41 protein-coding genes are annotated in these 45,835 nt (G+C 46.6%); 36 read left to right on the forward strand and 5 right to left on the reverse strand.

What is annotated here, in order from left to right; genetic code table 11:
* The 8 genes from METPAY_RS15055 to METPAY_RS00605 form a co-directional block, all read left to right on the forward strand.
* A partial coding sequence (locus tag METPAY_RS15055) for a hypothetical protein (protein WP_048148212.1) occupies positions 1 to 311 on the forward strand: 311 nt, incomplete at its 5' end.
* Positions 312 to 446: 135 nt separating this feature from the next.
* Positions 447 to 797 carry a hypothetical protein gene (locus METPAY_RS00575; RefSeq protein WP_157198960.1) on the forward strand — a complete coding sequence of 117 codons (351 nt, stop codon included), beginning with the start codon at positions 447 to 449 and terminating at the stop codon, positions 795 to 797.
* Positions 794 to 1,891, forward strand: a complete 1,098-nt coding sequence (locus METPAY_RS00580; protein WP_048148215.1) for a baseplate J/gp47 family protein — start codon at positions 794 to 796, stop codon at positions 1,889 to 1,891. Before METPAY_RS00575 ends, METPAY_RS00580 begins: the two co-directional genes overlap by 4 nt.
* Positions 1,888 to 2,532 (forward strand): phage tail protein, encoded by a 645-nt coding sequence (locus METPAY_RS00585; RefSeq protein ID WP_157198961.1) that lies wholly within the window; start codon positions 1,888 to 1,890, stop codon positions 2,530 to 2,532. Before METPAY_RS00580 ends, METPAY_RS00585 begins: the two co-directional genes overlap by 4 nt.
* A 108-nt stretch (positions 2,533 to 2,640) precedes the next feature.
* Positions 2,641 to 3,012, forward strand: coding sequence for a hypothetical protein (locus tag METPAY_RS00590; protein ID WP_048148218.1), 372 nt, complete (start codon positions 2,641 to 2,643; stop codon positions 3,010 to 3,012).
* 1 nt (position 3,013) lies between these two features.
* Complete coding sequence (locus tag METPAY_RS00595; RefSeq protein WP_048148220.1) at positions 3,014 to 3,928, forward strand: hypothetical protein; 915 nt, start codon at positions 3,014 to 3,016, stop codon at positions 3,926 to 3,928.
* Between the two features lie 46 nt (positions 3,929 to 3,974).
* On the forward strand, positions 3,975 to 4,292 hold the full coding sequence (locus METPAY_RS00600) for a hypothetical protein (protein WP_048148221.1): 318 nt from the start codon (positions 3,975 to 3,977) through the stop codon (positions 4,290 to 4,292).
* Between the two features lie 8 nt (positions 4,293 to 4,300).
* On the forward strand, positions 4,301 to 4,501 hold the full coding sequence (locus METPAY_RS00605) for a hypothetical protein (RefSeq protein WP_048148223.1): 201 nt from the start codon (positions 4,301 to 4,303) through the stop codon (positions 4,499 to 4,501).
* Positions 4,502 to 4,698: 197 nt separating this feature from the next.
* Here METPAY_RS00605 and METPAY_RS00610 read toward each other — a convergent pair whose 3' ends face one another.
* A complete protein-coding gene (locus METPAY_RS00610) occupies positions 4,699 to 5,682 on the reverse strand; it encodes a potassium channel family protein (protein ID WP_048148224.1) in 984 nt (327 codons plus the stop codon).
* 51 nt (positions 5,683 to 5,733) lie between these two features.
* Between METPAY_RS00610 and METPAY_RS00615 the strand changes: the two genes are divergently transcribed.
* From METPAY_RS00615 to ablB, 4 genes are all read left to right on the forward strand, one after another.
* Positions 5,734 to 6,021: a hypothetical protein gene (locus METPAY_RS00615; protein ID WP_048148227.1), complete on the forward strand. Its 288-nt coding sequence runs from the start codon at positions 5,734 to 5,736 to the stop codon at positions 6,019 to 6,021.
* Positions 6,022 to 6,131: 110 nt separating this feature from the next.
* Positions 6,132 to 8,555 carry a peptidoglycan-binding domain-containing protein gene (locus tag METPAY_RS13965; RefSeq protein ID WP_052418600.1) on the forward strand — a complete coding sequence of 808 codons (2,424 nt, stop codon included), beginning with the start codon at positions 6,132 to 6,134 and terminating at the stop codon, positions 8,553 to 8,555.
* Positions 8,556 to 8,936: 381 nt separating this feature from the next.
* Complete coding sequence (gene kamA, locus METPAY_RS00625; RefSeq protein ID WP_048148228.1) at positions 8,937 to 10,250, forward strand: lysine 2,3-aminomutase; 1,314 nt, start codon at positions 8,937 to 8,939, stop codon at positions 10,248 to 10,250.
* Positions 10,240 to 11,088: a putative beta-lysine N-acetyltransferase gene (ablB, locus tag METPAY_RS00630; protein ID WP_048148230.1), complete on the forward strand. Its 849-nt coding sequence runs from the start codon at positions 10,240 to 10,242 to the stop codon at positions 11,086 to 11,088. The genes kamA and ablB overlap by 11 nt, the downstream gene beginning before the upstream one ends.
* 2 nt (positions 11,089 to 11,090) lie before the next feature.
* Here ablB and METPAY_RS13970 read toward each other — a convergent pair whose 3' ends face one another.
* A complete protein-coding gene (locus METPAY_RS13970; RefSeq protein ID WP_052418601.1) occupies positions 11,091 to 12,008 on the reverse strand; it encodes a cupin domain-containing protein in 918 nt (305 codons plus the stop codon).
* A 239-nt stretch (positions 12,009 to 12,247) separates the two neighbouring features.
* Between METPAY_RS13970 and METPAY_RS00640 the strand changes: the two genes are divergently transcribed.
* The 9 genes from METPAY_RS00640 (at position 12,248) to METPAY_RS13975 (ending at position 22,435) form a co-directional block, all read left to right on the forward strand.
* On the forward strand, positions 12,248 to 13,402 hold the full coding sequence (locus METPAY_RS00640; protein ID WP_157198962.1) for a hypothetical protein: 1,155 nt from the start codon (positions 12,248 to 12,250) through the stop codon (positions 13,400 to 13,402).
* A gap of 138 nt (positions 13,403 to 13,540) precedes the next feature.
* Positions 13,541 to 14,725 carry a hypothetical protein gene (locus tag METPAY_RS00645; RefSeq protein ID WP_157198963.1) on the forward strand — a complete coding sequence of 395 codons (1,185 nt, stop codon included), beginning with the start codon at positions 13,541 to 13,543 and terminating at the stop codon, positions 14,723 to 14,725.
* Positions 14,726 to 15,774: 1,049 nt separating this feature from the next.
* Positions 15,775 to 16,194 carry a hypothetical protein gene (locus METPAY_RS00650; protein WP_157198964.1) on the forward strand — a complete coding sequence of 140 codons (420 nt, stop codon included), beginning with the start codon at positions 15,775 to 15,777 and terminating at the stop codon, positions 16,192 to 16,194.
* A gap of 53 nt (positions 16,195 to 16,247) precedes the next feature.
* The gene (locus METPAY_RS00655) at positions 16,248 to 17,387 is read left to right on the forward strand and encodes a hypothetical protein (protein WP_048148237.1); all 1,140 of its coding nucleotides are present in this window, start codon (positions 16,248 to 16,250) and stop codon (positions 17,385 to 17,387) included.
* A gap of 328 nt (positions 17,388 to 17,715) precedes the next feature.
* Complete coding sequence (locus tag METPAY_RS00660) at positions 17,716 to 18,639, forward strand: ABC transporter ATP-binding protein (protein ID WP_048148272.1); 924 nt, start codon at positions 17,716 to 17,718, stop codon at positions 18,637 to 18,639.
* A 3-nt stretch (positions 18,640 to 18,642) separates the two neighbouring features.
* Positions 18,643 to 19,647, forward strand: coding sequence for an ABC transporter permease (locus tag METPAY_RS00665; protein ID WP_048148238.1), 1,005 nt, complete (start codon positions 18,643 to 18,645; stop codon positions 19,645 to 19,647).
* Between the two features lie 20 nt (positions 19,648 to 19,667).
* On the forward strand, positions 19,668 to 20,663 hold the full coding sequence (locus tag METPAY_RS00670; RefSeq protein WP_048148240.1) for an ABC transporter permease: 996 nt from the start codon (positions 19,668 to 19,670) through the stop codon (positions 20,661 to 20,663).
* Between the two features lie 309 nt (positions 20,664 to 20,972).
* Positions 20,973 to 21,155 (forward strand): hypothetical protein, encoded by a 183-nt coding sequence (locus METPAY_RS00675; protein WP_013329403.1) that lies wholly within the window; start codon positions 20,973 to 20,975, stop codon positions 21,153 to 21,155.
* Between the two features lie 65 nt (positions 21,156 to 21,220).
* Positions 21,221 to 22,435 carry a metallophosphoesterase gene (locus METPAY_RS13975; RefSeq protein ID WP_169743623.1) on the forward strand — a complete coding sequence of 405 codons (1,215 nt, stop codon included), beginning with the start codon at positions 21,221 to 21,223 and terminating at the stop codon, positions 22,433 to 22,435.
* 366 nt (positions 22,436 to 22,801) lie between these two features.
* Here the strand turns inward: METPAY_RS13975 and METPAY_RS00685 are convergent, their stop codons facing one another.
* Positions 22,802 to 23,050, reverse strand: a complete 249-nt coding sequence (locus METPAY_RS00685) for a hypothetical protein (RefSeq protein WP_048148241.1) — start codon at positions 23,048 to 23,050, stop codon at positions 22,802 to 22,804.
* A gap of 216 nt (positions 23,051 to 23,266) precedes the next feature.
* Between METPAY_RS00685 and METPAY_RS00690 the strand changes: the two genes are divergently transcribed.
* From METPAY_RS00690 to METPAY_RS00725, 7 genes are all read left to right on the forward strand, one after another.
* The gene (locus METPAY_RS00690) at positions 23,267 to 24,379 is read left to right on the forward strand and encodes a hypothetical protein (protein WP_048148242.1); all 1,113 of its coding nucleotides are present in this window, start codon (positions 23,267 to 23,269) and stop codon (positions 24,377 to 24,379) included.
* A 214-nt stretch (positions 24,380 to 24,593) separates the two neighbouring features.
* The gene (locus METPAY_RS00695) at positions 24,594 to 25,697 is read left to right on the forward strand and encodes a hypothetical protein (RefSeq protein ID WP_048148243.1); all 1,104 of its coding nucleotides are present in this window, start codon (positions 24,594 to 24,596) and stop codon (positions 25,695 to 25,697) included.
* A 142-nt stretch (positions 25,698 to 25,839) separates the two neighbouring features.
* Complete coding sequence (locus tag METPAY_RS00705; RefSeq protein ID WP_157198965.1) at positions 25,840 to 26,979, forward strand: hypothetical protein; 1,140 nt, start codon at positions 25,840 to 25,842, stop codon at positions 26,977 to 26,979.
* 283 nt (positions 26,980 to 27,262) lie between these two features.
* Positions 27,263 to 28,186 carry an ABC transporter ATP-binding protein gene (locus METPAY_RS00710; RefSeq protein ID WP_048148247.1) on the forward strand — a complete coding sequence of 308 codons (924 nt, stop codon included), beginning with the start codon at positions 27,263 to 27,265 and terminating at the stop codon, positions 28,184 to 28,186.
* Positions 28,187 to 28,189: 3 nt separating this feature from the next.
* Positions 28,190 to 29,164 (forward strand): ABC transporter permease, encoded by a 975-nt coding sequence (locus METPAY_RS00715; RefSeq protein WP_048148249.1) that lies wholly within the window; start codon positions 28,190 to 28,192, stop codon positions 29,162 to 29,164.
* Between the two features lie 9 nt (positions 29,165 to 29,173).
* Positions 29,174 to 30,160 carry an ABC transporter permease subunit gene (locus METPAY_RS00720; RefSeq protein ID WP_048148251.1) on the forward strand — a complete coding sequence of 329 codons (987 nt, stop codon included), beginning with the start codon at positions 29,174 to 29,176 and terminating at the stop codon, positions 30,158 to 30,160.
* A gap of 5 nt (positions 30,161 to 30,165) precedes the next feature.
* Positions 30,166 to 31,335 carry a hypothetical protein gene (locus METPAY_RS00725; RefSeq protein ID WP_048148252.1) on the forward strand — a complete coding sequence of 390 codons (1,170 nt, stop codon included), beginning with the start codon at positions 30,166 to 30,168 and terminating at the stop codon, positions 31,333 to 31,335.
* A gap of 413 nt (positions 31,336 to 31,748) precedes the next feature.
* Here the strand turns inward: METPAY_RS00725 and METPAY_RS00730 are convergent, their stop codons facing one another.
* Positions 31,749 to 32,756 (reverse strand): phosphate uptake regulator PhoU, encoded by a 1,008-nt coding sequence (locus METPAY_RS00730; protein WP_048148254.1) that lies wholly within the window; start codon positions 32,754 to 32,756, stop codon positions 31,749 to 31,751.
* Between the two features lie 129 nt (positions 32,757 to 32,885).
* Between METPAY_RS00730 and METPAY_RS00735 the strand changes: the two genes are divergently transcribed.
* Genes METPAY_RS00735 through METPAY_RS00770 form a run of 8 tightly spaced genes read left to right on the forward strand, consistent with a single transcriptional unit; the run spans position 32,886 to position 43,542 of the window.
* Entirely contained in the window at positions 32,886 to 33,773 is an 888-nt protein-coding gene (locus METPAY_RS00735; RefSeq protein ID WP_048148256.1) for a phosphate ABC transporter substrate-binding protein, read from the forward strand.
* A 46-nt stretch (positions 33,774 to 33,819) separates the two neighbouring features.
* The gene (gene pstA, locus METPAY_RS00740; RefSeq protein ID WP_048148257.1) at positions 33,820 to 35,796 is read left to right on the forward strand and encodes a phosphate ABC transporter permease PstA; all 1,977 of its coding nucleotides are present in this window, start codon (positions 33,820 to 33,822) and stop codon (positions 35,794 to 35,796) included.
* 5 nt (positions 35,797 to 35,801) lie between these two features.
* Positions 35,802 to 36,566: a phosphate ABC transporter ATP-binding protein PstB gene (pstB, locus tag METPAY_RS00745; protein ID WP_048148259.1), complete on the forward strand. Its 765-nt coding sequence runs from the start codon at positions 35,802 to 35,804 to the stop codon at positions 36,564 to 36,566.
* A gap of 13 nt (positions 36,567 to 36,579) precedes the next feature.
* Positions 36,580 to 37,230 carry a phosphate signaling complex protein PhoU gene (gene phoU, locus METPAY_RS00750; protein ID WP_048148261.1) on the forward strand — a complete coding sequence of 217 codons (651 nt, stop codon included), beginning with the start codon at positions 36,580 to 36,582 and terminating at the stop codon, positions 37,228 to 37,230.
* 13 nt (positions 37,231 to 37,243) lie between these two features.
* Positions 37,244 to 39,355 carry a polyphosphate kinase 1 gene (gene ppk1, locus METPAY_RS00755; protein WP_048148263.1) on the forward strand — a complete coding sequence of 704 codons (2,112 nt, stop codon included), beginning with the start codon at positions 37,244 to 37,246 and terminating at the stop codon, positions 39,353 to 39,355.
* 53 nt (positions 39,356 to 39,408) lie between these two features.
* Positions 39,409 to 41,400, forward strand: a complete 1,992-nt coding sequence (locus METPAY_RS00760) for a CHAD domain-containing protein (protein ID WP_048148265.1) — start codon at positions 39,409 to 39,411, stop codon at positions 41,398 to 41,400.
* Between the two features lies 1 nt (position 41,401).
* Positions 41,402 to 42,010: an HD domain-containing protein gene (locus tag METPAY_RS00765; protein WP_052418603.1), complete on the forward strand. Its 609-nt coding sequence runs from the start codon at positions 41,402 to 41,404 to the stop codon at positions 42,008 to 42,010.
* Positions 41,983 to 43,542 (forward strand): Ppx/GppA phosphatase family protein, encoded by a 1,560-nt coding sequence (locus METPAY_RS00770; RefSeq protein WP_048148266.1) that lies wholly within the window; start codon positions 41,983 to 41,985, stop codon positions 43,540 to 43,542. The genes METPAY_RS00765 and METPAY_RS00770 overlap by 28 nt, the downstream gene beginning before the upstream one ends.
* A gap of 15 nt (positions 43,543 to 43,557) precedes the next feature.
* On the opposite strand, the gene METPAY_RS13980 is transcribed toward METPAY_RS00770, so the two are convergent.
* A complete protein-coding gene (locus tag METPAY_RS13980; protein ID WP_052418604.1) occupies positions 43,558 to 45,441 on the reverse strand; it encodes a PAS domain-containing protein in 1,884 nt (627 codons plus the stop codon).
* Positions 45,442 to 45,835 lie beyond the last annotated feature (394 nt).

Below are 45,835 nucleotides of genomic sequence, written 5' to 3' on the forward strand. Positions count from 1 at the left end.
CCGCCGCCGATGCTCATGGAACAGCGGATGTTCCCCCGCACGGAGGCGGACCTAAGGCGATCACTCCTGTCGACCGGCAGACTTTTGCCGGTATTAACAGGAGACTGATTGTTACAAAAGGAGAAGACTTCATACTGACCGGCTGTGCATCATGCAGTGCCGCATGTTATGCCGGCCAGCTCTCAGACTGTTCACCGTTCTGGACGATCAACGGAATTCCCGTATGCAGGGACGGAGATATCTCACTTGACGGAGAGCATGTTTTTTCAGGAATTATCGCATCGCACCAGAATTTTGTAAATACTAATTAATTCCTGAATTTTTTTCCCTGCGAATAATTAAGGATCTGAAATCAATTCTGGCGTGACCATGCCGCCGGGTCCGGTCCCGTGAGTTCCCTGCTCCGACTTTTCTTTATATTCTTCTCTGCACGAGAATTCATCCAGATGAGCAAAGCAGTTAAAATTGATGAAAACGGCGACACCCTGATTGATACGGCAGGGAGGATCAAGTCGGTATCCGGGCATGAAAAAATCATCCAGGATCTGACAGTCCTGCTCCGGTCGGTAAAGGGTTCCCTTCCTTTCGATACCACGTTCGGGATAGAGGATTTCCCGGAGATGAATAATCCCAGCTCCAAAATTATGGGAAATGCAGTCTATGCAGCTATTCTCCAACATCCCGAAGTCAGTGATATCAGGGACCTTCAGGTCTCGAAAGAAGGCAGAATGATGTATGTTTCGCTTACCGTTCTCCTGAATGACGGAGCGGATGTAGATATGGAGATGTTAGTATGACTGATTATGGTGTAATTTCCACGGGATTCAGGACGAAAACATATGATGAAGTCCTTGAAACGATGATTGAGAATGCCGGACAGATCTTCGGCTATGACATGGACCTGTCCAATAATACGATTCTCGGCCAGAAACTCAGGTCGACGGCCGTGGAGATCGCGACCCTCTGGCAGGAGCTGGAAGGTGCATATTATTCCGCTTTCATATCCCAGGCGGAGGGCCAGAGCCTCGACCGCATTGTGGCCCTTGTCGGGATTAAGAGGAACACGGCGTTAAAAGCGTCAGGGATTGTAACTTTCTCGGTCAATGAAGCCATTGAAACGGATGTCAAAATCCCGTCGAGAACGATTGTCGGAACGGCGGATGAATCGATCCTTTTCGAGACCCAGGAGGACGTAATTCTTTATGCAGGCGAGACATCGGTTGATGTTCCGGTCGTTGCACGGGAGGCGGGATCTGACGGGAACGTGTCGGGCGGAACCATAAAGAAGCTTGTTACTTCGATGTCGGAGATCGATTCGATCACGAATTCATCAGCAATTACCGGCGGCGGAGATGCCGAGACGGACGCGAAGCTGAGGATCAGGGCGATGACCATGAAACCGGCTGCAAAGGGAACTGTCGCGGCACTGGAATCCGCCCTTCTCGCCCTCGACGGTGTCATGGATGTTAATGTCGTCGAGGATACGAATTCGCACTCGGTCGATATCGCCATCGCGGGGGGAGATTCGGGGGAGATCTCGTCTGTCATCGAAGAGACACGGCCTTGCGGTATCCCGGTGACATGGGATTACGCGACAGGAATTTCAATCGACGTAACCGTGACGGTAGTCAGGATAAGCAGTGCGACGGAGGCCGCCGTCCAGGCACAGGTTGCGGATGCGGTCTCGAACTGGCTCTATGAAAAAGAGATCGGAGAGGACCTCTCGTACTACAAACTCCTCCTGGCAATCTCCGGGTGCAGCTATGTATCGAATATCTCCTCGTTGTCGATCACCGACGGTACAAATATCGCCGATACGGTAGGAGAGATTCTCCCGGTTGAAGAGGATAAGAGAGTCGGTGAGGGTATAATCACGGTGAATGTCGTATGACCGGCAGGGCGTTTTCAGTTTTACGGAGATTGTCCTCGGCTTTCCGGCAGGATACCGAAAGCAACAACTACAAACTCGTAAAGATCAATGCAGACGAGCTGGACGAGATCGATGCGGTTATCGACGACATTATCCAGGCCCACAACCTGGAGCATTCGTCCGGGCAGAGCCTTGATTTTCTGGCCGAACTTCTCGAACTTGAACGGAACGAACGATCGGATGACGATTTCAGGGCATTGATCGCAGCAACGGCGGTGTTCAGGAAATCCAACGGAACGATAGCCGATATCAAAAACGTGATCTCCCTGATAACCGGTGTTCCGGCCGGTGATATCATCGTGCATGAGGTCGGAGACAACTCGTTTTCGATTGAGCTGAAGAGTATCAACCGGAATGCCTTCAGCCTGACGATCTTCAATGAAAATGTCGATAAAACCAGGGCTGCAGGAGTGAAGTATCTCGCTGAAGATCTCGTGATGATCCTAAATGACCTTTGGGAAGTTCACAGGACCAGGGAAGGCGGGCTGATCTATATCCGCACATCTTCTTTCCAGTACGGCCTTTCGACATTTGGTGAAGCTCTCTATGGTGATCCGTGCGAGAACCATCTCGTCTCTCCGGGGACTGTGACATTATTCTAATCAACGCTATAATCCGGGAGATCACAGAATGCTATTTAAAATTCGGGATTTATACCCGACTTTCCTTTTTCAGGTGTACGGAAAACAAGTTAACGGAGTGAATAAAAAATGACAGCAGAATGGAATACAGCGGCGGGATTAGAGAATAACGCCGAGATGATCAAGACCTTTTATACGCACATGGTTTTTGATATTGGAGATATCGCAGAAGAAGATGCAGCCCCGGCAAATGAAGTGTTCCGGGTCGCAGTGTCAGCGGTGAGAAACGGACAGGATATCGAGTGGTCAGCAACGGTAAACTATGGGGTTTGTACAGAGGACACCGTAGTAAGGGCCCTGTGGATGGTCGGAAAGGATGCAGGAAATAACGACGTTTTCCTTGCCTGCAACCTGATAAATCCTGTAACGCTGAACCCGAGCACAGGAATGACCTTCAGGTTCCCTTATTCCGTGAGCGGGTACTCGAACTCGGAGGCGTGAAATGCCTGACACGTACACACCGAATCTCGGCCTGATCAAGCCATGTACACGGAAGAACTGGGCCGAGGCGGTCAACGAGAATTTTGAAAAGCTCGGGGTTTTGCATTACTACCATACAGACGGATGGATGTTTATATGCAAAAACGCCATCTGCAACAACGGCGTATGGACGCAACCGGATACAAGCCTTCAGTCGTCTGTAATTGCATTGGGAAATGATGGTTCGTTCACACTTCAGACATGTCCCGCCGGCCATTCAACTATCCCATCATGGACGCAGGTAGCCTCATTTGGAAATGACGGATCGCTCACTCTCGCCGGAGGTCTAGCAATCTCAAGTGGGGGGGCATCGATTTCCGGAAATCTCTCAGTCTCAGGAACGATAACTGGTAATATCAGTACATATCTCATGCTCTCATTAATCTCAATTAATGCCGATAAAAATTGGAATACTAAAAATATCTCAAATATTGGAGGTTTGAATGTCTTAAGGGTTGTGGCAAGTTCTGGGACAGGAGTTACAAAATACAGTGCATTATCGAGTGAGGTTGGATATGAAGGTTCAGGCACTTTATTTTTACAATTTAATGTTCCTGAAGGTTACTGTCCTTTTACAGACAATGTATTTAAGGTCTCAGTAGATGAGAAGGTCGTGTGGTCAGACAGGCCAGGAGGTCACCAACTGTATGTAAACGGAGGGCTTGTATGGTCTACTGCCGATAGTGTAAGTTCAACAAATTACGTGACATATACCCAAGACCTGACTCTCAAATCTGGTGACGTTGTTCAAATGTATGTACATAACTATCATTTATACGGACAGACTTATTTTAAGGATTTCAAGATTCAATGTGATGAGGAATCCAAAGAAGTTACTATTGGTTCTCTGGGGCATGTAGCGCCGACATGGACCTAACCCGACTTCCCTTTAATACCTCTTTTCCTCAATCTCTAAACCGACCATGACTTATGAAATCGTAGCTGCAAGTATATGCACTGCACTTGTAACGGTTGCAGGAATGGCGATCATAGCATGGATCAACGGAGCACCGGCGAGAGCCGAGCAGAAAAGAATCACGGAAAATGACCGGGCCTTTACAAGATATCTTGAAAGGGGCCAGAAAATCGCAAAAAGCGACAACGATCTGAATCGCCAGTACGGCATAAACGTCCCCGCACATTCAGGACCCGGCATCGCACAGGTGCTCGAAGAGATCCGGCAGGCAAAGACGGATTTCCAATCAGTCAAAAATGCCTGGACCGATAAAAAACAGGAGTGAAAGAAAAAATGTTTGGATTTTTCGGAAACGAACAGAAAAGAATTACCGAAGACGATCGTGCATTCACACGATACATTGAGCGTGCACAGAGGATCGGAAAATCAGACTGCGACCTCGCTCGTCAGGCCGACACGACAAAGGACATCATAGCAGGAAGAGAATCCTCATCCTGGAATGAAGAAGCCCAAAAACTTCAGCCTGTAAACTAAACCCTTTTTTCTGCATATTATTCCACCAGGGATAATTTTTTTTGATTTTGATTTCTCTTCCACCCAGCTATTATGACTTACAATTCATGTAGATCGTTTTGTGATAGGCTTGCGGGGATGGACAAGCATCCCCGCTGGCGCCATTTTCAATATTTTTTCAGCCCTAGGAACTGTAATCATATAATACAGAGTTCTGTCTATCGCATATACTTCCTTGCGAAGATCGTGATGAAAGCGGCCCACATAAATGTTCCAAAGAACGCCTCGACCAGTGCCAGCCCCTGCCATGCCGGAGAAATCTTGTACCCGCCGAACCCTGGTGTCATTGCCGTAGTCGTGCTGAAATAAAAATATTCGATAAATTCCGATCCCGGATCAAGCGTTTGATAGCTGAAGTATATTATCGCAAAAGTGAAGATGAATAAAAACCAGATACAAAAAGTTCGCAAAGGCTTCACGCCGTATCCGAATATCAATTGGGCAAGGACATATTCCGGCCACCTGAAAATTTCAAGTTTTTGCTTTCGCTTTCCCTCCATTTCTCGATAAAAATAGTTGTCGGCCTCGTGATTATCACCGAATTTAATACATTGGTTTTTTGCTAATCGACAGGCATTTTCCTGAGCTTTAGGAGACGAAAATTTGGCATCTCTGAAATCTACGATTCCTTTTACATGGGTAAGAATATAGTCTGCATCGCCGGATAAAGAAGCACCCCTGAATAGAGCACTACCGTCTATTTTCGACTTATGAAAAGAGAGCTCTCCGCCGATTTCTGCCTTGTAAAACGAGGCATCTTCATTAATTTTAGCATATGGAACCAAGACGTCTCCATCGACTTTTGCATATGTAAAAAAGACACTCCCGCCAATTTTTGCATCTGCAAAAAAGGCATCTTTGCCGACATTCGCATATGTAAAATCAATATTTCTACCGATTTCCGCACTTTCAAACCAGGCAAATCCTCCAATTTTTGCATTGGTAAACAAGGCATTTCCGTCAATTTTTGCTTTTTTAAACCAAACGCCCTCAATGACCTTTATTTTATTGAAATTAATATCTCCGTCTGTCTGAATGATGTCTTCATCTTTCGGAAGAGGTGATCCAAAAGAATACAGTATCGCACCCTCGAAATTGAAATCGTCAGAGTTCACCTTTTCCTTCGTTTTTTCCTCTTTCATTTCCTTAAGACGCTGATACTCCGGGTCTCCATTATCCTCCGGAAAAGGAGTATGCAGCACACAAAAAGAAGACCCTCCTATCGGAGGCTCCAGACATTTTTTTCCGTTTCGAAAAGTATATTCACACAAAAATTATCACCACATTTTCACGTAGATATCGGGATACAAATGCATGATATTGGGATTGCCATGAGGCACCATAAATGTGAGGACACACCACCTGAGAAAAATATAAGCCATATAAAAATTACTATTACCCCAATTAAGGCAGGGAAGATCCAACACGAGATCGGGAGGCCCCTGCAACAGGAATTAAAATTCCAGGGATTCTCCAGGTAAACAATCGATCAGTACCCAAAATATGCAGCAGATTGGCGGACCGGAGAACACATCAACAAATCGATTTTTTTTCTCAAAAACAAAATTGAAAATTTTTAAGGAGGAAAAAAATGTCTCTTAAAATCGGTTCGAAGGGGGAACCCGTCCGCGAACTGCAAAGCAAGTTAAAGGAACTCGGATACGACCCCGGAGAAGTAGACGGAGATTACGGGAAATTAACCCGAAAGGCAGTCTCCAAATTCCAGGAAAAGCAAGGACTGGCAATCGACGGCGTCATCGGCCCGGAAAGCGTCAATGCACTCGGAATCAAAACCGTCCTGGAAGAACCGGAACCAGAACGCCTGAAATTCCGCGAATTGCTCCTCTCAAATCCCAATTACTTCGGAAACATCAAAGCGTCCAAGTACAAGGCCGCCAAAAGCAAAAAACAGGACACATCCTTCGAGGAGCTCAAATGTCTCGGATATAACCCGGAATTATCCCAGCTCGAAGCCGTAATCCACATAAAAAAGGACTACGGTTACGGCGGGGACATCTGCTCCTCTGGCACCCCCGAGTATGTACGGTTCTATATCGACTGGAACAACGACGGAAACTGGAAGGACCTGGGATTAGTAAACTTCACCGCACACGACATCCCCGGGGAAAAACCGCTGGAATATGCCGTCACGCTCGACATTATCCCGAAAAAGAAGTTGTGCCGAATCGAAAATCTCCCGAAAGTCAGAGCGATCCTTTCATGGAATCACCCACCGGAGCCTGATGATCCGAATGCAATTCCCGTATGGGGCAACACCATCGACGCAAGAATCCAGATGGACAAATTGAAATTCCTGCTCCTGAACGATTACTCCGACCTGTTCGATAAATATCCCAATACCATTCTCGAACAACTCGACCTGACAAAACCGTTCCCGGTGAAAGAACCCCAAAAATATACGATCGCCGAACTGGCAGAGATCTATAAAGGCACCGCCGTCCCCGCAAACAGGTTCGCCTTCACCCACATCAACAAACTCCTGGCCAAACCCGCAATCCCCGCACCATTAACACTCGAACTCAGCGACTACCTCTCCAAATTCGACATCAAAATCCCGGAAATCATCAAGGAACTGGCAAATTTCGACGGCAACACCAATTACGAAGAACTCAGGTGCGTCGGTTACGACTCCTCCCGGAGGCTGCTGACAGGCGTCCTGACGATCAAACTTCCGGGCGGGTATTCCGGCGGCCTCTGCACCAAAGGCAGCACTGAGTATGTCGCATTCTGGGAGTACGACGAGATCGAAGCCGTCTGGTTATATCTCGGCACCGAATCCGTCAATGTCCACGATATCAGCAGCATACCGAAAGAAGATCTCCAGTATGCCGTATCCCTCAACGTCGACCTAAGCCATCACCGCCGCCCGTGCACTTCCGGACCAAGCGAAGTAAAGATCCGGGCCATACTCTCATGGGAAGTTCCGCCGCCGCCCGCCAATCCCAACTGGGTCCCGAAATACGGAAACCGTGAAGAAACCCGCATCCTTATCAAACCCGGCCCAGTTCCAACAGGAGAGCACACGCCATACATCGAAACCGTAGGCAACATGGCCGTCTGCGACATCAGCCAGGCAACCGGGCTTGCAACCGGAAACGGAATAATCTCCGCCTTCTATGCAGACAGCAGTCCGTTCGGCGGAACGGTAACCATTACCGGTTTTATCGACAATCCGCCCGGGGGCGTCCTCGACGGCGTAGCTACACCGGTGAAGTACAAAATCTCGGTCCGGCCGTATAACCCTGCAGACCCGCAGCCGTGGCAGGACCTCAACGACGGCTTCAATGTAAAAGTCCGCATCAAGGACAACGACACCCATGTCCAGGAAGATTATCCGCAGAAGATCGATCCTGCCGACGGATTTTACACCTATCTCGAAGATCCAGGAATAGTCCTGCCCGGTTCGGGGGCGACACGCGAACGCTACTACGTCCTGCCCGTCCTCGCCTACTGGCAGACCGGTTCGAAAACTGGAATCTGGGAGATCCTCATCGTCGCAAAAGACGTCGACAACCCGGAAATTCCGCCGGGAGTACTTCATTGCGGAGCGGACGGAACAACCCGCTGCATAATAAGAATCTGCCTGGACAACGAATATCCCGTACCCCAGATCGGTCTTACAGGGTACCAGCGTGGCGCCGACCCGACAGTCCACCCGATCGGCACAGGTATTCCCGAAAAATGCGGACGTTTCAAGAAAGGCGATATCCTGCACGGAACCTACAGCGTCAGCGACGAACATTTCGGACAGCTGACCCTGGCCGTTTTCCCGGGCGTACCTGCAGGCGGCGCCACCGTGAATCCGCCTGTAAGAAGTTTCGATATCGTGCCCACGGAAGGAGAATCCGGGACATGGACCCTCGATACAAAATCGATGGACCCATGCGGGTACATCATAAGGCTGTGGGTCCGTGATCGCACGATAGTAAACAGCGGAACCATGGGATTCAGGAGAAGCGACGATGTCGGCTTCTGCCTTGAGAAGACAGACTGAAAATAATTTCAAACCACCTTTTTTTTGATATTAAGACAGAAAATCACCTGATTACAGCCTTTTGACCAGTCCACAATTCATATATAACATCCGAAAGATAGGTGTATAAAGCCCCCCCGGCCAACGGAAATCCGGGAATAAAATGGTAAAATAATGCTTAATAAAACGGAAATGGATCTTCTGAGATCCCTCAATACAAAAACCACAAAAAAACACATCGGCCCGAGACTGGCAAAGCTTTCAGTCTTTTATAAAAAGACAATAACCTAGAAAACACCCTTTTTTCCTGAAAACCTTACAAGGATTAGAAAAGTGAAACGGCCGCCGGACTGAGGTCCGTAAGCCTCACAGCGACAATATTGATTCAATTCAACGATAAATATGATAAATTATTCAGAGACCCAGAAAGAGATCACATTAAAGATAGATTCGGAAGGAACCCTTTCGAAATGGAGAGACTGGAGATGGCAGCTCAGCCATACGATAAGAGACCTCGATACGTTCGAAAAGATCACGGGGATCTCGTTTCCGGACGAAAAATACGACGAACTTAAAGAGACGCTGGAAAAATTTCCGCTGGCGATAACACCTTATTACCTTTCGCTGATCGAGACGGAGGACTATGAAAACGATCCGATATTCATGCAGTCCTTCCCTTCGGTGCATGAACTAGACGTAATCGGGGAAGACCTTGCCGACCCCCTCGACGAGGATCGCGACAGCCCGGTTGAAGGGATTACGCACAGGTACCCCGACAGGGTGCTCTTCCTCGTCAGCAACAAATGCGCAATGTACTGCCGGCACTGCACACGAAAGAGAAAAGTCGGAGACATAGAGTACATCCCTGATAAGGACCAGATCAGCAAAGGGATCGATTACATCAGCAACAACCCGCAGGTGAGGGATGTTCTCCTGTCCGGCGGAGACCCTCTCCTTCTCGACGACTCGTACCTCGAATGGATACTATCGGAGCTTACGGAAATCCCCCACGTGGAGATCGTCCGTATCGGCAGCCGCCTGCCCGCCGTTCTCCCGTACAGGATCGACGAAAACCTCGTCGAGATGCTCAAACAGTACCATCCCATATGGATCAACACGCAGTTCAACCACCCGAGAGAGATCACGAGCTCGTCCACCGAAGCGTTAAGAAAGCTCGCAGACGGCGGAGTCCCGCTTGGAAACCAGTCCGTCCTCCTCGCGGGCGTAAACGACTGCCCGAGGATCATGAAGACGCTCGTGCAGAAACTCGTCATGAACAGGGTTCGGCCCTACTACATGTACCAGTGCGACCTCTCCGAAGGGCTCTCGCATTTCAGGACGCCCGTCGGCAAAGGCATAGAGATCATCGAAAGCCTGAGAGGGCATACATCCGGACTCGCCGTTCCGACCTATGTAATCGATGCCCCCGGAGGGGGAGGAAAGATCCCGCTTATGCCCAACTACCTCATCTCGTGGTCCACGAACAAGGTCGTTCTCAGGAACTACGAAGGAGTGATCTGCACCTACAAAGAGCCCGACAACTACGAGTCCGTCTTCTGCAACAGGAAGTGCGATGACTGCACCCTCCAGCTGAAACTCGACAATGCCGACGAGTCGAAGTCCATCGGGATCGAAAAACTCTTGTGCGACTATGACGATACGATCGCCCTGTATCCCGAGAACAACGAGAGGATGGAGAGAAGAGATGAAAAATGACGTTGTTTGCACTATCGGGAATTCGGTAATCCAGCACGGGAAATTAAACGACAGGGTATATCTCATGAAACTCTCACCCGATGATATCCCGGTGATAGTTGCGGAGATGATAGACGGCATTGCGGAAAAATACGGATACTCGAAGTCGTTTGCAAAAGTTCACGGGGATGCCGCAGATATATTCGCAGAAAACGGCTATAAGACCGAAGCCGTCGTCCCGGGATTTTTCAGCGGCAAAAGCGACGGGTACTTCATCTCGAAATATTACCGTCCCGAAAGAGGAGAGATCGAGGAATCCTGCAAAGATGAGATCGAAAGAATACTCGGGGATACGGAAAAGATCCGTGACACGGGAACCCCGGATAAAGACAGAAAAGATCCCGGAATAAGAATAGCCGGGGAAGAGGATGCAGATGCACTCGCCGAATTATACGGCCGGGTCTTCGAGAGCTATCCTTTCCCGATCCATGATCCGGGCTACATCCGGGAGACGATGAACGAGAACATCAGCTATTTCGGCATATGGGAGGACGATATGCTTCTTGCGGCCTCATCGTGCGAGACCGACATCTCCGGCCAAAACGTAGAGATGACGGACTTCGCGGTTTCCCCTGAATGCCGGGGCAAAGGATATGCGGGTCTTCTTCTCGATGCGATGGAGAATGAGATGAAAAAAGACGGGTTCATCACATCCTATACAATTGCAAGAGCGGCACACGAACCGGTGAACCGTCTCTTCGCCCGATCCGGCTACAGCTACTGCGGGACTCTGAAGAACAATACCAATATCTGCGGATCGTTCGAATCGATGAACGTCTGGTACAAAAAAATAGATTGATTTCAGGATGAGCCTGTCTCATCTCTCCAGTAGGGATTTACGAGCGAGAGAAGAACGGTTTTGTCGTTATCATTGTTCCTGAATTCCCGGGAGACACCTTTCGGGATCAGTACTGCCTGTCCCTTTCTCACCGTATATTTATTGTCCCCGGACGAGACCTCTATCTCTCCTTCAAGGACGTAATCGAGTTCGTCCGATCCTGTAAGGACTTCGGGCGGAATCGATGCACCCGGTGAGAATTCGGCGATGGCGATACTGTATTCGGTTGAAACCGCATCGGCAGGCAGTGTCATTACTCCGCGGTTCACGACCGCATGAATATTGACTCCGTCAGACGGGTTCCATTCCTCGTTCTCCTCCGGGTTCGAGATGAAGATCTCCGGGTGGCTCTTATACGATATGTTCCCGGCATCTCCGTCGACCGGGATGTCGTTTTCGTACTTATAATACGGTTGAACAATAGTCAGGTAAACGAGATTGGTGTCGCCCGCGTTCATAAACGACTGGACCGATCCTGCGGGTATCAGGACCGCCCGGCCGGACGAGAGTTCACACTCCTGGCCGTCGATTGTAATCACGCCCCCACCCGAGATAACGTAAATTACCTCATCCGAACCGAGAAGATAATGGAGTGGAGTACCGTTCCCCGGGGGGATAACGACATAGCCGATACTGATATCGGTCTCCTCCGGAATGTTCATCTTTTCAAGAACCGCGGGGGAGAAAAACTCAACCAGGCTTCCTTCGCCGCCGAAGAGAGAAATTCCTTCGAGATCGTTCTGGTCGATTATGTATAGGGTTCCGTTCTGCCCGGAGCCTGCCGGGGTTCCGCCGGAATCCCCTGTCCCCGTGCATCCCGCAATTATGAAAGAAAAACAGGCAATCGCAACTACTGCAAAAATTACCGGATACGAATTCATCAGGAGTAATTATCTCTTTTTTTTGATTTTATTGATGTCGATGTGAAGAGTGCAGGATCTCTCCGTTTTTTATATTGTCTTTCAAACGTGTAGACGATTGTCAGACAAAACTTATAATATATCGGGTTAATTTTCTTTTCGTGGGCTATATAAAAAACAATCTTAAAGTGCCGGGTGCAGGCGCCGGGACTCCCCCGGAATAAACAATTTTGCTCGTAATATGGAAAGGAGTTCTTGAAATGGATAATAAAAATAAAAAACATTTTGTGTTGATTTTGCTGGTCGCACTTCTTCTGTCCGCCACCATTGCAGCGGGATGTACCGGGAATTCAGGGAATGATCCGGGACCGTCCCATACTGCCGGAACGACAACGAACCAGCAACAGGAAGAGACACCGGACAATCAGGTACCTGAAAGTGTCACTACAGCACCCGGTCAAAAATTTTCGGACCCTGTCAAACTCCCGGGTCCAACAACGAGAAGCAATGCAATAAGGCCGAAATATGATTCCGAAACCGAAGAAAAAATTATCGATGAAGCAAAATCCGAGATCCTGCGGGTTTTTCCCGGAGCTGTTTCAGCATCGCTAAATAATTATCACTGGGATTCGAATCGCGTCGGTACATTATTTTTACCTGTAATCGTCTTCGATGGTGTGATTGTAGATAAAGATCAGGCCGGCGACATAAGTGAGATCACCTATGATCCTGAAAACAAGCGGATTGTTTATTGGGGATATGACAATGACGCGCCTGTCCGGGATACAAGCGGAGGCGAAATTATACGGCATGAGGATATCGATATCGAAGAGGACATAATCCCGTTATTTAAAAGAATCATCGGGGAAGAAGAGTATGAAAAAAACAAAGACAATTACTTCATATATACAGCTGACAGCCCGAATGATTACCTGACTACAATTGCATATATCTCTGAATCCTATAAAGGGATTCAATCGTACATGGGCAGGGCCCAGATCTTTTTGAACAGGGCAAACGGGGAGATATATATGTATGGAGACGATTTTAACGATAAGGATTTCTATAACGAAGCAGTGACATTATCTACTGTTCCCGGAATATCTCTTGACGAGGCAAAATCAATTTTAGAAACGAAACTGGATGAAGCTTACCCGGACGACCCCCAGGAAGTGCAGTATAAAGAGGCTGAAAATACAAACTGCTTGAAATGGCTCGATGCGGAAGCTTATATGGACATCGAAAACGGCTATCTGTTAAGCCCAATACCGCTTGCATGGTGGATTTCGTATACTTCTAAAGGATCACGAGCTGAAACGGACAGATATTTGGGGGCGGCTGTCGATGCAAACACCGGTGAAATACTGTCCATGAGTGATCCCAGATTTGTTATTCATGGCAAAAATTACGGCTGATACTGAAGACGTATAATATATCGAACCAAATTTCTTTTCGTGGGCTATATGAAAAATCACCTTAAAGTGCCGGGTGCAGGCGCCGGGACTCCCCCGGAATAAACAATTTTGCTCGTAATATGGAAAGGAGTTCTTGAAATGGATAATAAAAAACATTTTGTGTTAATTATGGTGATCGCACTTCTTCTGTCCGCCACCATTGCAGCGGGGTGTACCGGGAATTCAGGGAATGATCCGGGACAGTCCCCTACTGCCGGAGCGACAACGAACCAGCAACAGGAAGAAACACCGGACAATCAGGTGCCTGAAAGTGTCACTACAGCACCCGGTCAAAAATTTTCGGACCCTGTCAAACTGCCGGGATCAATAACAGAAAGCACTGCAATAAGGCCGAAATATGATTCCGAAACCGAGGAAAAAATTATCGATGAAGCAAAATCCGAGATATTACGAGTTTTTCCCGGAGCTGATCCCTCGTCACTCAACAGATATGGCTGGGACACTAAACTGGCGGGGTCATTCTTCGTCCCTGTAATCACCTTTGTAAATGTGATCCCGGATACGAAAGAGCCTGAAAATATTCTCGGAGAAGTTGCCTATGACCCGGACAAAGGGAGAATTGTTACCTGGTATTACACTTATGATTCACCTATAAACAATAAAAACGGGGATGAAATAATCTCTCATGAATCCGTCGATATAGAAAGAGACATCGTCCCTGTCTTCAGGAAGATGATCGGCGATGAGGAATACGGGAAAAACAGGGATAATTATTCCATCTACCTGGTAGACTCTGTTAATTTTCCCCTGACGACATGTGCATATATACATGAATCTTATAATGGCGTCAGGTCGGACATGGGTTATACCCAGATCTATTTTAACAGGGCAAACGGAGAGATTACGACATATGGGGACGTTTTTAACAAGAAAGAATTCCTAAACGAATCTACGACATCATCGCCGGTCCCGGAAATATCTCTTGAGGAGGCAGAATCGATCCTCGAAGCAAAAATTAACGAACTATATTCGGACGATCCGCAGGAGATAGAGTACTGCGAATATCATAGCGGTGCTGCGGCAGTAGGGTTAACAAACGGTTTGTTCTGGCTTGACCGGAGTATATACATGGATATAGAAGACGATCAATTATTGAGTCCGATATCCCTGGGATGGAGGATCACATTCAAAACGAAAGAATCACGAAGTATGGGGGGCCCTCTCAATGGTGCCCGATATACATATATCGATGCTCACACAGGAGAAATCGTGTACCTGCGTAATGATCGTATCGATATAATCAGAAATGATAACCAATACTGAAAGGAAAAAAAGTTCGTATGCGAATAAAAAAAAGGTGCTTGCTTCCATGTGGGGTTATATTCTCTTCCTGGTTGCATACCCTATTGTCTTTTTCGGGATAGCATACGTGAAGTTCATGAGGATGGATCTCCGGTGACTGCGATATGAAAATCAAAACCGAAGAGAAAACACGAGCCGTTCACAGAAAAGGAGAATCCACCTGGACTCCCCTTAATCTGTTGCTAATCCTGCAGAAAACCGCAACTGAAACAGTCGTTCCAGGCACTGTTTCATGAAAACCCCTGAAAGGGACATGTGCAGCCTGCAAAATCATCCGGATTTACCTGGCCCAAAACTGAACAAGGCTAAAATATTTCTGGGCTTCAAAAGGTATAATATTTCCGATCGATACCTAATCATATTTTTTTGAAGGTCTGCAATACGCACGAGGCAGATCTTCGGGTCGTCTTTTCCCTTTCGCCGTCACTTGATCTTTTTCAGGCATTTTTTTCATATGTTCTGCGTGTAGCAACAATGAAGGTAGATCCGGGTATTTTTCATTTCACTAAAAGGGATTTTTCTCAAACGTGTAGACGATCGTTCAACAAGACGTATAATATATCGAACTAAATTTTCTTTCGTGGGCAGTGGGGGGTACGATATTCCTTCACTGGGGACAGAAAAAATCACTGCCGGACACAGGTTCACTGTTGTTCTGGAGTAAACTGCCCTGCCTTAACAGGCCCCTCTGGAAGGGGTTAACACAACCCTGTAAGAAACCGCAAATGAAACAGTCGTTCCAGGCACTTTTTCATGAAAAATCCAATCGCGATTTCAAAAGACCGGGTTCTCCAAAAATTGCCCGTGATAACTGCATCAGTCATTCGGATTGACCAGACAGGAACCCCTTCAAAAAAAGCGTGAACAAACGGGATGTTTCATCTCCAGACAGTCGGCAGCAAACTATTGGCTCAGCAAAAGAGGAAGCAAACATCCACAAACTCACGCTTAACAGGGAAATCAGAGACGATTTTCCTCTCCAAAAAACTGAAACAAAGGTGAAATTAGAAATGAAAACATTCAATTTCAGAAAACTCGGCATCATCTCCGTGATGATGCTTGTCGGTGCAATGGTCCTAGTTGGATCTGCGAGCGCTTCTACTGGCGATTGGAGTTACGCGACTGGCACTGGCTATAAGGTAGGAGCTTACGGTGAGTACTCAAACTCTATTTATGGATTTATCTATGGAGGTTCAGCTGAAAGCACAGCAGGCTCTAAAGAACTAAAGGTAAATGCTAAAGTGTATAATACAGATGCTTCATCTAACCCGACATTGACAGATAGTGGATTCGGTACAATAATATCGACTACTGTGGCTTACTATAGCCATGATAAGACAGTTGATCTTCACGATTATAATCCATACACAGTGAATTATGGTAAGGTGGGTTCCGGCTATCATTCTGTAACTGATCATCCAGACCCATAATTGGATTATCCGAATGGATAAACCAATTTTTTGTGATAAGCGGAGTATAAAAGATGGATTCTAAAAAAAAGGTCATTGCGACAATTATTATAGGTATAACACTTGCAGCAATCATATTTTCAGGATGTACAGATAAAACAGCCGGTATAGAAGGAACAGACATCGTGACAAAACAGCCTGAAGAAACCGCCGTAAATCATGAAACTGAAAATACAACCATAACATCCGGTGAAAAATTATCCGAACCTGTTCAACTGCCGGGAACTTCAATAACAGAAAGAACACCGGTAACACCAAAGTATGATTCTGAAACAAAAGAACAACTCGTAAAAGAAGCCAAAAATGAAATCCTTCAGATTTTTCCCAATGCATATTCCTCGTCGCTCAATAATTATCACTGGGACTCGAGCCGTTCAGGATCATTCACCGTATCAGTAATCACCTTTGAAGGTGTGATTACAGATACAGACGAGCCTAGTAATATTTGTGAAATAGACTATGATCCTGAAAAAGGGCGTATTGTCTATTGGGAATATGATCATGAAGCTCCAATCCGGGATACAAGCGGAGACGAAATAATAAGTCACGAAGATGTCGACATAGAAGAGGATATAATTCCGATCTTTAAAAGAATGGTAGGGGAAGAAGAATACGAGAAAAACAATGGCAGTTACTATATATACACGGCGGACAGCAGTAACGATCCAATAACAACAATTGCAATCATACGTGAATCCTTCAAAGGGATTAGATCGTACATGGGCAAGGCACAGATCTACATTAACAGAGCAAACGGTGAGGGGTATGTATATGGAGAAAATTTCAATGATGAAGAGTTCTTTGAAAAGTCTGTGACATTATCATCGATTCCTGAAATATCACTTGATGAGGCAAAATCAATTCTCGAAGCAAAACTGGACGAAGTATACTCCGATAATCCGCAGGAAGTTCAGTATGATCCGGACGAAGAGAATACAAACTGTCTGTTATGGCTTGATGCTAGTGCTTATATGAACATCGAAGACGGCTACCTGTTAAGCCCCATACCGCTTGCATGGGGGATCTCATATTCTACAAAAGAATCACGGGCTGAAAGTGATCATTATGCGTTTGCAGCTATTGATGCAAACACCGGTGAAATACTCTCCATGCATAATAGCAAAATTGATATTCACGGTAAAAATTACGATTGAAATAAAAAACGCCAATATGGAAAAAAACCTTCACAAATAAAAGAGAGAGATTTCTATACTTCCAAGGATTCTATCTCTTTTTTGCAGGATTGAAATAATGTGTAGAAGATCGTTCAATAAGACGTTTAAAGAATCATCTGTAATTTTTACTAGTAATCATATGAAAAAACATCCTTCAATGAAGGGATATTTCAGATAACCGGAATCCGGGCAAATTAATAAAATCAACCTTTGCCACATAAATCACTTATTGAATAGTTCAGAAAATGTTAGCTCACCACACAAGAGAACCCTAAACGATCAAATTAAATCGTAAATGGGGGTAAAAATGATATTTACAAAAAACCTCACCAAAGAATACAACGGAAAAAACGCGGTCGACAACCTCAACCTCGAAGTCGGAGACGGAGAAGTCTTCGGGTTCCTCGGCCCCAACGGGGCAGGAAAAAGCACGACCATCCTGATGCTCACCGGGATGATCGAACCTACATCCGGGACATGCACAATCGAAGGAGTAAACGTCGCACTAAATCCGCTCAAGGGAAAAGAGATCCTCGGGTACCTCCCGGAGGATGTCGGGTTCTACAGGAATCTCACCGGGTACGAGAACCTCGACTACCTCGGAAAATTCTACCCCATAGAAAAAAGCGAGAGGGAAGATCGGATCGAGAGACTCTTAAAAAGCGTCAGGCTCAACAGCGTCACACAGAAAGTCGGCGAGTACTCGAGGGGAATGAACCAGAGACTCGGGCTCGCCCTTGCACTTTTAAACGACCCGAAGGTCGTGATCCTTGACGAACCGACCGCAAACCTGGACCCGGAAGGAGTACTCAGGTACAGGGAGATCATAAAAGAGCTTGAAAAAGAAGGCAAAACAGTCCTCATATGCTCCCATATCCTCTCCGAAGTCCGGGCGGTCTGCACGACACTCGGCATAATATCCCAGGGAAGACTCGTTGCAAAAGGGTCCGTCGAAGAGGTCGAAGACGAACTCATCAGGCAGAGCGGAACGAGGCAGAAGATCGTTGTCAAATCCATAAACCCGGAACTTTACGAAGAGATCGAATCGATCAAAAACCCCGACATCCTTGAAATAGAAAGGACAAAGGACGGGATCGAGATCTCCGTCGAAAGTGACATCAGGCCACTTCTTGCAGAAAAACTGAAAGATCACTGCTCCGGTATAACCGAGATGTACCTCGACCGCCCCGGACTTGAAGATTTATTCCTCAAGGTTTACAGGAGGGAATAGAGATTGGATCTTGCAAGACTTGCAATAATTTCGCAAAAAGAATTCTCCGATCATATCAGGAGCAGAAGGCTCATATTCATCCTGATAATATTCTGCCTTATCCTGGGCATTAAAGCGGCAAACGGTGTAGCAGATTACAACGAATCGCTTGAAGCATATAAGTCAGGAACAGGCTCTCTGGTGATCTTCCTTCCTTCAGCAGTGGAGGTCTTTTCTGAGATCGTAAATGCGATTGGCTCAGAAGGATTTGGTTTAATAGTGGGCCTGGCACTTGGCTTCGATCTTCTATCAGGGGAAAAGGAAGGCAGAACATTAAAGACCATACTATCCCGGCCAATTTATCGTGACGAACTCATAAACGGGAAGGCCATCGGCGGAATTGCAGCTCTTATTTTAATCTCGGCCACAGGATTTTTTATAGTCCTCGCGGTTATGCTCGTGCTTGGAATTGTGCCGGATTTTGATGAATTGTTTGGGATAGGGATTCTCTGGATTCTGACGCTCCTGTTTATGATAACGGCATTTTCACTTGCACTGATGACCTCGGTCATCACAAAAACCAGCAGTAATTCCCTGATCCTTTCGCTTGCCATCATCTTCCTGATATTATTCGTCCTGCCTTTGGGAGTGAACAATATTGCAACAGAATTATTAATCGGCCAACCACCGTTGCCTTCATCTGATTCATTTAGCTCTGGCATGTATGAATATCAGGAAAAACAGAAAGAATACTACGATGAAAAAAATGCCATTATCGACCTGTCTACATCAATATCCATAAAAGAGGTATACGAAGATATTACACTCCCTATTGTTGCACCGTCCTCTTATCAGATAAGTATGAATTTGAGAAATTCAAACGATCCCTTCAGCTCTGCCACGTCTGAAAAACCAGGCGTGTGGTCACTTGTCAGCGATCAATTTGGAAAACTCATCATATTCATAATGTGGCCTGTTATCTTCTTCGGAATTGCCTATGTCAGGTTCATGAGGTTGGATCTGAGATAACGCAGGGGGGAATTATCAAAATGGATTTTAGCAGAATTAAACTGATTGCAATAAAAGAAGCACAGGATCATATCACGAGTCTTCGTTTTCTCGGGCTGTTGTTCCTCCTGATTGCATTATGTACAATTCAGGTTTTATCGGAAATAGAGAATTATTATTACTTAATTGAATATTATAGCAATGCACCTTTTCTTGCCGCAGATCGAATATATGTTCTTTCAGATCTGCCTTATTCGATCAATATCTTTACAGGGATAAGCAATTCCATAGATATCGGGGTGTACGGACCAATTATTGCGATTGCACTAGGCTTCGATCTTATAACAAAAGAAAGGGAAGCAGGCACATTAAAAACTATGCTGTCGGTTCCCGTATACAGGGACGAGGTCATAAACGGAAAAGTGCTCGGGGGTATTATCGTAATAATAATCGCTGTAACTGTTCTTTTTGCTCTTGAATTTGCACTCCTTTTATTAAGCTCGATTGTCCCCGGAATAAGTGAGTTGGGTTATTTTTTTGCATTCTGGGTGATTACAATCCTGTATTTGTCCGGGATTTTCATAATGTCCGTAATGATCTCGACTGTTTCAAAGTCAAGCGGAATGTCGCTTATTTTTTCAGTTCTCACATTTCTGGTCCTGATAAACCTGATATTTACGATCGGGAACTTTACTTCAGATTACGTCCTTTCCGATCCTATTGGCGAATATAAAAATCCTGATGAGAATGATCACGACTTATATGAAATGTCGGTGGTTTACAATGAAAACAAGGAGACTATCCACCGTATTGCTTCTTATCTCTCCTTCAGGATGAATTATTATGAGATATCAAGTGTTTTATTAAGACCGCAAGAGCTGTTGGAATTTGAGGATGTGGAAAGTTACGACAGAACTCTGCCCCCTGTGGGAGAAGTGCTTGCTTCCATGTGGGGTTATATTCTCTTCCTGGTTGCATACCCTATTGTCTTTTTCGGAATAGCATACGTGAAATTCATGAGGATGGATCTCAGGTGACTGCGATATGAAGAATCAAATTCAAAATGCAACAGAGTAGCCATTCACAGAAAAAATGAATCACCCGGGAGTGATTCACCTCAGCCTTTTTTTAAAGTTTGCAATACGCACAAGTTAGATCTGCAGATCGTTTTTCCGCCCGCCCGGTCCGTCAACGAAGAAATATTCGTATCGGCTTATCGGGGAGAATTCACAGTCGATAAGAAAACGAAATGATAAAACCTGCACATGTAACAAATAGTTACATAGAATCCGCCGGCATGTAACAGATCGTAACAGTTATTGATTCTCCCCGCTACAATATGTAACATGTCGAAGGTAATCCGGATAGACGAGGATTCGATAGAGATTGCGATGAAATACGGAAAGTCGATAAGCGAGGGGATCAGGACGATGGACAAGATGATTCACAACAGCAGCAGGAATACGATCGACGCCGAGGACATCAGGAGAGTAGTAAGGGAAGAGCTTGAATCCTTCGGGAGATACTGAGTTTGAGCCACGAATTAAAAATCTCGATCGGTCCCTCCCACTTCCGCTACAGAATCTGCGAGCGGATGAAAGAGATCGGAAACTCCGTATACTATCACGAGATCCTCGGGAACCCGGAAATCGTCCTGTTCCATATAAAATATAAAGGCAAAAATCCCGAAAGAAGGATCATGGAGATCATAAAAGAGGCTTCCCCGGGATTTTTCTATCTCCCGTACGTGATAAACGGTTACGTGAAACAAACACCGGATAAAAGATACGGACTATCGCTTCAGGTGCAGGCGTCCGGGGAGATCTGCGAACTGTGCACGGAACTGGAAAGACTTCTCATTTCGGAAAAATTCGAATTCAGGAGTATGATGACCGGCAGCAACATACTCTATATCCCGGTGATCGAATACTCCGGCATAATAGATGCCGAAATTATCCACAGGCATGCATCGCAAAAAAACAACGGCATCGTCACCCGGCTCCTGTCACGGGCAGGGAAAACCCCGCAGTACAGGATCAGGGACTTCATCCTGCCTGCGGAGAGCATTCACATCGAACTCTCGGACGAAAACGGTCTCCGGAAGACCTACGATCTCGTCAGGAAAAGATGGTCCGACAAAAATCCGACGGGCAGCAGGTCGGGAGACGGCTTCGAAGGATTCCGGAGACTGAGAAATTACGAATCCGGCGAGACGGCATTTTCAGAAAAAGACGAGATCTATCTTCTCTCAGATCTCCACCTGGGCCACAGCGACATAATCTGGGGCGCCGCACGCCCATATCCGCCCGGCGATTGGAAACGAATGGACAAAGTGCTCATCAATAACTGGAACAACATCATCAAACCTTCCGATACGGTATATTATCTCGGCGACCTCACCTACAATCTCGACCGCAGAACCTGCGATTACTACCTCTCCAAACTCAACGGGAATATCGAATTTATAAAGGGAAACCATGACGGATCTATGGAAGGTCTGCCGGAGCAGATGACGATAAGTTATTCCGGGCGGGATTTTCTGCTTGTCCACGACCCCAAGTCCAGGCCCGAAGGTTATCACGGGTGGACGATCCACGGGCATGTCCACAACAGCAGGATTTCGGATTATCCTTTCATCGATTTTACGAACAAAACCATAAATGTCTGCTGCGAACTGACCGGTTATCACCCGATTAAACTCGGGGAGATTAGTGGTTTGATTGATTTGTATGAAAAAGGGGAGATCAGTGCAGAAAGTTTTTTGCTGTACGAGGATTTTTTGAAAATTTGTAAGGGCATTAGCCCCTGACGGGGCAGCCCTATGCTCAGTTCGCTACGCGAACTTTCGCAATCGTGATAACCCGGCCTGGACGCTACCCAGCCGGGTAGCCTCGGCCGGGAGAGAGATCTGTCGTAAACGTAAAGTAAGTTAAAAAAACATCAGGAGATCATCCGAGATTATCAGATAATAAAGATTTCGCGGAGCGGGAGGGATGCTCGTCCATCCCGACTGCGACTTATCGCCATGAAGGGGAGGGTCACAGGGAGGGGGAATCTTCCCCCTCCCTGTATTATTTAGATTTAGAAATCCTTTTTTTGGAAATTTATAGAGGCAAAACCCCCCAAATTAAAAAAACGCTGTATATAAATTAATTAAAAAAAACTGTTGTGTGTATCATATTAAACCAGCCTCCTTCATGTCTTTAGATACCTCAACCAACTTCTCCAACTTCCTGTTCGCATCGGATAACTCAGGTATTGCCTTGCTCAAAGGCCATCTAAGCAACTTAAAAGTGTTTTCCTCAAAATCAGATTCGTGCTTTACAATATCATCATTAACTTCCAGGATCTGCTCCATAGCCCTTTTAAATTTTGCCGCCGTTTTTTCAATATCCAGTTTTTCAGTGCTAATATCCAGTCCCATTGTCCATCAATCCATTCAGTTATTTTTCTAATTGTCCGGGATACTCCATAAATATTGGCGACTTTGATCCGGGAAATCCTTCAACCTGAAAATTTCATAAAATGAACCGGTTACCAAATTTCGTTTTGGGAATAAAAAACGACATTCATCACATAAATCCCTTATTAAGAAATTTGAAAATCATTAATTCATCCAATATTCCGGACAGGTGATTTAATGAAAAAGCATTATCAGAAGATTCCGCTTTGTATACTGGCTGCATGTATGATTTTCGTGATTCTGACAGCAGGATGTACATATAACGGCCCAAACCCACTGGAGAGCACCCCGGCCACACCGACGAATTCCGTAACAGCAGAAACTACGCAGTCAGTTCAGTCAGGAAGCACACAACCCGCAGTCTCGTGGAAGGACTTCTATCCCGATCATACCGAACAGGAAAAATCTCAATTAATCGAAGAAGCGAAAGGCGAGGTCATGAGTACTTTCCCGGACCTGGACAAATCAACGCTGAACGGGAACTGGGTTGAGCACTCAAGAATTACCGACGACGGTCTGGAAGAGATCGGCCGACCGTATATTAAATTCGAAGGTATCAAATCCACCTCTGATGACGAAAAATATGCAGTTTTCGTCGACCCGGAATCAATGAAGATAATATATTATACTCCGTATAGCGGCAGCCACACCGAACCTGTAATCTCTTTCAATGAGGCAAAGGAAAAAGCGATCGATTTCATAAGAGAGACACAGGGTGACGACTCAATAGCTGATGATCCCGACACGTACATATATACTGTAAACTGCTACGAAAGAGATGAATTCGGCCTGCCTGTTGCTCTTGTTAATATCTATAAAAAAAGTAATGGAATAACATATACAGACAATTACGTCATGGCCGAATATGATATGAATAAAGACAATATTGAAAGATACCACGACAATTTAGCAAATTCAGAACTTCTTTCAGGACTTACAACACTTTCGGCACAACCCGAGATCAGCTTTGACGAAGCAGTGAATCTGGTAGAGGATAAAATCGCTGAAAAATATAACCTTGATGAGATAGGTGTAGAATACTCCGAAGTTACTCCATATGACAGCTATCTGTTATGGTGGGATGACGACAATATCGTTTACGCTGACGATCCCGACCCGGTTCCACTGGTATGGTATGCGGGAATTAGTGATGAGAACAGTCGCGAAGAGTCCCAGGAAACCGGTTTGCCTGCCAGATGTGGTGCATTTATAGTCGATGCACATACCGGGGAGATCTACAGGCTCGTATACGGAGATATAAAAATCAAAACTTACGGTTATATGGGGTAAAAATCCTCCTCTGTCTCCATTTTAACGTGCGGGAGATAGATCAACAGGACGTTAGAATAATCATCCGTAATTTTCAGATAACAAAGGAATTCACGGAGTGGTGAAGAGGGCATAAGCCCCTGCCGGGGAATAAAAAACGACATTCATCACATAAATCCCTTATTAAGAAATTTGAAAATCATTAGTTCATCCCACATTCCGGACAGGTGATTTAATGAAAAAGCATTATCAGAAGATTCCGTTTTGTATACTGGCTGCATGTATGTTTTTCGTTATTCTGACATCAGGATGTACATATAACGGTCCAAACCCACTGGAGAACACCCCGGCCACACCGACGAATTCCGTAACAGCAGAAACTACGCAGTCAGTTCAGTCAGGAAGCACACAACCGACAGTATCATGGAAAGACTTCTATCCCGATCATACCGAACAGGAAAAATCTCAATTGATCGAAAAGGCAAAAGACGAGATTCTGAGAGTCTTCCCTACGGTGGATAGATCAACGCTCAACGGAGAGTGGGTTGAGCATGCAAGAACCAACGGCGCAGGTACAGAAATGATAGGTAGTCCGTATATCGATTTTGAAAATTTGGAATTTTCATCAGGAGAAAACAGGGAATTTGTAATAGAAGTAGATCCCGAATCAATGAAGGTAATATATTACTCTCCGTATAAAGGCACTTATTCTTCGGCTAAAATTACCTATGGTGAGGGAAAAGAAAAGGCAGTCGAGTTCATAAAAAAAGCACAGGGAGGAGATTCGATTGCTGATGATCCTGATGCCTACACTGTTATGAAGAATGAATATGCATCAGGTGGGAGACCTATGGCATCTGTTTCATATTATAAAAAATTTAATGGAGTTCCATATGAATCTAACAGAGTTTCGGCAGAATATGATCTGAGCCGTGACAAGGTAGAGAGATATTTCGATTATACAGCAAATCCAGGACTCCTATCAGGATTAACTACGTTATCACCCGAACCTGATATTACTCTTGAAGAAGCAAAACAGATCTTTGAAAATAAAATTTCTGGAAAATATGATCTTGATGAGTTAGAATTAGAATACTCTGAAACTAGTTCGTTTGACACCTATCTCTTATGGTGGGATGACGACAATATTGTTTATGCCGACGATCCCAACCCGATACCTCTGGTATGGTTTATTACATGTAGCGATAAGGATAGTCGCGAAGAATATGAAGAAACAGGTGTTTCCCCAGAATCTGGGGCATTTATAATCGATGCACATACCGGAGAGATCTACTGGCTTAAATATGGAGAAATATCTATCAAAAAATATTTATCCTAAATTATGGTTATACAAGTTAAGAATCCTCCTCATTCCTTTTTTAATATGTAGACGATCGTTCAATAAGACGTTTTTAGGATCAGTCGGAAATCTTTCATGATAAATTAAATCGATCAGGTTCAAATTCCAAAATGGTGGTTTTATGAAAAAAATACTAAATGAATTTTCAATTATTTTGGTCGCTGTGGTTATAGTGTTCACAATTTTCGCTTCGGGTTGCACAGTTAATAATTCAAACCAGCATGAAGTTACTCCTTCTCCAGGCATTACTTCTTCAGCAACTGAAATTCCGCAAACGGCACAATCAGGGATCACTAAACCTTCGGCCAACTGGAAGGATTTCTATCCAGAATATAACGAGTACGACGGCCAGACCAGACAGGAATTGATCGAAGAGGCAAAAGACGAGATTATGAGACTGTTCCCAAACGTTGACAGGTCAACTCTGAACGGTCAATGGCAGGAACACGTTTACACATACACGAGTATTGCATACGGTTACCCGGTCATCGTTTTTGAAAATGCAGACTTCACATCTGATAATTTCATGGCTTTACAGGAGGAGATGTCAAACGGAGATTCATCAAGGATTCAGAGAAATCTGGTGAGAATTGTTTATGATCCCAAATCAGAAAAAGTTCTTGATTTCGGCTCTTATGGCTATAGTACGCCTCCGGCAAGCGCAGAGAGACGAGTAACTTCTGAAGAGGCAAAAGAGAAATGTTTAAACTTAATCAAAAAAGTAAAAGGAGAAGATTTTGTTAACAACGAAATGAACGATTATTCAATTATCTTTACAGATCTAGAAGCAGAAGATAATCAAGGAGAAGTAATCGTTGAGTTAGAAGGTTATCCATATGAAAATGTCCCGTATCTCAACGGTGGAATATTCGTTGATTATAATTTAGTCCTTGATGAAGTTCTTGGTTATTCAGATTGCACCTATGATCCGGAACTTCTGGCAGCGCTGACTACACTATCCCCAGACCCGGAAATTAAAACGCTTGAAGAGGCAAAGGGAATATTCGAAGCGAAAGTCGCGGAGAGGTACCCGGGAGAGGTAGATATTGATTACAGAACAGATGAAGGTTTTACAACAAACGCACTCGTATGGGATAATATTCCAAAGAATATTTTTTCAGACAATCCCGAGCCTTTCAAACTGGTATGGTATCTTGTATTTAATTCAGGTAATGCCAGAAGGGAGGCGGTAATCGATGCTCACACGGGAGAGATCACATACCTCAGGTACAAGGATATCGATATCGATACCTATGACTGAAAATCAAAATTGATTCTCACTTTTTTTAATAATCTAAATTTTTTCCAGGCAGTGATATGTAGACGATCGTTCAATAAGACGTTTAAATAATTATATGCAATTTTTCACCGGGATAAGAAGTAATAATCTTTTTTCAATGGAGTGATGTCTCAGATAAAATGAATTCAGGCAAAATGAAAGTTCAACATTTCCCACATAAATCGCATATAAATGAAGTCAAAGATTGTTTGATCACATAAAGCAACCCTTTACAATAAAATCCGATTGCATACGGGGGTAAAAAATGATAAAAACCGAAAACCTCACCAAGGAATATAACGGAAAAAACGCGGTCGACAACCTCAACCTCGAAGTTGGAGACGGAGAAGTCTTCGGGTTCCTCGGCCCGAACGGAGCTGGGAAGAGTACGACCATCCTGATGCTCACGGGAATGATCGAGCCCACATCCGGCACATGCACGATAGAAGGAGTAAACGTCGCAATAAACCCGCTCAAGGGAAAAGAGATCCTCGGCTACCTCCCGGAGGATGTCGGGTTTTACAGGAATCTCACCGGTTATGAAAACCTCGACTACCTCGGGAAGTTCTACCCGATAGAAAAAAGGGAGAGGGAAGATCGGATCGAGAGACTCTTAAAAAGCGTCAGGCTCAATGGGGTCACACAGAAAGTAGGCGAATATTCGAGGGGAATGAACCAGAGGCTCGGGCTCGCACTTGCACTTTTGAACGACCCGAAGGTCGTGATCCTCGACGAACCAACCGCAAACCTGGACCCGGAAGGAGTACTCAGGTACAGGGAGATCATAAAAGAGCTTGAAAAAGAAGGAAAGACAGTTCTCATCTGCTCCCATATTCTCTCCGAAGTCCGGGCGGTCTGCACGACACTCGGCATAATATCCCAGGGAAAACTCGTTGCGAAAGGATCTGTCGAAAAGGTCGAAGACGAACTCATCAGGCAGAGCGGAACGAGGCAGAAGATCGTCATCAAATCCATAAACCCGGAACTTTACGAAGAGATCGAATCGATCAAAAATCCCGACATCCTTGGGGTGGAAAGGACGAAGGACGGAATCGAGATCTCAGTCCAAACAGACATCCGGCCCCTTCTCGCAGAAAAACTGAAAGACCACTGCTCCGGTATAACCGAGATGTATCTCGACCGCCCCGGACTTGAAGACTTATTCCTGAAGGTGTACAGGAGGGAGTAGAGATTGGATCTTACAAGACTTGCGATTATCTCTCAAAAGGAGTTATCCGACCATGTAACAAGCAGGCGATTCCTCCTGATACTAACAATAACATGCCTTGTACTTGGGGTTGCGGCTGCAAACGGTGTCACGGATTACAACAATGCCCTTGAGAGGTATAAAGTCGGAGAAGAGGGTGATCCTTTCATGCCGTCAATCCTCTACGCGTTTGGAAAAATTACAGATTCGGTTGGTTTGGAAGGACTGGGGGCGATCATAGGAATTGCAATAGGTTTTGATCTCATTGCAGGAGAGCGGGAGGGAAGATCCTTAAAGACCATACTCTCACAGCCGCTATACAGGGACGAACTTATAAACGGGAAGGCCATCGGCGGAATAACCACACTCGCAATTATAACACTTGCAGGATTTTTAACCATTCTCGCCATATTCCTGGTTATAAGCATTGTTCCTTCTTTTGAAGAGGTCTTTTTAATCGGGGTGATTTGGTTTATAACTCTGCTATATATGATTTCATACTTTTCAATGGCGCTGATGTCTTCTGTTCTCGCAAAGACCAGTAGCGGAGCCATGATAATCTCACTGATCATCCTGTTCATAATGACGTATATAATTCCAGTCGGCGGAGGAGAACTCGGGACCTGTCTTCTCGGACCGGAACCTGAAGACATAGGGTATGACCATGATTCGCAACTACAGGCAAACTATGAAAGAGCGGTTTTGGATATATATGATTTTTTCAATCTCTTTTCGGCACAAAGGGTCTATAGCAGTATAACCTCCCCAATAACGGATCCATCTTATTATGCAATCTATCAGCTTGGGTTTGATAATTTAGACGAAACGGGGAATATTGAAAAACCGTCTTTATTGGGAATTATAGGTGACAAATGGATAAATATCATAGTTTTCATTATGTGGCCTGTTCTCTTCTTCGGGATAGCCTATGTGAAATTCATGCGTACGGACCTGAGGTGACGAAGAATTATGGATTTTAAACGAATCACCTTGATAGGTTACAAGGAATTCCAGGATCATATCACAAGCAGACGGTTCCTCGCCCTCTTGTTTTTGATGCTGACGATAACCGGGATCTTTGTATTCAAGGAGATAGGCAGTTATATTGAGGATTTGGAGGAATACAGCACACTCTATAGTTACTCCTTTTTTGGCCTTCCAAAACCTGTGAACATCTTCGAAGGTATAAAGTCCGGAATTGCAGGCAGCTCCATATTCGGGTCGATAATTGCTATTACACTGGGATTTGATCTTATAACGAAAGAGAGAGAGACCGGATCGATCAAGGCGATACTCTCGGTTCCTGTCTACAGGGACGAAGTCATAAACGGCAAGGCACTTGGAGGTATATTGGCAATAGCACTTGCGGTAACGATCGTCTTCGTGCTGACTCTTGGAATTATGTTGATATATAGCATTGTTCCGGATCTTAATGAACTGGGCTTCTTATTCGTTTTCTGGTTAATAACGATCCTCTATCTGTCCGGGATCTTTATAATGTCATTAATGGTCTCGTCTTTTTCGAAGACAAGCGGAATATCATTTATATACTCATTAATGCTCCTTCTCATCCTGACAAGCGTCATATATTCGACAGGAGATTTTGCAGTTGACACGATAATGGGGCAGGAGCCTTCGATAAATACGAACAATATGGGTTTATCGGATCCCAAACATTACCAGGAGGAATCCAATGCCTATTATCAAAGAAGAATAGAGCTTACAAATCTTGTATTTTACATCTCTCTCGATACAAACTACCGTAAAACTTCAATAGCCCTGACCAAGCCTAAATTGTATCTAAGAACGCAATCCGAATACAATTCTGAGAGTCCAGATCCAACACTTTCCGACATGCTGGGAAAAATCTGGGGCTACGTCCTCTTCCTTATTGCATATCCCATAGCCTTCTTCGGGATAGCCTATGTGAAATTCATGAGGATGGATTTAAGGTGATTACTATGAAAAATAAAAACAGATCAATTCACTACTTGCTGGCAATCGCAGTCATAATGCTGATTGTATCTTCGCTGCTGGTATCCGGGTGTACCGTAAACAACAGTCCGGCAGTAGCTGCCGGGCCGGATACGACCGTCCCCGAACAGACCGATCAGCAGCCCGAACAAGTCACAGACAATTATATCGGAGCCGGTGAAAGACTGGCCGAACCTGTAAAAGTCCCCGGAACCTGGATCGGGACAGATAAATCAAAAGCGATACCGGATTACGATGACGAAACCAAAGAGAAATATCTTGCCGAAGCAAAAGCTGAAATTCTCCGGGTCTTCCCTGAAACGGATGTTTCCACACTGAACAGGTATTACTGGGATGCGGAACTTGCAGGCTCGTTTTTCATTCCGGCTCTCGTTTTCAGTGACGTAATCGTGGACAAAACAGAACCTGAAAATGCCTGCGATCAAATCTATTACAGCCCGGATAAAAAACGAATTACCTGGTGGTATTATGACACAAATTCCCCGGCCAGGGGCACCAGCGGAAGCGAGATAATACGGCAGGAGGACGTCGATATGGAAAGGGATGTTCTGCCGGTCTTCAAAAATATTATCGGGAACGAGGAGTTTGAAAGAAACAGGGACAATTACTCCACATATCTTTTGGACGACGGAAATATCCACCAGACAACCGCCGCGTACATCTGTGAAGGCGGCAGCGGTGTCAAATGCTATATGGGCAATACGAGAGTCTCCTTCAGCAGGACGACCGGAAGAGTTGTGGCATACAGGGAGAATTTCAACGAGGAAGAGTTCTACAGCCAGGCGGTAAAATTGCCCACCGTCCCGAAAATATCTCTTGAGGAAGCCAAATCGATCCTCGAAGCAAAACTCGACGAACTATACCCTGACGACCCGCAGAATATTCAATATCCCGAAGGGGGCTCAGCCGATCTTTCAGGCGGCCTGTTCTGGCTCGATTCCTGTGTATACATGGATATAGAAGACGATTACCTGTTAAGCCCCGTACCATTGGCATGGGGAATCATATACATAACCAAAGAATCACAAGGCTGGGGCGGATCAGGAGAAATCTGGGCGGCAGTCGATGCAAACACCGGCGAAATAGTGAGTATGTATAACGACCGGATAAGGATCTCGGGAAAAACTTACGATTGAGGACGATTAAACTTTAAAACCGGGCATAAGCCCCTAACGGGGCAACCCTATGCTCAGTTCGCTACGCGAACCTTCGCAATTGCGATAACCCGACCTGGGCGCTACCCATCCGGGTAGCCCCGGCCGGGAGAGAGACCTGTTATAAAACGTAAAATAAGTTAATGGAGCGGGAGGGATGCTCGTCCATCCCGACCGCGACTTATCGCCACAGAGAGGCCCCGAGGTCGGGGCCGATCCGCGGGCTGCCCGGCGGCCCGCGGCGAGGGGTTGTCAACGATGCACCGGTTACATATGGATTACATATCCAAAAAGCCGGGAAATCCTATATTTCCGTAGAAAAAATCCGATCTACAGTTTCAAAAAAATATTGTTGTTGAGGAAAACCCTTCAATTACATATCATGATATTATTTTTTATCCCTGTTTCCCCGTCACATAATTGATAACATTCTCGCAGATATCCGCCGAATAATCGCCGACCCTTCTCATACTGTCAGAAATAGAAACGATGGAAATCGCTATATGTGCCTGGTAATTAATCGCCAGCTTATTGATCCCGCTGCATTTATCTTCAAAAATAAGCGAATCGTTGATAATATCGTTTGCCTCTTTGAGGTCGTGATCGAAGAACGACTTGATGCTGCTCTTGAAGATCACGATCGATTCTTCGTTCACCCTCCCGATCATATCCAGGATCTCTTCAGGCGGTTCGCATTCCCCGAGTTTGACCACGTTATGAGCAATCCTACTCGCATGATCCCCCACACGCTCGATGATCCTGCTCACGAGGAAGTAGTTCATGATCCCGTCGAGAGGCACATTCATCTTCCTTGCAAGATTGATATCGCCCAAAATAAGATTCGTCTGGCGGCCGATAAGCCAGTGAAGACGATCCACATCGTTGTCTCTCGATATAACACTCTGGGCAAGTTCGAGATCCCTGTTCTTTAAGGCCCGGACCGCATCCTCGTGCATCTTCTGCACTATAACAGACATCCTGGATATCGTGTTTTCGAGCGGCATCTCCGCCGGATTCAGGAGATCTTTAATGACGATCTCGGTCTCGGTCTCGTCCACGACCTCCTGGCCGATCGCCATATTCGTAAATTCACGGATCTTCTCCGAGGCAAAAGCAGGAAGCCTTCCGTGCGCCCAGATCCGCATCGTCGTATATCCCGCGAAATAGGCGCCGATAAGACTCCGGAGAAACAACGTCTGGTCCGTTATGGCGCTTACCTCGTAATTCCAGACCTTCTGGATCTGCTCGCCCGTCGTATTCGGCGTAATAAGAATAGTCCCGTCGTCCTGCTCGATAAGGCCGACAGGATCGTTTTTCGCGATTTTATTCCTGGTAATCCATTTCTTAGGCAAAGATACGATATACGAGGACCCACCGCTCATCTGGATCTTTCTGATATCCATGTCAGTATTTTTACTCCAAAATATATATAAGAATATTGAAACGATATCCGACTATCTTGATAAATACAAAATATGATCTCTTTCGGGTAAAGTTTATATTTCAAATACCGATTTGATATCGGTGACCTAATGAAGGACAGCCATAAAAAATCAGGTCTGGTATTAGTCGCACTTGCAATTGTTGTCTTTTCTGCAATCTTTGTATGTGGATGTACCGGAAACAGCGGAGTTGATAATCCTTCCTCTACAACGGAAGCGACCACAGCAACAGTTCAGACTCTAACAGTAACAGGGTCAACAACTGTTCTGCCCATCGCCCAGGCAGCTGCCGAAGCATATATGGAAACCAACAAGTACGCAGATATTCAGGTTTCCGGAGGAGGTTCGGGAGTTGGTGTCCAGGCAGTAGGAACAGGCACTGCCGATATCGGAATGGCATCAAGAGATCTGAAATCATCGGAATCCGAAGAATATCCGAATCTTGTCCAGCATGTCATCGCAGGTGACGGAATAGCTCTTGTAGTCTACAAAGACAATCCTGTAGACAGCCTCACACTCGCACAGATCAAATCGATATACAAAGGTGAGATCACAAACTGGAACCAGGTAGGCGGCAATGATATGGAGATCGTAGTCGTAGGCCGGGACTCATCATCAGGAACCAGAGAATTCTTCTACGAATCCGTCATGGATGAAGAAGACTTTGTCGCAACACAGCTCGAGAAGAACTCGAACGGTGCCGTAGCACAAACCGTAAGTCAGACACCGGGAGCGATAGGCTACCTCAGTATGGGATACCTTGACGATTCGCTTAAAGCTCTCGACATCAATGTCGACGGAACACTCATCGAAGCAACAGTCGACAACGTTCTTTCAGGAAAATACCCGGTTGCAAGAAACCTCAACATGTTCACCAACGGCGAAGCATCAGGACTTGCAGCAGACTTCTTAGCCTACATCCTCGGCAGTGACGGACAGGCAATCGTAGTCGAAGAGGGTTACGTCCCTGTAGCGTAAACGAAAAACAACATTCGGGAGACAATTCTCCCATTAATTTTTTATTATGACATACGGTACAGATTTAAAAAAAAAGACTGTAAAGGATGAAAAATCTCCTTATAGTTCCAGTAATCTTTCGGATCAAATCGTCCGGGGGATACTTTTCGCCGCAGCCGCTTTTGGCGTTCTCACCGTTTTTTTCATACTACTTTTTCTCCTGAAAGACGGTATTCCCGCTTTTGCCTCCATCGGACTGTACGATTTTTTGTTTGGCAGCGTCTGGAATCCCGGGGGAGCTAATCCTACATACGGTACACTCCCGCTGTGGGTCGACACCCTTCTCGTAACACTGGGTGCGATGATCATCGCAGCACCTCTCGGGATAGGCAGTGCAATATATATCTCCGAGATCGCGTCGTCCAGGATCAGATCGGTAATCAAACCCGCGGTCGAACTCCTTGCAGGAATCCCTTCGGTCGTCTACGGTTTCTTCGGTCTCGTAATACTGACCGACTGGCTGAGGATAACGTTCGATCTTGCCACAGGAGAATGCTGGCTTGCCGGCTCTATCCTTCTCGGCATAATGGCTCTTCCGACGATAATCAGCGTATCGGAAGATGCAATCAATGCGGTCCCCGATAATTTCAGGCGGGGTTCGCTCGGACTCGGCGCCACCTACTGGCAGACGATAAGCAAGGTAATCGTCCCCGCAGCTCTCTCCGGGATAACTGCGGCCATCATTCTCGGAATGGGCCGGGCGATAGGAGAGACGATGGCAGTGATGATGGTTACGGGTAATTCCGCCATAATACCGGACCCGATATACAACATATTCTCGCCGGTACGAACACTCACCGGAACACTGGGAATTGAGATGGGCGAGGTTGCGGTAGGAAGCGAACACTATCATGCATTATTCGGCGTCGCCCTGCTCCTCCTTGTGATAACTCTCGTTGTGAACCTGTCCGCCCAGCACATCATCAACAGGATCAGGCTCAAAGGAACGGGTTCCAACCACAAGGGCAGATCGAAATTATCGCTCCCGAACCCGGAGGCATTCAAATTATCCGAAAGATCGAAAGAGCGGCTGAAATATGCAGCGATAGTGGTTTTCATTCTATGCCTGCTTTATATCAATATATTCCTGTGCGCCGCCGCGGTCGTCCTGATACTTTTATGGAAGTTCTATCTACAGTCCCTCGACCCGAAAAAGATGCAGAAGCTCGCGTACGTGCTCCTGTATATGTCGATAGGAATCGTGCTGGTAGTGCTCGGCATAATCCTCTACGACATCATATCGAAGGGTCTTCCGGCAATGTCCTGGGAATTTTTGACAGGATACCCCAAGGATCTCGGAAGAGAGGGAGGAATATTCCCGGCTATAGTGGGCACGCTCTATCTTGTCGGCGGAGCGATTCTGTTCGCACTTCCGATCGGCGTCTGCGCCGCGATATATCTTGTCGAATATACTAAAGAGAGCAGGATCACCTCGATAATAAGATCGGGAGTCGATCTCCTGAACGGCACTCCTTCAATCGTCTTCGGTCTCTTCGGGTTTGCGTTCCTGGTATTGTTCCTCGACTTCGGGGTCTGCCTTCTCGCCGGAATGATAACGCTCGGCCTGATGGTCCTCCCGACGATAATCAGGACCACTGAAGAGGCATTGAAGAGCGTTCCCGATTCGTTGAGGCACGGAAGTCTTGCACTCGGAGCAACAAAATGGCAGACGATACGAAAAGTCGTCCTCTCCCCCGCGGCACCGGGAATCATAACCGGAACGATCCTCTCCATAGGAAGAGCGGCAGGCGAGACGGCCCCGATCATGTTTACGGCCGTCGTGTTCACGACCCGTTTCCTGCCTTCGTCGGTATTCGATCCCGTCATGGCACTGCCGTATCACCTCTTCATCCTCTCGACGAATGTGCCCGGGGCATCGACCAACCAGTACGGGACGGCCCTCGTGCTCCTGCTCCTCGTAATGGCTGTATATTGTATTGCAATCCTTGTAAGGAACCATTACCAGAAATCCCTAAGGTGGTAATTCAGATGTCAGATAAAGAAACAATACTTGAAACGAAGAAGCTCAACCTCTTCTACGGCGAAAAACAGGCCCTGACGGAGGTTGACGTTCAGGTTTACAAAAACCATGTAACCGCACTCATCGGCCCTTCGGGATGTGGAAAATCCACTCTTCTCAGGTGCTTCAACAGGATGAACGATCTTGTGGCCAGCTGCAGGATCGACGGCGAGATCATATACCACGACCGGAATATCTATTCGCCGGGCACCGACGTCGTCCACATGAGGAAGAAGATCGGGATGGTATTCCAGCAGCCCAACCCGTTCCCGAAATCGATCTATGACAATATCGCATACGGGCCGAGGATTCACGGGACAAAAGACAGGAAGAAACTCGACGAGATCGTTGAAAAGAGCCTGAAGCAGGCCGCATTATGGGATGAAGTCCACGACAGGCTGGACGAACCGGCGATGGGGCTCTCCGGGGGACAGCAGCAGAGGCTCTGCATCGCAAGAACTCTTGCAGTCGAGCCTGAGGTAATCCTGATGGACGAACCGTGCTCGGCTCTCGATCCGATAGCAACCTCGAAGATCGAGTCGCTGATCGACGATCTCAAGAAGACCTACACGGTCATCATCGTTACGCACAGCATGTCGCAGGCTTCGAGGGTCTCAGATTATACGGGATTCATGTACCTCGGGAAGATGATCGAGTTCGGCGATACGGAGAAGATATTCACGAGCCCGGACGAAGAGCTGACGAACAACTACATCACCGGAAGGTTCGGATAAGGTGGGAAATTAAATGAGCGATAAATTTCAGTCTGAATTGAAAAAATTAAAGGAGTACACCATAGAGATGGGTGAATTCTCCATCACCATGTTCAGGGATTCACTCAAAGCGTTGAACGACATGGACGAAAAGCTTGCAAACGATGTGATCGGGCGAAAGAGGAAGCTTGCCGAGTACAACAACAACATCGACGAGGAAACCCTGAGAGTTCTCACCCTCTACCAGCCGGTCGCAAGCGATATCAGGTTCCTATCGTGCATCTCGCAGATGAACACCTCGCTGTACAGGCTCGGGCGGAACGGGAAGGATATTGCCAAACTTATCACCATTCTCCCCAATACCCCGCACCTGAACGTGTTCAAAAATATCTGCCACATGGGCGATTATGTCGCCATTATGATAGCTGACGTCCTCGAGGCGTTCAGGACCGGCGACATCTCCAAGATCCTCGATCTCGGGAAGAGGGACAACTACGTCGACAATCTCCAGGAGACGATCTTCCGGGAGAGCTTCACGTACATGATGGAGGACAGCAGCAATATCTCCCGCTGCATCGAGTACGTCATGGTCTCGAGATATCTCGAGAGGATGGGGGACCATGCATGCCTTATGGGAGAAAAGGTATACTTTATGATAGAAGGAAAGAAAATAGAGTTCCATTAAACGGTCGTTTTAAATGTCAAAAATAAGCCTGAATAATCCCGGTATTTTTATCAACCGCGAACTTTCATGGATAGAATTCAACAGGATGGTACTGGAGGAAGCGCAGGACCAGAGACATCCTCTTCTCGAGAGAGTGAAATTTCTCTCCATCTTCTCGAGCAACCTCGACGAATTCATGATGATCCGCGTTTCGGGACTGAGGAGGCAGAAGAAAGCAGGAGCTTTGGAATCCCCTCCCGACGGACTGACACCGACCCAGCAGCTCTCGGCCATCCGCTCGGAGGTGAAGAAGCAGATCCTCGAGTCCGATATGATCTGGCGCGACAATCTTCTGCCCGCCCTGAATAAAGAGGGAATATTCATCCACCGCTTCAGGGAGCTGAATAAAAAACAGAAGAACTTCCTGAGAAAGTATTTCGAGAAGGAGATCTTTCCGGCCCTGACCCCGATGGCGTTCGACCCGGGCCGCCCGTTTCCGTTCATATCGAACCTGAGCCTGAACCTCGCCGTAATCATCGACGATCCGCAGGAGGGAAATATATTTTCGAGGCTCAAGATCCCGAGGGAGACATTCCCGAGGCTGATCAGGATACCGCCGGAATGCATCAAACTTTCCGAAGAATGCCAGGATCTTGTAGATGAGTATCATTTTGTCTTCATAGAAGATCTCGCTGCGGCAAATGCCGATCTCCTCTTCCCCGAGGAAAAGATCGTCAACTGTTATCCGTTCGTCGTATCGAGAGATGCCGACCTCGAGATCGAGGAGGATGAAGCAGCCGATCTCCTTACTGCGATCGAAGAGAGTGTCGAACTGAGACGGATCGGGTCTCCCGTAAGGCTCGAAGTCGACCGTTCCATGCCGAAATGGGTGCGGAATATTCTTGCAAAAAAATTCGAGCTCGGGTCCGGGGACGTGTACACGGTAGACGAGCACCTGAGAAAGTCGGACCTTATGCAACTGATGGATGTCGACCGGCCCGATCTTAAGGACAAGCCGTTTCTTCCCTCCTACCCCTGCGGGTTCGAGGATGAAGACAAAAGCATCTTTCCTGAGATCAAAAAGGGCGATATCCTCTTCTACCACCCCTACGACAGCTTCACCCCGATCGTGAATTTCATACGGCAGGCGGCCGAGGATCCGGACGTAATCGCGATTAAGCAGACGCTCTACAGGACCGGCCCGAAGTCCCCGATCGTCCAGGCGCTTATGAAAGCGAGGATGAACGGCAAGCAGGTCTCGGTGATGGTGGAGCTCAAGGCGAGATTCGACGAGCAGAACAATATCACCTGGGCGAAGGCGCTTGAGAGAACCGGCGTCCATGTCGTATACGGGCTGATGGGAATCAAGGTCCATTCAAAGATGACGATGGTCGTCAGGAGAGAGAAGGAGGGGCTTGAGACCTACATCCATATCGGGACAGGAAACTACAACCCGGTTACCGCGAGGATCTATACGGATATCGGCATCATGACATGCGACAGATCGATCGCATCCGATGTCACCGATCTCTTCAATGCCTTAACAGGCCATTCGGGAAAACGCGAGTTCAACGATCTCATCGTCTCCTACGGCAAGACGGGCATGATGAAGGAGAAGATCCTCGGCCTGATCGAACAGGAGATCGAGGTCCAAAAGCAGGGCAAAGAGGGTTATATCGCGTTCAAACTGAATCAGCTCGTGGACCCGGATATCATTATCGCGCTCTATAAGGCTTCGAAAGCAGGTGTCAAAATCGTCCTCCAGGTGAGGGGCATCTGCTGTCTCAGGCCGGGAATGAAGGATATCAGTGAAAATATCGAATGCACGTCCATAGTAGGGAGATTCCTCGAACATTCGAGGATATTGTACTTCAGAAACGACGGCAACGATATTCTTCTCACCGGAAGCGCGGACATGATGCAGAGGAATCTCAACCGGAGAGTCGAGATCCTGATGGAGATAAAAGACGAGAATATCAAATCAGAAATAAAGAAGATCCTCGACGTCCACCTGAACGACAATGTAAATTCGAGAGAACTTCGCCCTGACGGCAGCTACGTCAAGAAAGAAGCGTCAGGGGAGAGATGCGACGCACAGCAGTGGATGATAGATCACAGGGGTGTCTGGAATGAAGGGCACCTCTGATAATAAACGCTTTTCTCCTTCAAGTACCGATTATAAATTACGGAGCAGTGAAGATGTCAGGGAAATATAGCTGTCCTGACAAAGGGTATTGCCTTTATGCCGCAGAATATATGACCTCTCTTCTCTCGGCGCTTGCTGCAGAGACGGAGGGTGTGAAATATTCGGATGATATCGAATACGTCCACCGCTGCAGGGTTGCGACGAGAAGACTTCGGGCGGCGATGTCGGTATTCGAGGAATGTTTCCCCAAAAAAGAGTTCGGGGAATGGCTGAAACAGATCAAAGGGATCACCGGCTCGCTCGGCGAGGCAAGGGACCTGGACGTCCAGGTAGATTTCCTCAAAAAGTTTCTTTCGCCTGAAGAGCGGCAGGGAACGAAGGTTTTCTTTATCGCCGGGGATGTTGCGGGAAAGACAAATCAGACAAACGTTTCCGAGACTGCGATAATTCCCGTGTATCCCGCTGAAGACGACGACGCCCGGGCAGGGAAATCAGTCGTTTCCAGGATCGTGAACTTCTTCAGGCATATCTTTTCGCCGGGGAGAGATGAAACCGAACCTGAACCCGAAGGACAGACAGGTGATCTCACACCATCATCAGGATATAATTTCAGGGCGTCGGATCCGTATACGGCGGGAATCGAATGCCTGATTACAAGACTCGAACAGAGAAGAAAGAGCATCCAGCCGGCCGTTATAAAGTCCATCGAATCTTTCGAGAAGTCGAAGACGGCCGAAAAGATGGGGACATACCTGAGGGCGATGATCGTCGAGGCGGACCTGAACCAGACCGACATCCACTCACCTTACTCCTTCGAGAAGGCGTTTTACAATATTACGCTTGCAGAGGAGGGCCTGTACTGGTATGAGAGATTCTTAAAAGATCCGTCGCTGGTGAAAAGGCATCACGAGATGAGGATCTCGGCGAAGAAGTTCCGGTATACGATCGAGACATATTCCGGGCTGTACGAAGGGGAGCTGAAAGACCAGATCAAGGTCATGAAAAAGCTCCAGGACTATCTCGGCGATATCCACGACTGCGATGTCTGGGCGGCCTTCCTCGATGACTTCATCGTCGAGGAGAGGAAGAGGAACATCGAATTCTTCGGAAACGACCGGTTCTTCATGTTCGTTCTCCCGGGCCTCAACTTTCTCAAAGAGAACAGGATCTCGAAGAGGACGGAGCTGTATACAGAACTTCTCGAGTACTGGGACGGGATGAAGAAGGAGCATTTCCGCGAGGAGCTGGGATCGGTGATCTCTCTTCCGCTCCAGTCTTCGTTGAACCGCATCATCGACAGTTCGCCGGACGATTCACCCCTGCATATCGCACTGATCGGGGACGTTCACGCGAACCTTCCCGCACTGGAGGCCGTGCTCGCGGACGCGAAAGAACGCGGGGCATCAGCGATCATCAACACCGGGGATTTTATCGGGTACGGTGCTTTTCCCGACCAGACGGTATCGAAGATCAGGGCCGAGCATATCGTCAGCGTCATCGGGAATTACGATCTTTCTGTACTTAAGTCCAGGACGAAGAAGAAGAGCCTCCCGAAGAACAGGCAGAAACGTTTCGCGATGGAATGGGCGTATAAGGAGCTTTCCGATGAGAACAGGAGATACCTGAAGCTGCTTCCGAAAAATCTCAGCCTTATGGTGAAGGGAAAGTCCCTGTATGTCACGCACGGATCGCCTGATTCGATAAAGGATTACATAAACGAGACCACGCCCGACGATCTTCTCAGGTCGTATATCAGCGGTACGGGAGCGGATTTCATCATCACCGGTCATACCCATACGCAGTACGCAAAAAAGATCGACGAGACGTGGTTTATCAATACCGGTAGCGTGGGAAGACCGGACGACGGAGATCCCAGGGCATGCTACGCCATGCTGAGCCTGAATCCTTTCTCCCTGTATCATGTCAGGGTGCCGTACGACGTGGAGAGGGCTGTCGAGGAGATCTATAAGAAGAACCTTCCCGAATCGTTTGCAAGGATATTCCGGGAAGGAAAACCGCTGGATATAATCATGCATTCGGATTGATATGAACTTTGAAGACTCTGCAGAGATCCAAAACTGCCTCGGAATCCTGGGGGCATACGGTGTCGATACCGTTCACCCGGCGCATGTGACAAAAAATGCGGGTGTACTCTTCGACTGCCTCAAAGAGCTCCACCACCTTGGCAAACCTGAAAGGAGGCTTCTTATCTTCGGGTCTCTTCTTCACGATATCGGCTGGAGCATATCCGAAAAGAAGCACCACAGGCATTCGATGGATATCATACTGGGAGACAAGTCCCTGAATTTAAACGACCGGGAGAGGACGATCGTCGCAAATATCGCGAGATACCACAGGAAAGCGCTTCCCTCGGACGAGCACGAAAACTTCTCGGGTTTAAGTCCTGAAGAAAAAAACATCATTCTCGTGAATGCCTCGATCCTCAGGATCGCCGACGCCCTGGACAGGATGCACATGTCGAGGATCGAAGTTGCCGGGTGCACGGTGAACGGGGATTCGGTAATAATAAAATGCAGGACCTCTGGAATTTCAGGATATGAAATTGCAGCGGTCGAAAAGAAGAGCGACCTGTTCGAAAAAATTTTTAACAAGAATGTGAGGCCGGTATGCCTGATAGAACAGAAGAAAAAATAATATCATTTATCGATCTCGGAACGAATTCTGCAAGACTGCTTATCGCAAGGATATATTCCAATCATTCTTACTCCGTCCTGCGGCGGCAGAAAGAGATCATAAGGCTTGGCGAGGGCAGTTTTGCGCAGGGAGTTATATCCGAATATGCAATTGTAAAGGCAATCGATCTCTGCAGGAAATATGTTGAGATTTCCCAGAACTTTAACGTGGACGAGATCCACGCGGTCGCGACATCGGCGGCGAGGGATGCGGTCAACGGCCAGGACCTCATACACAGGATCAGGCAGGAGACGGGCCTCGACATAAAGATAATATCGGGAGAGGAGGAGGCGAGACTGATCTATCTCGGTGTCTCGAACAATCTCGGTATGGATGACAGGTTGTGTCTCTTTATAGATATCGGCGGAGGAAGCACCGAGATAATCGTCGGCAGCCGCTTCGATTATGTCTACATAAAGAGCCTGAAACTCGGCGCCCTGAGGACGCATTTCCGGTTCCTTGACAACTCGGGTACCGGGGTAATAGACCCGGACAAGAGGGAGAAGATCCGGAAATTCGTCGAGAGCAAGATTTCGTATACGAAGACCGAGGTGCTCAGCCACCCGATAGAGAAGGTATACGGAAGCTCGGGAACGATAAAGGCACTGATATCGCTTGCTGAAAAGTACAGGAATAAGAACTCCTCGTCAAATGATGAAAATTCTGCCGATATCGCAGAGATCGAGAACGTTATGCTCAGGCTGTGCGGCATGAGCCTTGAAGAGAGACAGAATATTCCCGGACTGAATCCCGCCCGTTCGGATATCATTGCAACGGGTGCGATAATCCTTCATACCCTGATGAAGGAGATGAAGATCGCGAGGATCTATTCGACCGACAGCAGTCTCCGGGACGGACTGCTGTTCGATTATATGCTGAAGCAGCCGGGATTCAAGTCGGCCGTCGATATCCCGGTAAAGGAGAAGAGCGTCAGGCATCTCGGAAGATCGTGCAGGATCGACGAGGCCCATGCAGAACATGTCACGAAACTCGCAAGGGATCTCTTCGAGAGTGCAAAGGAATGCGGGCTGCATAATTACGGTCCCGAAGAACTGGAGATGCTGGAATATGCCGCATTTCTTCACGATATCGGGCAGTTCGTAGCGTTTTCAGGCCACCAGAACCATTCGTGCTACATGATCATGAATAAATCGCTTCTGGGGTTCAACCAGGAGGAGCTGAGAATTATCGGCCTTATCGCAAATTTCCATAGGAAGAAGGTACCCAAATTAAAGGATGAGATATTCGGCGGCCTTGAAGAGGAGACCGTGAAATCCATTATTGTTCTCTCTCTTTTCCTGAGAATCGCCGAGCATCTTGAAAGAAGCCACGACGGAAGGGTGAAGAGAGCGTGGTTTTCAAAAACCGACAAAAAGCTGACGATAAATATCGAATCCGAAAGGGACTGCACGATCGAACTGCGGGCGATGGAGGACGATCTCGCCGTTTTGGAGAATACGTTCGGCCTGAAGGCGGAGATAAAAGAGATTTAATGAATACGGATTCTTTCAGAACTTATCCGGGGTAAACCTGAAGCTGCCTGTCGGCACGGTTATTTCGAAGTTTACCCCTTTGCCTTCTTTTCCGGTTTCAGCAATCATGATGCCGGTTATCGAGAGAATTTCACGCGAAAGGAACAACCCGAGCCCCGTGTGTTTTCCGAAACCTCTCTGGAAGAGTTTTTCCCTGTCCTTATCGGCGATCCCGACACCGTTGTCCCTGTAAGAGATAACAAGCTTCTCATCTTCATCTGAATATGAAAGAGATATTTCGGTTACACGTTCTCCGTGTCGAAAAGAGTTTTCCATCAGGTTGTAGAACACTTTCTCGACAAGTGGGTCGCAGAATATTTCAAGCCCTTTCAGTTTATTTTCAAATTTGATCCCTCCCATATCCAGCATTCCGGCGCACTGGTCGGCTATGATGCCGACATTCTGCCATTTCGGTTCGTTAATCCCGATATCCTGGTATTGCCGGGTGAACTCGATCTGGCGCTGGATTAAATTGACGGCCTCAGTCTCTTTATCGATAAATTTCTGAAGCTCGGGATCTTCTGCAATATCCTTTGAGATTTCAAGATACCCGGTGACGGCCATAATTGAATTCAGGATATCGTGCCTTGTAATCGAGGAGAGCATATTGAGTTTTTTGTTGGCTAAAAATAGGGCATCTTCTGCCTTTTTGCGATCGGTGAAATCCGTTATGATGAAGTTGTATCCCTCTAATCTTCCTTCATTAATGGCAGGAGTCCGGGTCACTCTTATATGCCTGACCGATCCGTCCCTTGAAAAGACCCTGAATATATTGTCGCCGGACTTTTCATCATCTTTTTTCTGAAGGATTTCCCTGGCGTCCAGGAGGTCTTCGGGATGTGCATAGGTCAGGATATTCATACCGATTACTTCCTCCGGGTTGTAACCGTAGGTCTTTTCTATAATATTATTTACAAACAGGATCGTTCCGTCCAGGTCGGTCGTGAGTATTACATCGCTTATATTTTCAACAAGATTCCTGTATTTTTTTTCGCTCTCCACAAGAGCTTCTTCGGCTTTTTTGATTTCTGTTGCATCTTCATATATTGCGACAATCTCACCCGAAGGAAGGCGATAGACAAAATTCTCTCTCCAGCTTTCGATTCGCTTGTCTTTATACTGCGAGACCGGATGGCTCTGTGGTGTTCCGGTATTCCAGACCGTGCGAAAAACCTGTAACAGTCCGAAATCGCGAACAGCAGGAAAAACTTCTGTAACAACCTTTCCTATTACATCTTTTTTAGTAAGGTTCTCGATTATTTCTGCACCGTGGTTAAAATCGACAAATTCGAAATCTTTCCCGTCGTCAACGGCTTTGTAAACTGCAACGCCGCTTTTCATCGAGTTGAAAAGCTCCCTGAAACGGTCTTCGCTCTCTTTCAGCTCCTCCTCAGCTGTTTTTCTTTCGGTTATGTCTTCGAGTGTCTCAACCGCACCGATTATCGAGCCGCTCTTATCTTTTATTAGCGAGGCGGTGAAATAGAGCCATTTCCCCGTTTTATTCATATGAGGAAAGAAATCGACTGCTTCATAAGCTCCTTCAATAAATTGCGATTTATCATATTTTCCTTCATACAATTCCGGGATGCGGTCTTCTTCTCCGTCGATGAGCAGATCAGGCAGGGTGGGCCTTTTTTTAGGGTAGAATGCCTTCCAGTGACGATTCGTTCCCATAACCTCGTTTGATTTTATGCCGCTGTATTTCTCGAGGGCTTCGCTCCAGAAGAGAACCTTGTGGTCCCTGTCTACGACAAATTGCGGGATTGGGGAGCCGCCGACTATGGCTTCAATCCATGTTTCGCAGGGGGCGTATTTTTCAATCTCCCTTTTGGGGGTCTTAACCGTATTTTTAGGACACATCTTCGCGATTCCGACAGGTGATAATAATTAAAATATAATATATAAACTTATGTTCGATCGGATTCTATCCCGATCCTGAAAAAAATATTTTTCCAGTTAGCAAGGGAGGGGGACGATTCCTCCTCCCTATTACTCTCCCCCACGTGGCGATAGGTCGCGGTCGGGACGGGCAAGCGTCCCTCCTGCTCCGGAAAACTTCATTTTTGTTTTCCCCCCGGCTGAGGCCACCGAAGGGCTTTGCCCTTTCAATACCTCTAAAAAAAATATTAAATTAAATCTTAAAGGGAGGGGGACGTTTCCCCCTCCCTATTACCCTCCCCCACGTCGCGATAAGTCGCAGTCGGGATGGACAAGCATCCCTCCCGCTCCGGAAAACTTCATTTTTGTTTTCCCC

The organism is Methanolacinia paynteri, assembly GCF_000784355.1.
Classification (GTDB): Archaea; Halobacteriota; Methanomicrobia; order Methanomicrobiales; family Methanomicrobiaceae; genus Methanolacinia; species Methanolacinia paynteri.

Bases quoted from the DNA above. Each gene is read 5' to 3' on its own strand.
- METPAY_RS00765 (WP_052418603.1), top strand. From the start codon at position 41,402: ATGAACTTTGAAGACTCTGCAGAGATCCAAAACTGCCTCGGAATCCTG.
- METPAY_RS13975 (WP_169743623.1), top strand. From the start codon at position 21,221: ATGAAAGAGATCGGAAACTCCGTATACTATCACGAGATCCTCGGGAAC.
- METPAY_RS00690 (WP_048148242.1), top strand. From the start codon at position 23,267: ATGAAAAAGCATTATCAGAAGATTCCGCTTTGTATACTGGCTGCATGT.
- METPAY_RS00710 (WP_048148247.1), top strand. From the start codon at position 27,263: ATGATAAAAACCGAAAACCTCACCAAGGAATATAACGGAAAAAACGCG.
- METPAY_RS00640 (WP_157198962.1), top strand. From the start codon at position 12,248: ATGGATAATAAAAATAAAAAACATTTTGTGTTGATTTTGCTGGTCGCA.
- METPAY_RS00720 (WP_048148251.1), top strand. From the start codon at position 29,174: ATGGATTTTAAACGAATCACCTTGATAGGTTACAAGGAATTCCAGGAT.
- METPAY_RS00695 (WP_048148243.1), top strand. From the start codon at position 24,594: ATGAAAAAGCATTATCAGAAGATTCCGTTTTGTATACTGGCTGCATGT.
- METPAY_RS00670 (WP_048148240.1), top strand. From the start codon at position 19,668: ATGGATTTTAGCAGAATTAAACTGATTGCAATAAAAGAAGCACAGGAT.
- ablB (WP_048148230.1), top strand. From the start codon at position 10,240: ATGAAAAATGACGTTGTTTGCACTATCGGGAATTCGGTAATCCAGCAC.
- METPAY_RS00650 (WP_157198964.1), top strand. From the start codon at position 15,775: ATGAAAACATTCAATTTCAGAAAACTCGGCATCATCTCCGTGATGATG.
- METPAY_RS00595 (WP_048148220.1), top strand. From the start codon at position 3,014: ATGCCTGACACGTACACACCGAATCTCGGCCTGATCAAGCCATGTACA.
- METPAY_RS00760 (WP_048148265.1), top strand. From the start codon at position 39,409: ATGTCAGGGAAATATAGCTGTCCTGACAAAGGGTATTGCCTTTATGCC.
- pstA (WP_048148257.1), top strand. From the start codon at position 33,820: ATGACATACGGTACAGATTTAAAAAAAAAGACTGTAAAGGATGAAAAA.
- METPAY_RS00590 (WP_048148218.1), top strand. From the start codon at position 2,641: ATGACAGCAGAATGGAATACAGCGGCGGGATTAGAGAATAACGCCGAG.
- METPAY_RS00655 (WP_048148237.1), top strand. From the start codon at position 16,248: ATGGATTCTAAAAAAAAGGTCATTGCGACAATTATTATAGGTATAACA.
- METPAY_RS00600 (WP_048148221.1), top strand. From the start codon at position 3,975: ATGACTTATGAAATCGTAGCTGCAAGTATATGCACTGCACTTGTAACG.
- METPAY_RS00675 (WP_013329403.1), top strand. From the start codon at position 20,973: ATGTCGAAGGTAATCCGGATAGACGAGGATTCGATAGAGATTGCGATG.
- METPAY_RS00705 (WP_157198965.1), top strand. From the start codon at position 25,840: ATGAAAAAAATACTAAATGAATTTTCAATTATTTTGGTCGCTGTGGTT.
- METPAY_RS00615 (WP_048148227.1), top strand. From the start codon at position 5,734: ATGCAGCACACAAAAAGAAGACCCTCCTATCGGAGGCTCCAGACATTT.
- METPAY_RS13970 (WP_052418601.1), bottom strand. From the start codon at position 12,008: ATGAATTCGTATCCGGTAATTTTTGCAGTAGTTGCGATTGCCTGTTTT.
- pstB (WP_048148259.1), top strand. From the start codon at position 35,802: ATGTCAGATAAAGAAACAATACTTGAAACGAAGAAGCTCAACCTCTTC.
- METPAY_RS00645 (WP_157198963.1), top strand. From the start codon at position 13,541: ATGGATAATAAAAAACATTTTGTGTTAATTATGGTGATCGCACTTCTT.
- METPAY_RS13980 (WP_052418604.1), bottom strand. From the start codon at position 45,441: ATGTGTCCTAAAAATACGGTTAAGACCCCCAAAAGGGAGATTGAAAAA.
- kamA (WP_048148228.1), top strand. From the start codon at position 8,937: ATGATAAATTATTCAGAGACCCAGAAAGAGATCACATTAAAGATAGAT.
- METPAY_RS13965 (WP_052418600.1), top strand. From the start codon at position 6,132: ATGTCTCTTAAAATCGGTTCGAAGGGGGAACCCGTCCGCGAACTGCAA.
- METPAY_RS00610 (WP_048148224.1), bottom strand. From the start codon at position 5,682: ATGAAAGAGGAAAAAACGAAGGAAAAGGTGAACTCTGACGATTTCAAT.
- METPAY_RS00735 (WP_048148256.1), top strand. From the start codon at position 32,886: ATGAAGGACAGCCATAAAAAATCAGGTCTGGTATTAGTCGCACTTGCA.
- METPAY_RS00730 (WP_048148254.1), bottom strand. From the start codon at position 32,756: ATGGATATCAGAAAGATCCAGATGAGCGGTGGGTCCTCGTATATCGTA.
- METPAY_RS00725 (WP_048148252.1), top strand. From the start codon at position 30,166: ATGAAAAATAAAAACAGATCAATTCACTACTTGCTGGCAATCGCAGTC.
- METPAY_RS00770 (WP_048148266.1), top strand. From the start codon at position 41,983: ATGCCTGATAGAACAGAAGAAAAAATAATATCATTTATCGATCTCGGA.
- METPAY_RS00685 (WP_048148241.1), bottom strand. From the start codon at position 23,050: ATGGGACTGGATATTAGCACTGAAAAACTGGATATTGAAAAAACGGCG.
- METPAY_RS00580 (WP_048148215.1), top strand. From the start codon at position 794: ATGACTGATTATGGTGTAATTTCCACGGGATTCAGGACGAAAACATAT.
- METPAY_RS00585 (WP_157198961.1), top strand. From the start codon at position 1,888: ATGACCGGCAGGGCGTTTTCAGTTTTACGGAGATTGTCCTCGGCTTTC.
- METPAY_RS00605 (WP_048148223.1), top strand. From the start codon at position 4,301: ATGTTTGGATTTTTCGGAAACGAACAGAAAAGAATTACCGAAGACGAT.
- phoU (WP_048148261.1), top strand. From the start codon at position 36,580: ATGAGCGATAAATTTCAGTCTGAATTGAAAAAATTAAAGGAGTACACC.
- ppk1 (WP_048148263.1), top strand. From the start codon at position 37,244: ATGTCAAAAATAAGCCTGAATAATCCCGGTATTTTTATCAACCGCGAA.
- METPAY_RS00660 (WP_048148272.1), top strand. From the start codon at position 17,716: ATGATATTTACAAAAAACCTCACCAAAGAATACAACGGAAAAAACGCG.
- METPAY_RS00575 (WP_157198960.1), top strand. From the start codon at position 447: ATGAGCAAAGCAGTTAAAATTGATGAAAACGGCGACACCCTGATTGAT.